At 61.5% G+C, this 57,024-nt stretch carries 49 protein-coding genes and 4 pseudogenes (1 of these 53 cut by a window edge); 25 read left to right on the top strand and 28 right to left on the bottom strand.

What is annotated here, in order from left to right; translation table 11 throughout:
• Positions 1-246: 246 nt before the first annotated feature.
• The 6 genes from NA637_RS01145 to arcD form a co-directional block, all read right to left on the bottom strand.
• The gene (locus tag NA637_RS01145; protein ID WP_256070565.1) at positions 247-705 is read right to left on the bottom strand and encodes an ATPase; all 459 of its coding nucleotides are present in this window, start codon (positions 703-705) and stop codon (positions 247-249) included.
• 2 nt (positions 706-707) lie between these two features.
• A complete protein-coding gene (locus tag NA637_RS01140) occupies positions 708-935 on the bottom strand; it encodes a hypothetical protein (RefSeq protein ID WP_256070563.1) in 228 nt (75 codons plus the stop codon).
• Between the two features lie 401 nt (positions 936-1,336).
• Complete coding sequence (arcC, locus tag NA637_RS01135; protein WP_256070562.1) at positions 1,337-2,266, bottom strand: carbamate kinase; 930 nt, start codon at positions 2,264-2,266, stop codon at positions 1,337-1,339.
• A 28-nt stretch (positions 2,267-2,294) separates the two neighbouring features.
• The gene (locus NA637_RS01130; protein ID WP_256070561.1) at positions 2,295-3,305 is read right to left on the bottom strand and encodes an ornithine carbamoyltransferase; all 1,011 of its coding nucleotides are present in this window, start codon (positions 3,303-3,305) and stop codon (positions 2,295-2,297) included.
• Positions 3,306-3,357: 52 nt separating this feature from the next.
• On the bottom strand, positions 3,358-4,614 hold the full coding sequence (arcA, locus tag NA637_RS01125) for an arginine deiminase (protein ID WP_256070559.1): 1,257 nt from the start codon (positions 4,612-4,614) through the stop codon (positions 3,358-3,360).
• A gap of 105 nt (positions 4,615-4,719) precedes the next feature.
• Positions 4,720-6,147, bottom strand: a complete 1,428-nt coding sequence (arcD, locus tag NA637_RS01120) for an arginine-ornithine antiporter (protein WP_256070558.1) — start codon at positions 6,145-6,147, stop codon at positions 4,720-4,722.
• Between the two features lie 187 nt (positions 6,148-6,334).
• Here arcD and NA637_RS01115 point away from each other — a divergent pair, with 187 nt between their 5' ends.
• Positions 6,335-6,697, top strand: coding sequence for a DUF5064 family protein (locus tag NA637_RS01115; protein ID WP_256070557.1), 363 nt, complete (start codon positions 6,335-6,337; stop codon positions 6,695-6,697).
• Between the two features lie 6 nt (positions 6,698-6,703).
• Here the strand turns inward: NA637_RS01115 and NA637_RS01110 are convergent, their stop codons facing one another.
• From NA637_RS01110 to NA637_RS01065, 10 genes and pseudogenes are all read right to left on the bottom strand, one after another.
• Positions 6,704-7,027 (bottom strand): DUF3392 domain-containing protein, encoded by a 324-nt coding sequence (locus NA637_RS01110; RefSeq protein ID WP_256070556.1) that lies wholly within the window; start codon positions 7,025-7,027, stop codon positions 6,704-6,706.
• Between the two features lie 11 nt (positions 7,028-7,038).
• On the bottom strand, positions 7,039-8,175 hold the full coding sequence (gene hemW / locus NA637_RS01105) for a radical SAM family heme chaperone HemW (RefSeq protein WP_256070580.1): 1,137 nt from the start codon (positions 8,173-8,175) through the stop codon (positions 7,039-7,041).
• Between the two features lie 89 nt (positions 8,176-8,264).
• Positions 8,265-8,861: an RdgB/HAM1 family non-canonical purine NTP pyrophosphatase gene (rdgB, locus tag NA637_RS01100; protein WP_256070555.1), complete on the bottom strand. Its 597-nt coding sequence runs from the start codon at positions 8,859-8,861 to the stop codon at positions 8,265-8,267.
• Complete coding sequence (locus tag NA637_RS01095) at positions 8,858-9,280, bottom strand: DUF4426 domain-containing protein (RefSeq protein WP_256070554.1); 423 nt, start codon at positions 9,278-9,280, stop codon at positions 8,858-8,860. Before NA637_RS01095 ends, rdgB begins: the two co-directional genes overlap by 4 nt.
• Complete coding sequence (gene metW / locus NA637_RS01090; protein ID WP_256070553.1) at positions 9,277-9,903, bottom strand: methionine biosynthesis protein MetW; 627 nt, start codon at positions 9,901-9,903, stop codon at positions 9,277-9,279. The genes NA637_RS01095 and metW overlap by 4 nt, the downstream gene beginning before the upstream one ends.
• A 9-nt stretch (positions 9,904-9,912) precedes the next feature.
• Positions 9,913-11,052 (bottom strand): homoserine O-succinyltransferase MetX, encoded by a 1,140-nt coding sequence (gene metX / locus NA637_RS01085; protein WP_256070551.1) that lies wholly within the window; start codon positions 11,050-11,052, stop codon positions 9,913-9,915.
• Positions 11,053-11,133: 81 nt separating this feature from the next.
• A pseudogene (locus NA637_RS01080) lies at positions 11,134-11,316 on the bottom strand (hypothetical protein); the annotation flags it as partial.
• Between the two features lie 275 nt (positions 11,317-11,591).
• Positions 11,592-12,182, bottom strand: a complete 591-nt coding sequence (locus NA637_RS01075; protein WP_256070550.1) for a YggT family protein — start codon at positions 12,180-12,182, stop codon at positions 11,592-11,594.
• Positions 12,183-12,458: 276 nt separating this feature from the next.
• Positions 12,459-13,286: a pyrroline-5-carboxylate reductase gene (proC, locus tag NA637_RS01070; protein ID WP_256070548.1), complete on the bottom strand. Its 828-nt coding sequence runs from the start codon at positions 13,284-13,286 to the stop codon at positions 12,459-12,461.
• A 13-nt stretch (positions 13,287-13,299) separates the two neighbouring features.
• On the bottom strand, positions 13,300-14,013 hold the full coding sequence (locus NA637_RS01065; RefSeq protein ID WP_256070547.1) for a YggS family pyridoxal phosphate-dependent enzyme: 714 nt from the start codon (positions 14,011-14,013) through the stop codon (positions 13,300-13,302).
• Positions 14,014-14,079: 66 nt separating this feature from the next.
• On the opposite strand from NA637_RS01065, the gene NA637_RS01060 reads away from it, so the two are divergent.
• The 3 genes from NA637_RS01060 to NA637_RS01050 all read left to right on the top strand — a co-directional run bounded on the left by NA637_RS01060 (position 14,080) and on the right by NA637_RS01050 (position 16,980).
• Positions 14,080-15,114: a type IV pilus twitching motility protein PilT gene (locus tag NA637_RS01060; protein WP_256070545.1), complete on the top strand. Its 1,035-nt coding sequence runs from the start codon at positions 14,080-14,082 to the stop codon at positions 15,112-15,114.
• A gap of 201 nt (positions 15,115-15,315) precedes the next feature.
• Positions 15,316-16,461 (top strand): PilT/PilU family type 4a pilus ATPase, encoded by a 1,146-nt coding sequence (locus tag NA637_RS01055; RefSeq protein WP_256070544.1) that lies wholly within the window; start codon positions 15,316-15,318, stop codon positions 16,459-16,461.
• Positions 16,462-16,581: 120 nt separating this feature from the next.
• Entirely contained in the window at positions 16,582-16,980 is a 399-nt protein-coding gene (locus NA637_RS01050; RefSeq protein WP_256070543.1) for an NINE protein, read from the top strand.
• A 76-nt stretch (positions 16,981-17,056) separates the two neighbouring features.
• On the opposite strand, the gene NA637_RS01045 is transcribed toward NA637_RS01050, so the two are convergent.
• The 7 genes from NA637_RS01045 to gshB all read right to left on the bottom strand — a co-directional run bounded on the left by NA637_RS01045 (position 17,057) and on the right by gshB (position 22,979).
• Positions 17,057-18,328: a dihydroorotase gene (locus NA637_RS01045; RefSeq protein WP_256070542.1), complete on the bottom strand. Its 1,272-nt coding sequence runs from the start codon at positions 18,326-18,328 to the stop codon at positions 17,057-17,059.
• Positions 18,328-19,344 carry an aspartate carbamoyltransferase catalytic subunit gene (locus tag NA637_RS01040; RefSeq protein ID WP_256070541.1) on the bottom strand — a complete coding sequence of 339 codons (1,017 nt, stop codon included), beginning with the start codon at positions 19,342-19,344 and terminating at the stop codon, positions 18,328-18,330. The genes NA637_RS01045 and NA637_RS01040 overlap by 1 nt, the downstream gene beginning before the upstream one ends.
• A 10-nt stretch (positions 19,345-19,354) precedes the next feature.
• Positions 19,355-19,867 carry a bifunctional pyr operon transcriptional regulator/uracil phosphoribosyltransferase PyrR gene (gene pyrR / locus NA637_RS01035; protein WP_256070540.1) on the bottom strand — a complete coding sequence of 171 codons (513 nt, stop codon included), beginning with the start codon at positions 19,865-19,867 and terminating at the stop codon, positions 19,355-19,357.
• Positions 19,868-19,886: 19 nt separating this feature from the next.
• The gene (gene ruvX, locus NA637_RS01030) at positions 19,887-20,315 is read right to left on the bottom strand and encodes a Holliday junction resolvase RuvX (protein ID WP_256070539.1); all 429 of its coding nucleotides are present in this window, start codon (positions 20,313-20,315) and stop codon (positions 19,887-19,889) included.
• Positions 20,312-20,881: a YqgE/AlgH family protein gene (locus NA637_RS01025; RefSeq protein ID WP_256070538.1), complete on the bottom strand. Its 570-nt coding sequence runs from the start codon at positions 20,879-20,881 to the stop codon at positions 20,312-20,314. The genes ruvX and NA637_RS01025 overlap by 4 nt, the downstream gene beginning before the upstream one ends.
• Before the next feature lie 82 nt (positions 20,882-20,963).
• Entirely contained in the window at positions 20,964-21,860 is an 897-nt protein-coding gene (locus NA637_RS01020; protein WP_256070537.1) for an energy transducer TonB, read from the bottom strand.
• Positions 21,861-22,022: 162 nt separating this feature from the next.
• Positions 22,023-22,979, bottom strand: coding sequence for a glutathione synthase (gene gshB, locus NA637_RS01015; protein WP_256070536.1), 957 nt, complete (start codon positions 22,977-22,979; stop codon positions 22,023-22,025).
• A gap of 235 nt (positions 22,980-23,214) precedes the next feature.
• Here gshB and pilG point away from each other — a divergent pair, with 235 nt between their 5' ends.
• The 8 genes and pseudogenes from pilG to NA637_RS00970 all read left to right on the top strand — a co-directional run bounded on the left by pilG (position 23,215) and on the right by NA637_RS00970 (position 35,473).
• Positions 23,215-23,622 carry a twitching motility response regulator PilG gene (gene pilG / locus NA637_RS01010; RefSeq protein WP_019339789.1) on the top strand — a complete coding sequence of 136 codons (408 nt, stop codon included), beginning with the start codon at positions 23,215-23,217 and terminating at the stop codon, positions 23,620-23,622.
• A gap of 44 nt (positions 23,623-23,666) precedes the next feature.
• Positions 23,667-24,032: a twitching motility response regulator PilH gene (pilH, locus tag NA637_RS01005; protein WP_256070535.1), complete on the top strand. Its 366-nt coding sequence runs from the start codon at positions 23,667-23,669 to the stop codon at positions 24,030-24,032.
• Positions 24,033-24,068: 36 nt separating this feature from the next.
• Positions 24,069-24,605 (top strand): chemotaxis protein CheW, encoded by a 537-nt coding sequence (locus NA637_RS01000; protein ID WP_256070534.1) that lies wholly within the window; start codon positions 24,069-24,071, stop codon positions 24,603-24,605.
• A gap of 86 nt (positions 24,606-24,691) precedes the next feature.
• Positions 24,692-26,740 carry a methyl-accepting chemotaxis protein gene (locus NA637_RS00995; RefSeq protein ID WP_256070533.1) on the top strand — a complete coding sequence of 683 codons (2,049 nt, stop codon included), beginning with the start codon at positions 24,692-24,694 and terminating at the stop codon, positions 26,738-26,740.
• Positions 26,722-27,216, top strand: a pseudogene (locus NA637_RS00990) (CheR family methyltransferase); the annotation flags it as partial. The gene NA637_RS00995 and the pseudogene NA637_RS00990, both read left to right, overlap by 19 nt.
• 11 nt (positions 27,217-27,227) lie before the next feature.
• A complete protein-coding gene (locus tag NA637_RS00985) occupies positions 27,228-34,421 on the top strand; it encodes an Hpt domain-containing protein (RefSeq protein WP_256070578.1) in 7,194 nt (2,397 codons plus the stop codon).
• Positions 34,414-35,006, top strand: a pseudogene (locus tag NA637_RS25390) (chemotaxis protein CheB). Before NA637_RS00985 ends, NA637_RS25390 begins: the two are co-directional and overlap by 8 nt.
• Positions 35,003-35,473 (top strand): chemotaxis protein CheW, encoded by a 471-nt coding sequence (locus tag NA637_RS00970; protein ID WP_256070531.1) that lies wholly within the window; start codon positions 35,003-35,005, stop codon positions 35,471-35,473. Before NA637_RS25390 ends, NA637_RS00970 begins: the two are co-directional and overlap by 4 nt.
• Positions 35,474-35,605: 132 nt before the next feature.
• Here NA637_RS00970 and NA637_RS00965 read toward each other — a convergent pair whose 3' ends face one another.
• Together NA637_RS00965 and NA637_RS00960 are read right to left on the bottom strand one after the other, a co-directional pair.
• On the bottom strand, positions 35,606-36,322 hold the full coding sequence (locus NA637_RS00965) for a 16S rRNA (uracil(1498)-N(3))-methyltransferase (protein WP_256070530.1): 717 nt from the start codon (positions 36,320-36,322) through the stop codon (positions 35,606-35,608).
• A gap of 88 nt (positions 36,323-36,410) precedes the next feature.
• Positions 36,411-37,817 (bottom strand): adenosylmethionine--8-amino-7-oxononanoate transaminase, encoded by a 1,407-nt coding sequence (locus tag NA637_RS00960; protein ID WP_256070529.1) that lies wholly within the window; start codon positions 37,815-37,817, stop codon positions 36,411-36,413.
• A gap of 167 nt (positions 37,818-37,984) precedes the next feature.
• Here NA637_RS00960 and NA637_RS00955 point away from each other — a divergent pair, with 167 nt between their 5' ends.
• The 5 genes and pseudogenes from NA637_RS00955 to adeC all read left to right on the top strand — a co-directional run bounded on the left by NA637_RS00955 (position 37,985) and on the right by adeC (position 45,107).
• On the top strand, positions 37,985-38,539 hold the full coding sequence (locus tag NA637_RS00955; RefSeq protein WP_256070576.1) for a cytochrome b: 555 nt from the start codon (positions 37,985-37,987) through the stop codon (positions 38,537-38,539).
• 24 nt (positions 38,540-38,563) lie between these two features.
• Positions 38,564-39,139, top strand: coding sequence for a YceI family protein (locus NA637_RS00950; protein ID WP_256070528.1), 576 nt, complete (start codon positions 38,564-38,566; stop codon positions 39,137-39,139).
• A gap of 251 nt (positions 39,140-39,390) precedes the next feature.
• A pseudogene (locus NA637_RS00945) lies at positions 39,391-40,512 on the top strand (efflux RND transporter periplasmic adaptor subunit).
• 24 nt (positions 40,513-40,536) lie between these two features.
• Positions 40,537-43,674 (top strand): efflux RND transporter permease subunit, encoded by a 3,138-nt coding sequence (locus NA637_RS00940; protein ID WP_256070527.1) that lies wholly within the window; start codon positions 40,537-40,539, stop codon positions 43,672-43,674.
• A complete protein-coding gene (adeC, locus tag NA637_RS00935; RefSeq protein WP_256070526.1) occupies positions 43,671-45,107 on the top strand; it encodes an AdeC/AdeK/OprM family multidrug efflux complex outer membrane factor in 1,437 nt (478 codons plus the stop codon). The genes NA637_RS00940 and adeC overlap by 4 nt, the downstream gene beginning before the upstream one ends.
• A gap of 222 nt (positions 45,108-45,329) precedes the next feature.
• On the opposite strand, the gene NA637_RS00930 is transcribed toward adeC, so the two are convergent.
• On the bottom strand, positions 45,330-47,138 hold the full coding sequence (locus NA637_RS00930; protein ID WP_256070525.1) for a DEAD/DEAH box helicase: 1,809 nt from the start codon (positions 47,136-47,138) through the stop codon (positions 45,330-45,332).
• A gap of 563 nt (positions 47,139-47,701) precedes the next feature.
• Between NA637_RS00930 and cdd the strand changes: the two genes are divergently transcribed.
• The 8 genes from cdd (at position 47,702) to NA637_RS00890 (ending at position 55,227) form a co-directional block, all read left to right on the top strand.
• The gene (gene cdd, locus NA637_RS00925) at positions 47,702-48,121 is read left to right on the top strand and encodes a cytidine deaminase (RefSeq protein WP_256070524.1); all 420 of its coding nucleotides are present in this window, start codon (positions 47,702-47,704) and stop codon (positions 48,119-48,121) included.
• Between the two features lie 74 nt (positions 48,122-48,195).
• Positions 48,196-49,440, top strand: coding sequence for a NupC/NupG family nucleoside CNT transporter (locus tag NA637_RS00920; protein WP_256070523.1), 1,245 nt, complete (start codon positions 48,196-48,198; stop codon positions 49,438-49,440).
• A 171-nt stretch (positions 49,441-49,611) separates the two neighbouring features.
• The gene (locus NA637_RS00915) at positions 49,612-50,385 is read left to right on the top strand and encodes an outer membrane protein OmpK (RefSeq protein ID WP_256070522.1); all 774 of its coding nucleotides are present in this window, start codon (positions 49,612-49,614) and stop codon (positions 50,383-50,385) included.
• A 68-nt stretch (positions 50,386-50,453) separates the two neighbouring features.
• Positions 50,454-51,230: a deoxyribose-phosphate aldolase gene (gene deoC, locus NA637_RS00910; RefSeq protein ID WP_256070521.1), complete on the top strand. Its 777-nt coding sequence runs from the start codon at positions 50,454-50,456 to the stop codon at positions 51,228-51,230.
• Position 51,231: 1 nt separating this feature from the next.
• Positions 51,232-52,551, top strand: a complete 1,320-nt coding sequence (gene deoA, locus NA637_RS00905) for a thymidine phosphorylase (RefSeq protein WP_256070520.1) — start codon at positions 51,232-51,234, stop codon at positions 52,549-52,551.
• Positions 52,548-53,792: a phosphopentomutase gene (locus NA637_RS00900; RefSeq protein ID WP_256070519.1), complete on the top strand. Its 1,245-nt coding sequence runs from the start codon at positions 52,548-52,550 to the stop codon at positions 53,790-53,792. Before deoA ends, NA637_RS00900 begins: the two co-directional genes overlap by 4 nt.
• Positions 53,793-53,794: 2 nt before the next feature.
• Complete coding sequence (deoD, locus tag NA637_RS00895) at positions 53,795-54,574, top strand: purine-nucleoside phosphorylase (protein ID WP_256070518.1); 780 nt, start codon at positions 53,795-53,797, stop codon at positions 54,572-54,574.
• A 32-nt stretch (positions 54,575-54,606) separates the two neighbouring features.
• Entirely contained in the window at positions 54,607-55,227 is a 621-nt protein-coding gene (locus tag NA637_RS00890) for a TetR/AcrR family transcriptional regulator (RefSeq protein WP_256070517.1), read from the top strand.
• 300 nt (positions 55,228-55,527) lie between these two features.
• Here the strand turns inward: NA637_RS00890 and metF are convergent, their stop codons facing one another.
• Both metF and ahcY read right to left on the bottom strand, forming a co-directional pair.
• A complete protein-coding gene (metF, locus tag NA637_RS00885; protein ID WP_256070516.1) occupies positions 55,528-56,382 on the bottom strand; it encodes a methylenetetrahydrofolate reductase [NAD(P)H] in 855 nt (284 codons plus the stop codon).
• Between the two features lie 138 nt (positions 56,383-56,520).
• Positions 56,521-57,024, bottom strand: the 3' portion of a protein-coding gene (ahcY, locus tag NA637_RS00880) for an adenosylhomocysteinase (RefSeq protein WP_256070515.1). It continues 906 nt past the right edge of the window; 504 of the gene's 1,410 nt are visible here — the last part of the coding sequence; its start codon lies off the right edge, out of view; it ends in the stop codon at positions 56,521-56,523.

The raw sequence follows: 57,024 nt of genomic DNA, 5'->3' as shown, positions 1-57,024 counted from the left end.
TGCCCGTCTGGCCGAGCGCTTCAGGCACTGTGCCACCCAGCATAAGTGGCTGCTGGAGTATCTCGCCGATCGCGAGGCGATCCTGGAAAGGCCGGCTCCAGATGTCGAGTGCCCAGGGAACGATGGAAAACCATCAAGCGCAACTGACCGATCATGCCATCGCCATCGAGAAGGTCAACGGGCCGCTGGCCTTCGACAATGTCATCTCGGAGACAAGCCCGGGACGTTGCCTCCGGACCCGCGCCGTTACATGTCCTGCATGCGTCCGACATCACGCGCCATGCGCATGGCCTCGTGTTCTTCCAGGCTGAGCAAATTTTCAAGCAGTTCTCGTGAAGAAGTCACTTCCGCGCGTGAGAGGAGGTAGCGATAAAGCCCCATGACCTTTTCATGAAAGGCCAGCACTTTGGCCATGACCAGGTCAGTGTCCATATCGCGAAAATCCTCATTGCACTGTTCGTGGGGTTCGATCGGGTATTTTTTGAAATACTCGTAGCACCAGGTATGCAGGGCGGAGGGGGACGCGTCCTGTTTACTCAGTGTCAGGGCGCGGCTGAGTTCCCGTTCATGCAGGGCGAGGTAATCGAGCAACATTCTGACCCTTTCCTGGCGGGAGGCCTGCGAGCAGTGAGCCAGGCAGTCGGCGATACTGGTATGGGCGGCCTTTGTCCAGTCGAGGACGTCACCCAGAGTTTCCACCTGCATTGTCAACTCCTTGCGATTGCAAAAAAAAACGGATAGGGCTGACCGGTCGTCAGCCCCGTTTTCCAGAGTGCGGCAATCTGGTGCCCTTGCTGTTCGCCCGGCTTGCCCTCCATGTTCTGATTTCCATGCTTACCCGTCATGCCATTACCCCCGTGCTGACTCTCCATCATCTGTTGCATCATTTCCATGTGCTTTTGCATTTTTTGCATGTGTTCCTGCATCTGATCCATGCGCTCTTCCTGACTGCCAGTATTTGACATCTGGTCCATATGTTGCTGGGGAAATGTAGCGCTTGTTGCTTTCGCGCCTGACAGTCGTTCAGATCCAGAAACTGCTTGGCCTCGCGAAACAGAAACTCAATCTGAAAACGCGCCTTGTCGTACATCACCAAGGTCATGGCCTCCAGCGACGTATCCGTCGAAAATAACAAGGCTGTTTTCGCTTTGCCGCCAACGCGCTTTACCAGATACACCACCCGTAAATCGCGTTTGAAATGCGCGCTGTTCACGGTAGCGGTATACACCTGTGTCGCCTCGTTAAGCGAGGTGGCGGATGCGTACGGGATACACGTTGCTTCCGAGCAAGGTTTGCAGCGCCCGGGCGAGGCGTGCGCAACTTGCCGAGTCGCCGCTCAGCGATATGCGATCTCCGCTGTCGACAGGCTGACGCGGCTTCCGGCGCGGCCCTGTACGATCGCTTCGATGTCGGCCAGTGAGCCGATCACCGCAGTTTGGCCGGTGTTGCGGGCAAACTCACACGCTGCCTGAACCTTCGGCCCCATCGAGCCTGCGGCAAAGCCCAACAGTTCCAGCTGGTCGGGATGGGCTTCGTTGATGCGGCGCTGCTGCGGCGTGCCCCAGTCCAGGTAGACCCCGTCGACATCCGTGGCGATCACCAGTAGGTCGGCTTCGAGCTGCTCGGCCAGTAGCGCCGAGCAGAGGTCCTTGTCGATCACTGCCTCGACGCCTTGCAGGTGCCCGTTCTGGTCGTACACCGTAGGAATGCCACCGCCGCCGGCGCAAATAACCACGCTGCCTTTTTCCAGCAGCCAGCGGATCGGCCTGATCTCGAAAATCCGCTTCGGTCGCGGGCTCGGAACAACCCGGCGGAAACGTTCGCCATCGGCAGCGATGTGCCAGCCTTTTTCACTTGCCAGTCGTTCGGCCTCTTTGCGGCTGTACACTGGGCCGATCGGCTTGCTCGGGTTGGTGAACGCCGGGTCGGCAGCATCCACCTCCACTTGCGTGAGCAGGGTGGCGAAGGGCACCTCGAAGGGCAGCAGATTGCCTAGCTCCTGCTCGATAATGTAGCCGATCATGCCTTCGGTTTCGGCACCGAGTACATCCAGCGGGTAAACGGGTACGTCCGTATAGGCAGCTCCCTGCAGGGCCAGCAGCCCAACCTGTGGGCCGTTGCCATGGGCGATCACCAGCTCATTGCCGGGCGAGATGCGGGCAATCTGGCTGCAAGCGGTTCTGACATTCTCTCGCTGGTTGTCGGCGCTCAGTGGTTCGCCTCTGCGAAGCAGGGCGTTGCCACCCAGTGCAATCACGATGCGCATGCGGTGCCCTCCTGGTACGTCGGGTGACTTAGACGTCGGCAAGCGTCGAGACGAGAATGGCCTTGATGGTATGCATGCGGTTCTCCGCTTGCTCGAAGGCGATGCAGGCTGGCGACTCAAACACCTCCTCGGTGACCTCGATGCCATTGGCAAGGTGGGGATATTTCGCGGCGATCTCCTTGCCGATCTTGGTCTCGCTGTTGTGGAAAGCCGGCAGGCAATGCATGAATTTGGCTCGCGGGTTGCCGGTGGCCTGCATGAGCGCCGTATTCACCTGGTAGGGGAGCAGCTGCTCGATACGTTCGGCCCAGGCCTCGACAGGCTCTCCCATCGACACCCACACATCGGTGTGGACGAAGTCGACATTTTGTACGGCTGCGGTAGGCTCCTCGGTGAGCATCAGCTGAGCGCCACTCTGTTCGGCAAATTCATGGCAGGCCTTGACGTGTGCTTCGCTAGGCCACAGCGATCTCGGCGCAGCGATGCGCACGTCCATGCCCAGCTTCGCACCGATCAGCAGCAGCGATTTGCCCATGTTGTTACGCGCATCGCCCAGATACGCATAGCTGATCTGGTGTAGCGGCTTGTCGCTGTGCTCACGCATGGTCAGCACGTCGGCGATCATCTGGGTCGGGTGGTATTCGTCGGTCAGCCCGTTGTAGACCGGCACCCCGGCGTAACGGGCCAGCTCTTCGACCACTTCCTGCTTGAAGCCGCGGTACTCGATGGCGTCATACATGCGTCCGAGCACGCGTGCGGTGTCCTTCATGCTCTCCTTGTGGCCGATTTGCGAAGAGTTCGGGTCGATGTAGGTGACATTGGCGCCCTGGTCGTAGGCGGCCACTTCGAAGGCGCAACGGGTGCGGGTGGAGGTCTTTTCGAAGATCAGGGCGATGTTCTTGCCCTTCAGGTGCTGGCGCTCGGTGCCGGTGTACTTGGCACGCTTGAGGTCACGGGACAGGTCGAGCAGGTAGCGCAGTTCGCGTTCGCTGTGATGCATCAGACTGAGCAGGCTGCGGTTGTGGATATTGAAGGCCATGGTGGAATTCCTCGTGTTGCGGGGCTTGCCGGGCCCAGGCCCGGCGCCGTGATCAATAGTCGATGGCGTCGCGAACGATCGGGCAGGTCATGCAGTGGCCACCGCCGCGGCCTCGGCCCAGCTCGCTGGCGCTGATGGTGATCACCTCGACACCGGCCTTGCGCAACAAGGTATTGGTGAAGGTGTTGCGGTCGTAGCCGATCACTACACCGGGTTCGAGGGCCACCACGTTGTTGCCATCGTCCCATTGCTCGCGTTCGACCTCGTAACTGTCACCGCCGGTCGCGACCACTCGAAGCGCCGGCAGGCCGAGGGCTTCGGCTACCACCTCGAGGAAACCGGCCGCTTCGCGGCGCAGGTCGATGCCGCCTGGTTTGCTCTCGTCTGGTCGCAGGCTGAACGCGACGATGCCCTGAACGACATCTGGATAGATCGTCACCAGGTCGCGATCGCAGAAGCTGAACACGGTATCCAGGTGCATCGCCGAGCGCGAACGCGGCAGGCCGGCGATGATCACGCGCTCGGCCGCACCCTGGCGGAACAGCGACTGGGCCAGCTGGCCGATGGCTTGTCGCGAGGAGCGCTCGCCCATTCCGATCAGCACCACGCCATTACCAATCGGCATCACGTCGCCACCTTCGAGTGTCGCCAGGCCGTGCTCGAGTTCGGGGTCGCCGTACCAGACCTTGAAGTCCTGCCCGGCGAACTGTGGGTGGAAGCGGTAGATTGCCGTGGTCAGCAGGGTTTCCTGGCGCCGTGCCGTCCAGTGCATCGGGTTGAGCGACACACCACCGTAGATCCAGCAACTCGTGTCTCGGGTAAAAATGGTATTGGGCAATGGAGGCAGGATGAAGCTGGAGTGGCCGAGGAAATCACGGAACAGGCTGACAATCTCGCCGCTGTGAGTGCCGGGCAGGTCACTGCCTGATACGCCGCCGATCAAGTACTCCGCGAGTTGCCGCGGCTGTTGTTCCTCGAGCCAGCTGCGCACTTCGTTCATTAGGCCGGTACCGACCTGATTGGCGGTGACTTTGCGGTCGAGGATCCACTTCAGCGCGGCCGGGTCACTCACCGTCTCGCTCAGCAGATTATGCATTTCGAGGACCTCGACGCCCCGCTCGCGCATCTTGGTGACGAAATCGAAATGGTCGCGCTTGGCCTGGCTGACCCATAGCACATCGTCGAACAGTAGCTCGTCGCAATTGGTCGGGGTCAGCCGCTGGTGGGCCAGGCCTGGAGAGCAGACCATCACCTTGCGCAGTTTTCCTGCCTCGGAATGGACGCCCAGTTTCGGTGGTTGCGCGATCATCGCAGTGCTCCTTGAAGTCTTCGCACCGGTGGGTGCTCAGTGACTCGTCATCGCTCGTGGCGTTCGACGAAGGACCGGGGCGCGGCAGGCGCCCCGCGTGGGGTATCAGAGAGAGAGGAAACCGTCGTACAGGCCGTACGCAGCGATCACCGCCCCAATCAGCACCAGCGCGAAGATCACCTTTTCCAGCGGCGTGAATACCGGCTGGCCGCGCTCGTGCTTGGCCTTGGCGAAGAACAGCACACCGGGCGCATAGAGCAGCGCCGACAGAAGGACGTATTGGACACCACCGGCATACACCAGCCACAGGGCGTAGAGCGTGGCGATCCCGGCTATCAGCAGGTCTTTGCGGCGTTCGCCTCGGGCATTCTCGTAGCCTTCGCCCCGCAGACCGAGCAGCAAAGCGTAGGCCGCCGACCAGAAATACGGAACCAGGATCATCGACGTGGCCAGATACAACAGGCTCAGGTAAGTCGAGGCGCTGAACAGCGTGATGATCAGAAACAGCTGGATCAGTCCATTGGACAGCCACAGCGCGTTGCTGGGAACGTGGTTAACGTTTTCCTTGCGCAGGAAGCTGGGCATGGTGTTGTCGCGCGCACCGGCGAAGAGGATCTCGGCGCACAGCAGGGTCCAGGAGAGCAATGCGCCGGCCAGCGAGACGACCAGGCCGACGCTGATCAGCATCGCTCCCCAGGGTCCAACCACCTGCTCCAGTACGCCGGCCATCGAGGGGTTCTTGAGGCCAGCCAGTTCGGCCTGGCTCATGATGCCCATTGACAGCACGTTTACCAGGACCAGCAGTGCGAGCACACCGAGGAAGCCGATCAGGGTCGCCTTGCCAACATCGCTGCGCCTAGCGGCGCGCGCCGAATAGACGCTGGCGCCCTCAATGCCGATGAACACCCACACGGTGACCAGCATCATGTTGCGCACCTGCTGCATCACGCTGCCGAGTTCCAGATTGCCCTGCCCCCAGAAGTCGCGGGTGAACACGTCCAGCCTGAAGGCGACGGCAGCGATGACGATGAACATCAGCAGCGGAACCACCTTCGCGACGGTCGTGATCAGGTTGATGAATGCCGCTTGCTGGATCCCCCGCAGCACCAGGAAATGGACGCCCCAAAGCACCACTGAGGCGCCGAGCACGGCCGGCAGCGTGTTGCCTTCGCCGAACAGCGGGAAGAAATAGCCGAGGGTGCTGAAAAGCAGAACGAAGTAGCTGACGTTGCCGATCCAGGCGCTGATCCAGTAGCCCCAGGCGGATGAGAAGCCCATGTAGTCGCCGAACCCGGCCTTGGCGTAAGCGTAGACGCCGGCGTCGAGTTCGGGCTTGCGGTTGGCCAGTGTCTGGAATACGAAGGCCAGGGTCAGCATCCCGACCGCGGTGATCGCCCAACCGATCAGGATCGCGCCGGCGCTGGCACTGGCTGCCATATTCTGCGGCAGCGAAAAAATACCGCCGCCGATCATCGAGCCCACCACCAGCGCTATCAGTGCACCGAGTTTCAATTGTTTCGGGGTCGTCGCCATGTTCCTGTTTCCTTTCGGGGTCAGCACTGGCGACATTGGGCGCCCAGGCGTGCGACAGGGTAATGACTGGCGTCAACAAAGGTCAGAACAAGAGTGTCAGCATGGCATCGAACTGTTAGCGTGCCGTGGCGGTCACGTCAGGTAGAGCGCCTGGCAGGCACTGCCAGATTCACTGAGGAGAAAGTCCATGTTCAGACCCGGTCATGCGGAAGTCAGCCGACCCGCTTCAAAAGGCTTTCCCGGCTACCATCTGGTTCTCGACTATCACGTCGAAGGGCCCGAACAGCAACCGGAATGGGCGTGCTTTCATTTGCATGGCGAAGTCGATCGGATGACGATCGACGATCAGTTCTCAATGCATCGCGACTTGGCGGTCAACTTCCTGCAGCGCATTAGACAATGCCTGCAAAAACACGGTGTGCTCTTGCACCATGATGTGCTGTTCGGTTTCCACGGCATCTACGACCCTCTGTTTGAGGACCTTCGCCGCCGACTGCACGGCATGCCTGGGGAGCCGGTGGATCTCGAGCGTTTTCTGCGCGACGCCTGAACGGGCCTAGCTGCGGTCGGCGACTACGCCGATGATGAACAGCACGAGCAGAAGGACCGGCGCCAGGGTGTAGTTGTTGAACTGCGCCAACCCCGTGGCCAGCCAGGGGCTGAGATAGATGATGCCAAGGCCGTAGACCAGTGCGCAGAAGACCACGAACGCCAGGGTGCGAAGGACGAAATTGAGCCCGCCGATGTTCTTCTGCACCCAGGCGTTCAATGCCGGGCCGAACAGGACAAACAGGGTCGCCATGATCGCCAGGGAAATATCGAACAGGTGGTGGCGGCTCCACCGGGACAGGGTGGCGATGAGGTCGAGTACGAGATCCATGCAGGGGGTCCTTAAGGCAGGAAGCGTTGCAGCAGGTCATTGAGAAAAAGCTGGCCTTTGGCGGTCGCAACCAGCCGCTGCGGGTCGGGTTCAAGCAAGCCGCGCGCCTCAGCGTCCCGTCGTCCGTCGGCCAGCAAGTCCAGCGAGAGCCCGGTGCGCTGAGTGAATAACGATGATGGGGCGCCGTCGGTGAGGCGCAGCACGTTCATCAGGAACTCGAAGGGCAATTCGTCCCGCGCGAGTCGCTTGTCGCCCGCGCGGAAGCGTTTCGCCGGGTCGAGATAGTCTTTCGGCAGGCGGGTCTTCCAGTGCCGGCGGATCTCGCCATTCGGTGCGGTCCACTTGCCATGGGCACCCGCGCCCAGCCCAAGGAAGTCGCCGAAGGTCCAGTAATTGAGGTTGTGCCGCGCCTGCCTGCCGGGTTGAGCATAAGCCGAGGTCTCGTACTGGCCATAGCCATGGGCGGCGAGTAGCGCCTGTCCGGCTTCCTGGATGTCCCACAGGGTCTCGTCTTCCGGCAGCCGGGGTGGTTTGCTCCAGAATTCGGTGTTCGGCTCGACCGTGAGCTGATACCACGACAGGTGCGTCGGTTGCTGGGCAATGGCGATGCGCAGATCACTCAGCGCGTCTTCCAGGCTCTGCCCAGGCAGACCATGCATCAGGTCGAGGTTGAAATTATCGAAGCCCGCCGCGCGCGCCATATCGGCGGCGCGGATCGCTTCGTCACCATTGTGGATGCGGCCAAGGGCCTTCAGCTTGGCGGACTGGAAGCTTTGCACGCCAATCGACAAGCGGTTGATGCCGAGGCGGCGGTAGTCGCGGAATTTCGCCTGTTCGAACGTGCCCGGGTTGGCTTCCAGGGTGATCTCGATGTCATCGGTAAAGCCGACCCGCTGCTCCAGCCCGTCGAGAACCCGGCCCAGTGCTTCGGCGGAAAACAGGCTCGGGGTACCGCCACCGAAGAAGATCGACGAGAGTCTGCGGCCCTGGACCTGTCCCAGGTCGCATTCGAGATCGGCCAACAACGCGCCAACATAGGCGTCTTCCGGCAGCTCCGGCCCGGCGGCGTGGGAATTGAAATCACAATAGGGACATTTGCGCACGCACCAGGGAATATGAATATATGCGGTCAGCGGCGGGAGTTCGATGCCTCGAACTCGTTCATCGCTGGAGGCTGGAGGCTGGACGAGGGTGCCGCTTGTTCGTCCAGCCTCCAGCCTTGGGCCTTCAGCAGCTTTCAACGGATCCCCAGCCGCGCTGTCAACAGCGCCATGGCGCGGGCGCGGTGGCTGAGCTGGTTCTTGTCCTCCGGTGCCAGCTCAGCGCTGGAGCAGTCACGTTCCGGCACCCAGAACAGAGGGTCGTAACCGAAGCCATGCTCCCCCCGAGCGCTGTGCAGAATGCGGCCCTGCCACAATCCTTCGCAGAGAATCGGCAGCGGATCGTCGGCATGCCGCAGCAATGCCAGCGCGCAGACGAACTGAGCGCCACGCTCGGCGTCCGGCACGTCCTTCAGGGCGTCGAGCAGTTTGGCATTGTTCGCCGTGTCGCCCTGGCCGCCTGCGTAGCGCGCCGAGTAGATGCCCGGCGCGCCACCCAGGTGATCAACCGCCAGCCCCGAGTCGTCGGCCAGCGCAGGCAAGCCGGATATGCGCGCTGCATTGCGTGCCTTGAGGATGGCGTTTTCGACAAAGGAAGGCCCGGTTTCTTCCGGTTCGATGTCGCTGAATTCGCCAATGGAACGTACGCGTACGGCGTCGCCCAGCATGGCCTGCAGTTCCTTCAGCTTGCCGGCGTTGTGGCTGGCCAGCACCAGTTCTTTGAAGAGCATCATTCGTCCGGGAAGAATTCTTGGCTGAAGTCGAAAACGATCGCCGGGGCGCCGGCAGGCTGCACATTCAGGTTGAAGCGCAGGGTTTCTCGCGAGCCGAAGGGGAACTGTGCCAGGTAGTAGATGGCCTGGTCGCCTTCTTTTAGTTGCTTGAAGGTCAACGGGTAATCCTGACCGAGCAGGTTCTTCACCGTTCCACTGACCTGGGCTGCAGTCGGTTTGCCGGACTTGAGCACCGATAGGTTGACCACGCCTTGAGTCTTGCTGCGCACGAGGCCGGCAGCGGCGGCGATATCCGGCTGCAGGAAGCCGGAATTGAAGGCGATGTAGTGCACGTCGTATTCGCCGACGCTGTGTTTGCGCTCAGCCACGGCGGGTAGCGCAAAGAGCAGGGCGAGCAGGCCTATCAAGCGAGATTTCATGGATTACCTCCAGCAATGAGCGATCGGCGGACGGCTCCGGTGACACGATAGATACCAATTTCACCAATCAGATTAGGCCACAAGCGGCTCGCCACACCGTGCTTGTGATGGCGGTCCACGGCTAGGCGCTCGAGCACCCGGGCGCCAAGTTGGTGGGACAACCGCTCGAAATCCTCGAACGTGCAGAAGTGAATGTTGGGCGTGTTGTACCAGGTGTAAGGCAAGAAATCCGACACCGGCATGCGGCCTTTGCTGGCCAGGTACCAACGGCAGCGCCAGTGACCGAAATTGGGAAAGGTGATGATGCACTCGCGTCCGACCCGCAGCATCTCCTCGAGCAGCTTGTCCGGGTAGTGGACCGCTTGCAGTGCCTGGGTCATGACCACCATGTCGAAACTGTCACTGGCGAAGTTGCCGAGGCCCTTGTCCAGATCCTGCTCGATGACATTGACACCTTGTTCGACGCAGGCGGCAATGTTGTCCGGATCGATTTCCAGACCATAGCCGCTGACCTGTTTGTTGTCCCGCAGCCAGGCCAGCAAGTCACCGTTACCGCAGCCCAGGTCTAGCACGCGGCTTCCCGCCGGTATCCAGTCTTGGATGATTTCCAGGTCGGCGCGCATAGAGGTTCCTTATACGGCGATGCGGTTCATGTAACCGCGAAAGGCCTGCAGATACCGAGGGATCGGAATCAGGAAGGCGTCGTGGCCTTGAGGGGCGTCGATTTCCAGATAACAGACGTTCTTGCGCGCCGCCATCAGCGCGTCGACGATTTCATGCGAGCGCTCCGGGGAGAAGCGCCAGTCGGTTGTGAACGATATTACGCAGAAGTCCGCTTTCGCCGGGGACAGGGCCTTGGCCAGATCATCGTCGTGCGTCGCCGCCGGGTCGAAATAATCCAGCGCCTTGGTCATCAGCAGGTAGGTATTGGCATCGAAGCGGCTGGAGAACTCTTCGCCCTGGTAGCGAAGATAGCTTTCGACCTGGAATTCGACGCTGTTGAAATCGTAATTCAGCTTTTCGCTCTTGAGCCCACGGCCGAACTTGGTACCCATGGCGTCGTTGGACAGGTAGGTGATGTGCCCGACCATCCGCGCCAGCATCAGGCCCCGCTTGGGGATTACACCCTTCTCTTGAAAATGCCCGCCGTGGAATTCCGGGTCCGACAAGATGGCCTGGCGCGCCACCTCGTTGAACGCAATGTTCTGGGCTGACAGCTTGGGTGCCGAGGCGATCGCCACGCAATGGCGGACGCGCTCCGGGTAGCTCATGGTCCATTGCATGGCCTGCATGCCACCGAGGCTGCCGCCCACCACTGCGGCCCACTGCTCGATGCCCAGCCTGTCGGCCAGGCGTGCCTGGCTGTTGACCCAGTCTTCCACGGTGACGACCGGGAAATCCGCGCCATAAGGCTTGCCCGTTGCCGGGTTGATGCTGCTGGGGCCGGTCGAGCCATTGCAGCCGCCGAGGTTGTTCAGGCTGACCACAAAGAAGCGGTTCGTATCGATGGCTTTGCCCGGACCGATGCAGCTATCCCACCAGCCGGGCTTGCGGTCTTCGGCGTCGTGGAAGCCGGCCGCATGATGATGGCCTGAAAGTGCGTGGCAGATGAGCACGGCATTGCTGCACGAGGCGTTCAGCTCGCCGTAGGTTTCGTAGATCAGTTGGTAATCGTTCAGCGTGCGGCCGCAGGCGAGTGCCAGCGGCTCGGCGAAATGCGCGACCTTCGGACTCACCAGACCAACGGAATCGGCTGGAATAGCTGTGGGCATCGACCCTGGCTCGTACTGGAAGAAGGCGGCAAAGTCTAAAGGTTAGCGCGCCGCAATTCATCCTCAATCGCAACGCCGGTGTCAGCCGAGGCTGGCGCTGGTGAGACTGACGACTTTGCCCTGGCGGCGGATCGGCGCGGGTTTTCGCAGCAGGCGCAGCATTTCGCCGGCCTGGGCCAGTTGTTGTTCCAGTTCGAGGCTGTAACGCGTCAGCAGGCGGCCGCGCTGGCTGCTTTGCTGACTGTCCTGCGCCAAGCGCTTGAGTGGAACTCACGGCCATGTTCTTCAGGGTGATCGCGGCGTTGAGGTCGCGGTTGTGGACGCTGGTCGCAGCCTGTGGAGAGGCGGGCTCTGGCTCCGCTCGCAAGACCGGAGTGAAACCGGCCTCGATGAAGCAGGAAGTCAGCTTTGAAGCTGTTTAGGCAGGTTTGAGTAGGTCTGACGGAACGGCGATTATCCCTGCCGCCGGGTGCGGGTCAATCGAGCCTTTTGTGAACCACCGCCCAAAAGGCTGCACGAGGCTATGGGCGGTTTCGGTCTTAGATGAGCGAACGCAGGATGTTGGGCATGTGCGTCATCATCGCCAGGTTGTTGATGACCAGCATGTCGATCAATTTGATTGCCAGAAACGCAAAAATCGGCGAGATATCCAGCCCCCCCAGGTTCGGCAGCAGGCGGCGGAACGGTGCCAGCGCCGGTTCGCAAATCTGGCTGATCAATTGGGCGCCGGGGTTGTGGCTGCCAGGTGCGACCCAGGACAGGATCACGCTGATGATCAGCGCATAGAAAAAGATGTTGATGAACAGCCCGGTCACGCCGATGACGGCCCAGACCAGAAGCTGCAGCGGATTGCCGATGGTGCCGAAGGCGATCACCAGGATAGCGGCCATTAACAGGACCTGGACGATGATCGCCAATACCAGCGAGGACAGGTCGAGTCCGCCGATGCTGGGGATTACGCGGCGCAATGGCTTGAGCAGCGGATGCGTGGCGCGGACGATGAACTGGCTGAGCGGGTTGTAGAAGTCTGCCCGGACCAGTTGCAGGATGAAGCGCAGCAAGACGATCAGCAGGTACAGGCTGCCGAGCGTTTGAACGATCAGGATCAGGGCTTGCGAGAGTTGCGACATGAAGGCTCCTTAGGGTCTGTTGATGTTTCGTCGCGAGCCGCGTTGCTGCGTCAAATGACGCCAGGCAAGGCGCGGGACGCAGGTAATGGTTGTTCCCTTGACAAGTCCCGCAACGCCGCCTGGCGTCATTTGCCGCGCAACCCGAAGGGCCGGGCCTGTTTTTGCGCGGTGCGGCGTTATTCGTCGTTCATTTGGAATGACCAAACTTCTCTCCTCATGCCTTGCTCCGCGCAAAAACAAGCTCCGGCGCGGCCGCGAACGAAACGTCAACAGACCCTAACTGCCCAATTGTTCAGCGAGTTCGGCCGAGCGTCGTGCGGCTGCAGCCATCGCTTGCTCGACCAGGCTTTCGAAACCGCCCGCCTGGAAGGCTTTGATCGCCGCTTCGGTGGTTCCGTTCGGCGAGGTGACGCGACGTCGCAGTTCAGCGGCGCCGACATCGCTTTCGCAGGCCATTCGCGCGGCGCCCAAGGCGGTGTGCATGGTCAGTTGTGCCGCGGTGTCACGTGGCAAGCCCATTCGCTCACCCGCGGCGGTCATGGCTTCGATCATCAGGAAGAAATACGCCGGGCCACTGCCCGACACAGCGGTCACCGCATCAATCAGCGATTCCGTGTCCAGCCAGAGCGCCAGCCCAACCGCTGAAAGCAGTTGTTCGGCCTGCTGTTTTTGCGGGTCGGTCACGTGGTCGTTGGCGAACAGCCCGCTCACACCCTGGCGCAGCAAGGACGGGGTATTAGGCATGCAGCGCACGATCGCGCGCGGGGTCTGTTCGCCTAACCACGCCTGCAGACTGGCGCAATCGATACCCGCTGCGATCGATACAACCAACTGATTCGCTTGCAGGCTGGCGGCCAGATCACGGCAGACTGCTTGCATCACCTGCGGCTTAACTGCCAGTACGACTACGTCTGCGCCCGCAATGGCCTGGGCGTTGTCGGCAAAAGCGTCGATGCCATGGGCTGCTTCGAGTTGGCTGCGTTTATCGGCGCCGGGATCACTGGCACAGATCGCGGAGGCGGCAATGCCCTGGGCGCGTAGACCGCCGATTAGGCTCGCGGCCATGTTGCCGCCGCCGATGAAGGCGATACGGGGAGTGCTCAAAGTACGGTTCCTTTTATTCATGCGGTGGGACGTCTGCAGCTGCTTTCGAAGGATAAGCACGGGCACCGAACAGGGCCGTGCCGATCCGGACCCAGGTTGCCCCTTCGGCGATGGCAGCTTCGAGGTCCTGGCTCATGCCCATGGAAAGAGTGTCCAGGTTCAACTGAAGTTCGGTTTGCAGCTGGCGCAGGCGGGCGAAGGCAGCGCGCTGCTTGGCTGGGTCATCGGTCGGTTCGGGGATCGCCATCAGGCCACGTAGCCGCAGACGGGGCAATGCGGAGATGGCGTGAGCCAGTTCGTGAACATCTTGCGGCTCGCAGCCGGACTTGCTGGCTTCACCGCTGACGTTGACCTGCAGGCAGAGGTTCAACGGCGCCAGGTGCCCGGGACGCTGGTCCGAAAGACGCTGGGCGATTTTCAGGCGGTCCAGCGAGTGCACCCAGTCGAAATGTTCGGCGATCAGCTTGGTCTTGTTCGACTGGATGGGGCCTATGAAATGCCAGACCAATGGCAGGTCGGCGAGTTCGGCCTGTTTCTCCAGCGCTTCCTGCAGGTAGTTTTCACCGAAATCGCGCAGGCCTGCTGCGCTGGCCGCACGGATGGCTTCGGCCGGCTGGGTCTTGCTCACCACAAGCAGGCGCACTCCGTCGGGATCACGCCCTGCAGCTTGCGCCGCCTCACGGATGCGCATTCCGACCTTTGCAATATTCGTCGCTATCGTGGACATTACCTGCGCCTGCCACCTTGGGGTCTGGGCGGCATTCTACCTGCTTGCTTGTAATTGGGGAGTCCCATGGATATCACAGAGCTGCTGGCCTTCAGTGCCAAGCAGGGTGCCTCGGATTTGCACCTGTCTTCCGGCTTGCCGCCGATGATCCGCGTTGATGGCGACGTGCGCCGGATCAACCTGCCGGCCATGGACCACAAGCAGGTACACGCGCTGATCTACGACATCATGAATGACAAGCAGCGCAAGGATTTCGAAGAGTTCCTCGAGACCGACTTCTCGTTCGAAGTACCGGGCGTGGCGCGCTTCCGGGTCAACGCCTTCAACCAGAATCGCGGTGCCGGCGCCGTATTCCGGACCATTCCGTCCAAGGTGCTGACCATGGAAGACCTCGGCATGGGCGAAGTCTTCCGCAAGATCACCGACGTACCGCGCGGGCTGGTGCTGGTCACCGGGCCGACCGGTTCGGGCAAGTCGACCACCCTGGCGGCGATGCTGGACTACCTGAACAGCACCAAGTACCACCACATCCTCACCATCGAGGACCCGATCGAATTCGTTCATGAATCGAAGAAGTGTCTGGTCAGCCAGCGTGAAGTGCATCGTGACACGCTCGGCTTCTCCGAAGCGCTGCGTTCGGCGCTGCGTGAAGACCCGGACATCATTCTGGTGGGCGAGATGCGCGACCTGGAGACCATCCGCCTGGCGCTGACCGCTGCGGAAACCGGCCACCTGGTGTTTGGCACCCTGCACACCACATCGGCGGCCAAGACCATCGACCGGGTCGTAGACGTGTTCCCGGCTGAAGAGAAGGCGATGGTCCGCTCGATGCTGTCCGAATCTCTGCAGGCGGTGATTTCCCAGACCCTGCTGAAAAAGGTCGGCGGTGGTCGGGTGGCGGCGCACGAGATCATGATCGGCACCCCGGCGATCCGCAACCTGATCCGCGAGGACAAGGTGGCGCAGATGTACTCGTCCATCCAGACGGGTGGCTCATTGGGTATGCAGACGCTGGACTCGTGCCTGAAAGGGTTGTTGGCCAAGGGGATCATCTCGCGTGACAGTGCCAAGGAAAAAGCCAAACAGCCGGAAAATTTCTGAGAACCTGCCCAAGGCCTGCTGCGCGTCGGTCCTGCTGCGTTAAAAACAGGCTCAGAATGAGGCTCAGAATGCTCATCTAGGCCACTAAACTGCGCTTCTTCGCCTGTTTTTTGCCTTGCATGCCTCTGGCTCGCGAGGCCTTGAACAGGCTCTAACACTGGGCGGCGCCTGAGACGGCTACGCCGGACTACGAGAACGACGATGGAATTCGAGAAACTGTTGCGCCTGATGGTGGAAAAAGGCGGTTCCGACCTGTTCATTACCGCTGGTGTGCCGCCGTCGATGAAGGTCAACGGCAAGATCCTGCCAGTCAACAAGACGCCGATGTCACCGGAAATGACCCGCGAAACGGTTCACGCGGTGATGAACGAGCAGCAGCGTCGCGAGTTCACCGAGAACCATGAATGCAACTTCGCCATCAGTGCGCGCGGCATTGGTCGTTTTCGGGTCAGCGCCTTCTATCAGCGCAACCTCGCGGGCATGGTCTTGCGCCGTATCGAGACCAACATACCGACGCTGGAAGACCTGAAACTGCCGGAAGTGCTGAAAAAGCTGGCAATGACCAAGCGCGGGCTGGTGCTGTTCGTCGGTGCGACCGGTACTGGTAAGTCCACATCCCTGGCCGCGATGATCGGTTACCGCAACAAGAACTCCAGCGGGCATATCATCTCGATCGAAGACCCGATCGAGTTCATTCACCAGCATCAGAGCTGCATCGTCACCCAGCGTGAAGTCGGGATCGATACGGACTCCTTCGATGTAGCGTTGAAAAACACCCTGCGCCAGGCGCCGGATGTGATCCTGATCGGTGAAGTGCGGACACGGGAAACCATGGATTACGCCGTCGCATTCGCCGAAACCGGCCACCTGTGTCTGGCGACCCTGCACGCCAACAACGCTAACCAGGCGCTGGACCGAATCATCAACTTCTTCCCGGCTGATCGGCAGCACCAGGTCTGGATGGATCTGTCGCTGAACCTCAAGGCCATCGTCGCTCAGCAGCTGATCCCGACGCCCGATGGCAAAGGCCGTCGCGCGGTGATCGAAGTGCTGATCAATACCCCCCTGGCAGCTGATCTGATCCGTAAAGGCGAGGTTCACGAGCTCAAGTCGCTGATGAAACGCTCCACCGACCTTGGCATGCAGACCTTCGACCAGGCGCTGTACAACCTCTACGTGCAAGGCGAAATCACTTACGAAGACGCCCTGGCGTATGCCGACTCGTCCAACGATCTGCGGCTGATGATCAAGCTGGGTTCGGAAACCGACGGCGAGCATTTGACCAGCGTGTCGCAGGGGCTGAGTCTGGAGATCAGCGAGGAAGACCCGGGCCTGCGCTTCCGTTAGAGACGTTCGATAAAAGCGCTGAAGGCTCGAGGCTGGACGATAGAGAGCCGAACCGACGCTTTTACGTCCAGCCTCCAGCGCTGTTTTCGGCTCTTCGAGCCTTCTATTGGGAGATCACCCATGCAACGACAGAACACCCATAGCAAGGTCATCGGCTATCTCCTGTGGATTTTCGGATTTCTAGGATCGCACCGCTTCTACTACGGCAAGCCGATCACCGGCACCATCTGGTTCTTCACCCTCGGGCTGTTTTTCGTCGGCTGGATCATCGACCTGTTTCTGATCCCGTCGATGGACCGTGAAGCGGACATGCGCTTCCAGCCGGGACCCATTGATTACACGGTCGGCTGGATATTGCTGACATTCCTGGGTGTATTCGGCGTGCACCGGATGTATCAGGGCAAGTGGATCACGGGGATCCTTTACCTGTTCACCGGCGGCTTGTTTTTCGTCGGTGTGCTTTACGACTTCTGGACGCTGAATTCGCAGATATCCGAGCGCAATCTGGCGCGGAGCTGAAGGAGTAGGGCAGGGAACGCTTTAAACACCCGGCAGGCATGGACGTATCGATGTCCAGCCTGCGCAGTCTTTCGTCTCAGCCTTCGAAGCTGACGTGGCCGTCGACGATGGTGTAGCGCACCGCCCCCGGCAGGCAATGTCCGATGAACGGGCAATTCCGGCCTTCCGAGTGCCAGCGCTCGCCGGCCAGGGTCGAGCTGCTCGGGTCGAAAAGGACCAAATCTGCGGCGCCGCCAATCGACAGCCGACCGGCTGGCAGCCGCAGCGCCGTGGCCGGGCCACTGGTCAGGCGCGCCAGCAGGGTCGGCAGGTCGAGCAAGCCGTCGGCCACCAATGTCAGCGCCAGTGGCAGCAGGATTTCGGCACTGCTGATACCCGGTTCGGTTTCGCCGAACGGGGCCAGCTTGGCGTCGGTTTCGTGTGGCTGGTGATGGCTGGAAATCGCCGAGATCACGCCGGCCTTGACCGCCTGGCGCAGGCCATCGCGATCCGCTGCGCTGCGCAGTGGCGGCTGTACGTGATACAGGCTGGAGAATCCATGCAGCGCTTCGTCGGTGAGGATCAGCTGATACATCGCCACATCAGCGCTGACGGGTAGGCCGCGAGCCTGCGCATCGGCAATCATCTGCGCGCCGCGGGCAGTGGTGAGTTGGCTGAAATGCGCGCGCACACCGGCTTGCTCCACCAGCAGCAGGTTACGCGCCAGGGCAATGGTTTCCGCTGTTTCGGGAATTCCGGCCAGGCCGAGAAAGGCCGCCGTCGGGCCCTCATGGGCCAGGCCACCCTCGGCCAGATCGCTGTCCTGTGAATGGATGACGACCGTGAGGTCAAATGTGGCTGCGTATTCCAGCGCCCGGCCCAGGCTGCGATTGCTGGTGAAGTTGGCCAGGCCGTTGCCGAAGGCGACGCAGCCCGCGTCGCGCAGCGCGACCAGTTCCGACAACTGCTCGCCGGCCAGGTTGCGCGTCAACGCGCCGACCGGAAAGACCTTGGCGTGACCGGATTCGCGGGCGCGATCGAGGATCAGTTCGGCTACTGCCGCAGTGTCCAGCACTGGCTTGGTCTGTGGCGGGCAGCACAGACTGGTGATGCCGCCAGCCGTCGCCGCGAGTGTTTCGCTGGCAATGCTGCCCTTGCGGCTGTAGCCAGGCTCGCGGAGTGCTACCGACAGGTCGACCAGGCCAGGCGCTGCGACCAGGCCTCGGGCATCAATGGTCTGGGCGGCGTTGAAGCCTGCTGGGGCCTGGCCGAGCGCAGCAATCTTGCCGTCCTGGCAGTAAATATCGGTGACTTCGTCGCGCCCGCTGGCCGGGTCGATCAGGCGAGCACCGAGGATGTGGGTAGGCATCAATTCTGCTCCTCGGCTGCGTATTCCTGTTCAAGTTGCCGTTGTGCCGTCTGTCCGCTCATCGCCATGGACAGCACCGCCATACGAATCGCGATGCCATAGGTGACCTGGTTGAGAATGACCGACTGGGCGCCATCGGCCACTGCAGACTCGATCTCGACGCCACGGTTGATCGGGCCGGGATGCATGACGATAGCGTCCGGCTTGGCCAGCCTCATACGCTGGGTCGTGAGCCCGTAGAGCCGATAGAACTCGCCTTCGCTGGGCAGCAGCCCGCCCTGCATGCGTTCGCGCTGCAGGCGCAACATGATCACCACGTCGACGTCGCGCAGGCCTTCGTTCATGTCGTGGTAGACGCTCACGCCATACTGCTCCAGGCCGACGGGTAGCAGCGTCTTCGGGCCTATGACACGAATGTCCGGGCAGCCCAGTGTTTTCAGCGCGAGCATATTGGAGCGGGCTACCCGCGAATGCAGGATGTCGCCGATGATGGCCACTGAGCGCTTTTCAACGTCGCCTTTATGCCGGCGAATGGTGAGCATGTCGAGCATGCCCTGGGTCGGGTGCGCATGGCGCCCATCGCCGCCGTTTATGACCGCTACGTCCGGGCAGACGTGTTCTGCGATGAAATGCGCAGCGCCGGAATTGGCGTGACGAACGACGAACATGTCGGCGGCCATCGCCTCGAGGTTGCGCAAGGTATCGGTAAGTGTTTCGCCCTTGCTGGTCGAGGAGGTCGAGACGTTCAGGGTGATCACGTCCGCCGACAGCCGCTTGGCCGCCAGCTCGAAGGTGGTGCGAGTGCGTGTGGAGTTTTCGAAGAATACGTTGCAAACGGTTTTGCCTCGCAACAGCGGGACTTTCTTCACCGCTCTGGCGCCGACCTCGAGGAACGAGTCGGCGGTGTCGAGGATTTCGGTAAGTAGCGCGCGGGGTAGCCCATCCAGTGAGAGGAAATGGCGCAACTGTCCATGGTCGTTCAGTTGGAGTGGGCGCTTGGCGTCGGTTGGCGTCATCGCGAGGGTCTCAATTGGCGGAGGCGAGGGTCTGGAGCTCAAGCGTTAGCGGGGTTGGGCCAAGTAATTTGACCCGTTGGTCAGGAGCCAGTGAGAGTGTCGCGCCAACTACGTCTGGCCGGATTGGCAGCTCGCGGGCGTTGAGGTCGAGCAGGCATACCAGGCTGACGCTGGCGGGTCGACCATAATCGAACAGCTCGTTGAGCGCGGCGCGAATGGTGCGACCGCTCATCAGTACATCATCGACCAGTACCAGGTGCTGCCCTTCGATTTCGAAAGGCAGCTCCGAGGGGCGGACCTGGGGATGCAGACCGTTCTGGGTGAAATCGTCGCGGTAGAAGGAGACATCCAGAATCCCCAGCGCTTCCTTCTTGTTCCGCCGTTCAAGCAGCGCCTGGGCGACCCAGACGCCGCCGGTGCGGATGCCGATGAAGCGAGGTTCGCTGACGGCGCGGCTGTCCAGATGTTCGGCCAGAGCGGCAGCCATTTCCGGGAGCAGCTGGTCGGGGTTGGGCAGGGTCATGATTTCTCCTGGGACCGCTTCAGGCGGTTTGCTGGGCACTCAGCCAGCCTTCGAGTAAAAGAGCGGCGGCCAGCGCATCGACCGGGCGTTCACGGTAACCGCCGCTCTGACCGCCACGCAGGCGCTCGCCTTTGGCTTCGTATGTCGTGAGGCGCTCGTCATGGGTATGCACTGGCAGGTTGAAGCGACCGTTGAGGCGGCGGGCAAACTTCTCAGCACGAGCGCTCATCTCACTGGCACTGCCGTCCATGTTTAAAGGCAGGCCGACCACCAGTGCATCCGGTTGCCACTCACGCAGCAGTGCCTGGATTTGTGACCAGTCGGGTACGCCATTTTGCGCCTTGAGCACGCAGAGCTCGCGTGCCTGACCGGTGACCGCCTGTCCGACGGCGACACCGATCTGCTTGGTGCCGTAGTCGAAGCCGAGCAGCAGACGCAGCGTGCTCATGCGTGGCCGACCTGGCTGCTGAGCAGCCCAAGGTCGACCCCTAGCGATGCGGCAGCGGCGGCCAGGCGTTGATCATGGGGCAGGTCGAAAAGAATCTCTGGCTGCGCCTGGCAGCTGAGCCAAGTGTTGCCGGCCAGCTCCGCTTCCAGTTGACCGGGTTCCCAGCCCGCGTAGCCGAAGGCAATCAGATGCTGCTTGGGGCCGCAGCCGTCGGCGATGGCGAAGAGTACGTCCTGGGACGTCGTCACTCCGAGCGGGCCCAGATCGAGCGTTGCCTGGAACTGGACGTCGGCCGGATGCAGCACGAAGCCTCGGTCGGTCTGGATCGGGCCGCCCGAAAAGATCGTCAGGCGCTGGCTGCGGGCATCGCCTGGCTGATCCGGGCGGAGTTGCGCAAGGATGTCCGCCAGGTTCAATCCGCTCGGGCGATTGACGATAAGCCCCATCGCGCCATCCCGGTTGTGCTCCACCAGATAGATCAAGGCCTGGGCGAAATGGGGGTCTGCCATATGTGGCATGGCGATCAGAAAGTGATGCTTGAGGTAGCTGGGCGAGGTCGCGTTCATGGGTGCTAGCTTAAGCGTTGCGGGCTGGGCCGTGAAGCAGCCGCGCTCGACAGCGTGCCCGATGCGGCGCGAGCGTCTCTGGTCAGCGGCTTGACAGACGGTCGCCGCGCTCGAACCGCCAGGTTCTGATGATCTCGACCTGATCGAAGTTCTGCGCCAGCTCACCGGAAAAAGGCGCAAACGGTGCGGCAAGCCTGACAATGCGCATGGCGGCCTGGTCGAGCATCGGCTGGCCTGAGGATTCGAGTACTCGAAGCTCCTGTACCGCGCCGTTTCGGTCAACGACCACCAGCATGCGCAGGCTGCCGTAGATCCGTCGACGGCGCGCCTCGTCGGGGTAGTTCAGATTGCCGATGCGTTCGACTTTCTTGCGCCATTCGTCCCGGTACCAGGCGCTGATGTCGCGCATGGTGGCTGCGCTGTTCTGACGACTGACGCGAGGCCGCTTGGCATATTGCTCGACCTGTTGGGCGAGTTCGGCTTCCAGGCTGGCGATTTCCGCGCTGAGCTGCGAACTGTCGTAGGCGGGAACCGGCTGCGCCTGCGGCTGCGGCTTGTCCTTTTGTGGTTTTGCCGGTGTCTTGTCCGGCTGCGGTGCGCGGGTCGCTACGGCTGTCTTTGGCGCCTCGCTAGGGCTGCTCGGCGGTGGCGACGAAGCGGGCGAGACCTTGCGCACCTGAGTGTCCTGAAACGGCGCTTGCTCGGTGGTTTTCGGCGAGGCCTTATGCTCCAGTGTGCCGCTGCCTTGCTGATTGTCCTGCGCGAGGAAATCTGCTTCCTTTGGCTTGTCGTCGCTTTTAAACCTGGACAAGGTGATTTCCAGCGATTTGCTGGTCTGCTTCGGTTCGGAGAGCGTGAAGCCGAGCCCTAGGATGAGGGCACCATGAAGCGCGGCCGCGAGAAATAGCGTAAAGCCGAGGCGGTCTGCCGGACGGACACCGGTAGGGACAAGAGAGGGGTGGCGTGTAGCGGCGTTCATCGCATTTCAGTCGGCTAGAGGTGCGCGCAGTCTGCCGACTTTGAGCTTGAAGCCGCAAGCTTCAAGTCCAAGGCTGTTAGGTCGGTCATAGAACAGCCGCTCGAAGCTTGAAGCTGTAAGCAAAGAGCTGAAAACTCCGGCGCTTCCAGCTTCCAGCTTTTTTTAGCTTTGAACGTTTAGCTTCCCGGCAATCGCATCCATCAGCCGCTCGCCGATGCGGGTATCGAACGCATTGTCGATCTCACGAATGCAGGTCGGGCTGGTGATGTTGATCTCGGTCAGGAAATCACCGATCACGTCCAGTCCGACGAACAGCAGGCCACGTTTGCGCAACTCCGGCCCGACAATCGCGGCGATCTCCTTGTCACGCTCGGAAAGTGGCTGAGCGACGCCGCGTCCGCCGGCAGCAAGATTGCCCCGTGTTTCGCCCGCTGCCGGAATGCGCGCCAGGCAATAGGGCACCGGCTCGCCGTCAATCATCAGGATGCGTTTGTCACCCTCATTGATGGCCGGTATGTATCGCTGCGCCATAATCTGGCGACTGCCATGCTCGGTCAGCACTTCGAGAATCACGGAAAGGTTCGGGTCGCCTTCGCGGTGGCGGAAAATCGATGCGCCACCCATTTCATCCAGCGGTTTGAGAATGATGTCACGCTGCTCGCGAGCAAACTCCCGCAGAATGTCGGACCGCCGACTGACAAGGGTCGGCGGGGTGCATTGCGGAAACTGGGTGGCAAAGAATTTCTCGTTGCAATCGCGCAGGCTCTGCGGACGATTCACCACCAGGGTGCCGGCCTGCTCGGCAAGCTCCAGCAGGTAGGTGGCATAGACATACTCGCTATTAAAGGGCGGGTCCTTGCGCATCAGGATGACCTCGAGATCGGCAAGAGCGCCGTCGATCTCTTGCCCTGTTTCGTACCAGCGCTGGGGGTCGTTGAAGACCTGGATCGGGCGCATGCGGGCCCGCGCCTCGCCGGCAAGCTGGTAAAGATCGCGCTGTTCCATGTAATAGATCGCCCAGCCGCGGTCCTGGGCTGCCAGCAGCATGGCCAGGGAGCTGTCTTTCTTGAATGCGATCTGCGCGATTGGGTCCATGATGATCCCGACGCGAACAGTCATGTGGTGGTCTCCAACGAGGGGCAGCAGGAGCTGCCAGAGGCTTGAAATACCGACGCAGATTGGCCGCGGTTGTGCGCTGGGTCAAGGAAAATTCCGCTGCTCCGGCGGCAGATAGCTTGCATCTGAGGAGTGTGCTAAAAAGGTCCGGCGATTGGCTGCGGCCCCTCGATGGCAGGGCCTGCGGCGCACTGACATAACGATAGACTACGATTCACCGAGGCAATGGCAGGGCGAAATGGAACAGCACTCCGAGGGCTTGAAGGTCATGGTGATCGACGATTCGAAAACGATTCGTCGCACCGCCGAAACGCTACTGAAGAAAGTAGGTTGTGATGTGATCACGGCGGTGGATGGCTTCGATGCGCTTGCCAAGATCGCAGATAGCCATCCGCGCATCATCTTCGTCGATATCATGATGCCCAGGCTGGACGGTTATCAGACCTGCGCGCTGATCAAGAACAACAGTTCGTTCAAGTCCACGCCGGTGATCATGCTGTCCTCGAAGGATGGTTTGTTCGACAAGGCCAAGGGGCGGATCGTGGGGTCGGACCAGTACCTCACCAAACCGTTCAGCAAAGAAGAGTTGCTCGGCGCGATCAAGGCCCATGTGCCGGATTTTGCACCGGTTGAGCAAGTATCCTGAAGCCCGGCCCTGTGTGCCGCTGAAGTCTTTCCCACGGAGAAACCATGGCTCGCGTTCTGATCGTTGATGATTCGCCGACCGAGATGTACAAGCTGACAGCCATGCTGGAAAAGCATGGGCACGTCGTGCTCAAGGCCGAAAACGGTGCCGATGGCGTAGCGCTTGCGCGCCAGGAGAAGCCGGACGTGGTTTTGATGGATATCGTAATGCCCGGCCTGAACGGTTTTCAGGCCACTCGCCAACTGACCAAAGATGCTGAAACCAGTCACATTCCGGTGATCATTGTGACCACCAAGGATCAGGAAACCGATAAGGTCTGGGGCAAGCGCCAGGGCGCCAAGGATTACCTGACCAAACCGGTGGACGAAGCGACCCTGCTGAAGACCCTGAGCGCCGTACTTGCCGGTTGATCGACGATTCCGATTCGGACAAAGGAAGTTGCCAGCATGTCGGATACGCCTTCGCCGTTTCAGCGACTCTTGGAGATCGACAACCGGTGCAGGGCATTGGCTGCCGGACTGCCGGCGCAGCAAGAAGCTGTCCAGACATGGGCCGGTATAGGTTTCCGGATGGGTGGCCGACTGTTCGTTGCGCCGTTGGGGGAGGTCGGCGAAATACTCCACGAGCCGCGCTATACCCTGCTGCCCGGCGTGAAAGCCTGGGTCAAAGGGGTTGCCAACGTCCGCGGTAGGCTGCTGCCGGTCATGGATCTGTGCGGTTATTTCGGGTTGCAGCTATCACCACTACGCAAGCAGCGGCGCGTGTTGGTGGTGGACCATCAGGAAGTGTTCGCTGGATTGACGGTCGATGAAGTGTTCGGCATGCAGCACTTTCCGGTGGATGCTTTTTCCGAACACTTGCCTCCTGTCGAGGCATCGATTCAACCATTCATTCACGGTGTTTTTCAGCGTGAGCAGCCCTGGCTGGTCTTCAGCCCGCACGCGCTTGCGGCGCACCAGACATTCCTCGACGTGGCGCATTGATCGCATTGATTTAGGTGGGGTCGGCTGATGCCGACCTTTTGGTTCTTGGAAGGAAACGTACGGGTGGTCCAGGCGGGGCCGGAAAAATGAAAAAAATGAACGCGAATGCATTGTTGGCAGGTGTACGTAGCAATACCTTGATCGCTGGGCTGTTTATCCTGCTGATCGTGTCGATGGTGCTGCTGTTCGTGAACTTTGCGTACATCAATACCCAGGCCGACCACGATAACGAATACATTGGGCACGCAGGTGAGCTGCGCGTTCTCTCCCAGCGCATTGCGAAGAACGCGGTTGAGGCGGCTGCCGGCACAGCGGAGGCGTTCGACTCGCTGAAAGACGCGCGAAACGACTTCAGCGAGCGTTGGCGCTATCTCTCCGAAGGAGATGAGCGCATCGGGCTGCCAGCGGTGCCGCAGTCGCTTCAGTCTGAGGTGGCGGCAGTGCAGCAGGACTGGGATACGCTGCGGCAGAACACGGACGCGATTCTGGCCAGCGAGCAAACCGTACTGTCCCTGCATCAGGTAGCTGTAACCCTCGCCGAAACCATTCCGCAGCTGCAGGTTGAATACGAAGAAGTGGTCGATATTCTGCTGGAAAGTGGCGCGCCGGCCGCTCAGGTGGCGGTGGCGCAGCGTCAGTCGTTGCTTGCCGAACGTATTCTGGGCTCTGTGAACAGGGTGCTTTCCGGTGATCAGAACTCGGTGCAGGCCGCCGACATGTTCGGCCGTGACGCCAGCCTGTTCGGTCGCGTCCTCAGCGCCATGCTCGAAGGCAACGAAGCCATGGGGATCACCCGGGTGAGCGACATCGAAGCATTGGATCGGCTGGCTGCAACCTCTGAGCTGTTCCAGTTCGTGTCCGGATCGGTGGATGAGATTCTGGAAACCTCGCCGGAACTGTTCCAGGTGCGCGAGTCTTCGAACAGTATTTTCGAGGTCTCGCAGACCCTGCTGGACAAGACGTCCGAACTGACCCAGGGGCTTCAAAGCCGTGCCGAAGGCCGTTACGTCAATACGCTGGCCGGCTATGCCCTCGGTGCATTGGCACTGGCTTCGGTTCTGTTGATCGGCCTGGTCATGGTCCAGGTTACCCGCCGTCGGTTGAGCGAAACCGCGGACAAGAACGAGCGTAACCAGGCCGCGATTTTGCGTCTGCTCGACGAAATCGGCGATCTGGCTGACGGTGACCTGACGGTCGCCGCCACAGTGACTGAAGACTTCACCGGCGCCATCGCCGACTCGATCAACTATTCCATCGACCAATTGCGTGACCTGGTTGAAACGATCAACCAGACCGCCGTACAGGTCTCTGGAGCGGCCCAGGAAACCCAGGCGACGGCAATGCATCTGGCCGAGGCCTCCGAGCATCAGGCTCAGGAAATCGCCGGTGCATCGGCGGCAATCAACGAAATGGCGGTGTCGATCGACCAGGTATCGGCCAACGCCGCCGAATCCTCGGCGGTAGCCGAGCGCTCGGTAGCGATTGCAAACAAGGGCAACGAGGTGGTGCATAACACCATCACCGGCATGGATAACATACGGGAGCAGATTCAGGACACCTCCAAGCGAATCAAGCGTCTCGGCGAGTCCTCGCAGGAGATCGGGGATATCGTTAGCTTGATCAACGATATTGCCGACCAGACCAACATCCTCGCGTTGAACGCTGCGATCCAGGCCTCCATGGCAGGTGACGCCGGTCGAGGCTTCGCGGTGGTTGCGGACGAAGTACAACGCCTTGCGGAGCGATCCTCTGCTGCGACCAAGCAGATCGAAGCCTTGGTGAAAACGATTCAGACCGACACCAACGAAGCGGTTATCTCGATGGAGCAGACGACTTCCGAAGTGGTTCGAGGGGCCCGTCTGGCCCAGGACGCCGGGGTTGCGCTGGAAGAAATCGAAAAGGTATCCAGGAGCCTCGCGGCGCTGATCCAGAACATTTCCAACGCGGCTCGCCAACAGGCGTCGTCGGCTGGTCATATTTCCAACACCATGAACGTCATTCAGGAAATCACCTCGCAAACCTCCTCGGGCACCACCGCTACTGCGAGGAGCATTGGTAACCTCGCCAAGATGGCCAATGAGATGCGCCATTCGGTGTCCGGCTTTACCCTGCCGGAAGCGCAGGATCAGGTCTGAACCCGTTGGCGATTTGCACCGCAGAGGCGCTTACCCGCAGCGGCGGCGAAACACAGTTTGGGGTGATAGGAACCGATATCAGTCTCGGCGCGTTGAGCCGTTCGCGCGCGGGGCTTCACGGCCTTCGTCGGCTCGCGCAGTTGGACCCCGACCTGCGCGAGCGGTATTCCCAACCACTGGCGGGTGAGCGTTTCCGAGTGGTGTCCAGCCTGGCGACCAGGGTGTGCTTTGCCCCACTTAACGTGCTGGAGCTGGCCGGTGCGCCAATCTCCGATGTGGATGTCATTTTTTGTCAGAACCTGTTGATTTACTTCCGCCGCTGGCGCCGCCGCGACATCCTCAATCGTCTTGTCGAGCGCCTGGCGTCGGGAGGATTGCTGGTCATCGGCGCGGGCAAGGTTGTCGGTTGGCAGCATCCGGAACTGGTTCCGGTCGTCGATAATCAGCTTCTGGCCTTTATCCGGAAATGTTTATGAGCGGAGTCGCTATGGGTGACCGGCACGATTATGTCGCCCTGGAGTGGGTGAAAGGCGAAATTGCCGAAACGCTGAAGCAGGCACGTCAGGCCTTGGAAGCGTTCGTCGAAAGCCCGCAAGACTCGACGCGGATGCGCTTCTGCTTGACCTATGTGCATCAGGTGCTCGGCACCTTGCAGATGGTCGAGTTCTACGGTGCGGCACTGCTGGCCGAAGAAATCGAGCAACTTGCCCGTGCGCTGCTGGATGAACGCGTCCCCAGCCAGAGCGAAGCGCTGGAAGTGCTCATGCAGGCGATTCTGCAGATGCCGGTTTACCTGGATCGTATCCAGAGTGCTCGGCGCGATCTGCCGATGGTCGTGCTACCGCTGCTCAACGATCTGCGGGCGGCGCGGGGCGAGCAGCTGTTATCGGAAACCCGCCTGTTTTCGCCAAACATGTCCGCCCGGGTGCCGGCCCTGTCGGGCGAGTTTTTGGCGCAGCGACAGACCGAGGAGCTGCCAGGTTTGCTTCGAAAGCTACGGCAGATGTGGCAGGTCGCGTTGGTGGGGGTCATTCGCAACCAGGATCTGCCTACCAACCTAAGCTATATGGCACGCGTCTTCGCGCGTCTGGAAATGCTCTGTAAGGATGCGCCGCTGGGCGCGCTGTGGCAGATCGCATCCGGCGTGGTTGAGGGGCTCGCCAGTGGCGCTGTCGCTAATGGCACCACGGTTCGGAACCTGTTACGTCAGGTAGACAAAGAGCTGAAGCGTCTGGTCGCGCAGGGCGCCGAGGGCATCAACCAGGCCGCTCCTGACGAGCTGACCAAGAATCTGCTGTTCTATGTCGCCAAGGCGCCGGCTCAGTCGCCCCGCATCCAGGCCTTGAAAGCTGAGTACAGTCTGGATGATGCGTTGCCCGACAGCACGCTAGTCGACGAAGAGCGGGCGCTGCTGGCCGGGCCGGACCGCGGCGCCATGCGCTCGGTCGTGGCCGCGTTGTGTGAGGAACTGGTTCGGGTCAAGGACAGCCTGGACCTCTTTGTCCGCAGCGACCGTTCGGGGCTGGCCGAGCTTGCGGCGCTGCAGCCGCCGCTCAAGCAGATTGCCGATACGCTCGCCGTGCTCGGTTTCGGTCAACCACGTCGGATCATTCTGGAGCAGATCAGCCTGGTCGAAGCCTTGGCCAATGGCCAGCAGCCTGACGACGCTGCCTTGATGGATGTCGCCGGCGCCCTGCTGTACGTCGAGGCGACGCTGGCTGGCATGGTTGGGGGCACCGCAGCCGAGCATCGAGGCGAGGAGAGTCATCTCCCTACCACCGACGTCGGTCAGATCCACCGCCTGGTTATTCGCGAGGCGCGTACGGGCCTGGAACAGGCAAAAGACGCGATTATCGAGTTCATCGCCTCGCAATGGAACCATCACCATCTGGCAGCTGTTCCGGAGTTGCTGAGCCAGTCCCGCGGCGGGCTGGCAATGGTTCCCCTTGCCCGCGCGGCGGCCTTGCTGGATGCCTGCAACCGCTACATCCAGGAACAATTGCTTGCGAAGCAGGCGATCCCGGATTGGCAAAGCCTGGATACGCTGGCTGATGCAATAACCAGCGTCGAGTATTACCTCGAGCGTCTCAGCGAAGACTGCGGCTCGCAGGGCGACCTGATCCTGAATGTCGCCGAGGAGAGCCTGCAGGCGTTGGGCTATCGGCTCAACGAGCAGCCTTATAGCGGGTTGGGAGAAACCAGCCCTGAGGCGAACGTCGAGTCGTCGGATCCGCTCGATGACATCGAAGTGCTGCCTTCCGAGCCGGCGCAGGCCCCGGAGCCTGCTGCCGAAATGCAGGACAAGGCCTCGATACGAGCAGATTTTCCGCCATCTGGGCAACACCGGAGTGCCGATACCGAGCCGGCCAACCCAGGCGCATCGGGTGTCGCCGGTGTGGCGCAAGCCGAGTCGTTCGATTGGTCAGGCGAAACTCTCGAACTGGCAAAATTGGAATCTTTGCAAGCAGATGCTGTCGCGGCGGACGATGCATCGCACACTGCCGAAGGACGGCCTGCCGATGATTCGCCGGACTACCTGCTGGAGTGGAGCGAAGCCGAGATGGCTGCGCTCGATATGCCTGAAGTCGTGCTGCCCGTCCCCATGGTCCGTGCGGCTTGCGACGAGCCGGCCATGACCCTGGAGGCGATCATGGCGACGCCTGTCGTCTCGGTCAATCCCCCGGCTCGGGATGTTCCGCCGAGCCTTCTGCCTCCGCCCGAGGGTGAGGAGGCAGTCGATGATGACTTGCTTGAAGTCTTCATCGAGGAAGCCGCCGAGGTGCTCGAAACCATCACCGAGCACCTGCCACGTTGGTCTGAAGATCCGTCTGACAAGGAGGCCCTCGGCGAGCTGCGGCGCGCCTTCCATACGCTCAAGGGCAGCGGGCGCATGGTCCGTGCGTTGGTCATCGGCGAACTCGCCTGGTCTGTCGAAAACCTGCTCAATCGGCTCCTTGATCGCAGCCTTGACGCAGGCGAGCCGGTCAAGCAACTGGTAGGTGACGTGGTGGCGCTGATGCCAACCCTGGTCGAAGAGTTTGCAGCCAAGGCACAACGCCAGCGCGATGATGTTGATCGGTTGGCGATCAACGCTCACGCCCTGGCCAAAGGGGAGCCGCCTGAACCTGACCCGCAGGGCGAAGTCGCGATCGACCAGCCGGCCCAGCCGGAGCTGCTTGACGAAGTGCTGGATCCGCAGTTGCTGGAGATATTCCGCAACGAGGCAGAAGCGCATCTTGCCGCGCTCGTCGACTTTCTCGCCGATTGCGCCCAACGCCTGCCGCGACCCGTTACCGACCCTTTGCAGCGTGCGCTACATACCCTCAAGGGGAGCGCGCACATGGCCGGGATACTGCCGATGGCGGAGATCGCCACGCCATTGGAAAGAATGGTCAAGGAATTCAAGGCCAACCTGATACAGATGGATCTGGCCGAGGCCGAACTGTTACATAGCGCAGAGCAACTGCTCAGGCGAGGGCTGGACAATCTTGAGCGTGAGCCGCTGGCAACGATCGAGGGTGCGGAAGATTTCATGGCCAGCGTGCATGCGCTGCATCAGGCACGGCTGGCGGATGCTGGCGCGCGTGGCGATACCGAACGGGGCGAGCCACGCGATCCAGGCATGATTGCGCAGTTTCTCTCCGAGGGCATGAACATCCTGCTCGACGCCGAATCGCTCTTGCAGAGCTGGCGCGAGCATCCTGCCGAGCGGCAGGAGCTGACGGCGCTGCTGGAAGAATTGACGACGCTGGGTCTCGGCGCTCAGATGGCCGAGCTGCCGCAAATCGACACGCTGTGTCGGGCGTTGCTCGACCTGTATGCGGTTGTGCAGGAAGGTCGTCTTGCGGTCAGCGCACGATTCTTCGATGACATCGAGCAGGCTCACGAGGCGCTGGTTGGCATGATGGATCAGGTGGCGGCCGGTCTGCAGGTGAGCGGACAGCCGGAGCTGGTGGCCCGGCTTGAACAGTTGCTGGCCGACGCGATTGATCCGCTCAGCTTTGAGCAACCGGGCGAAGAAAGCGGCATGACGCCCGCTGCTACGTTTGACTCGATCGACGCCACCAGCCAGCCTCGAGCCGAAGCCGAAGCCGAAGCCGAAGCCGAAGCCGAAGCCGAAGCCGAAGCCGAAGCTTGGCTCGCCGAGCCTTTGTTGGACCAGGACGAGCCAGACGAGGAAATGGTCGAGATCTTTCTTGACGAAGCGGTCGATCTATTGGAAAGCGCTGGCGATGCGCTGGAACGCTGGCTGGGAGACCCAGCCAATCAGTTGGCGTTATCGGCCTTGCTGCGTGACCTGCATACCCTCAAAGGCGGCGCGCGGATGGCTGAAATTCGGCCGATTGGCGATCTCGCGCATGAGCTCGAAACCCTCTATGAAGGGCTTTCAGACGGTCGCTACGTGCATACGGATGACCTTGCCACGCTGCTCCTGCGCAGCCACGATCAGTTGGCCATGCAACTTGAGCAGCTCCAGGCGCACAAGCCAATGGACCCCGCTGCGCGGCTGATCGAGCACATCCGCGCTTATCGGCATGGGGTCGCACCGGGCTTCGAGCCGGCTGTTTGGTCCGGCGACGAAACGCAAGTGGTCGACGAGGACCCGCAGAGGGCTGAGTCCGCTGCTGCTGACTCAGGGCGGCTGGAAGCTGCGGAGACGCCCGATGATGCCCGGCTCGGGCTCGATATGGACAGCGATGAACCTGAGGTCGGACCTGCATCGGCGCAAATCTTTCCGTTCCAAGCGTGGCTCCAGCCAGTGGCGCAGGGCCTCGTCGAACTGCCCGAAGCGCCGCAACCGGAGCCGGTCGAGTCGCCGCAACCGGCCTTGGCGACCGAGTCAGGCAAGGCACAGGCAGGTCGCTGGGAGAACCGCAATCCAGAGCGGATAGCGATCTTTCTAGAAGAAGGCTTTGACATCATCGGGCGCGCCGGAGCATCGCTTCAACGCTGGGTCGATGATGTTGACAACAGTCTTGAGATCGAAGCGTTGCAACGGGATCTGCACACCCTGAAAGGCGGTGCGTGGATGGCCGGCATAGGCGCGATCGGCGATCTGGCCCATGACCTGGAGTGCCTGTACGAGGGGCTGTGCGCCGGTCATTACCGCGCCAGCCCAGCCTTGTTCGCGCTCCTGCAAACCTGCCATGATCGGCTCGCGGCAATGCTCGATGCCGTGCGAGCTTTCCGTGAGGTGCCGGACGGGCAAGCGCTGATCGCAACCATTCAGCGTTTTCGGGCGAACCCTGAAGAGCAATTGAGCATGCCCAGCAGCGTTGCGTTGCAGGCAGCGCAGGATGCCGCCCAAGACGCTGCCGAAGCCGAGATTCTCGATATTTTCGTCGAAGAAGCGGACGAGCTGCTGGAGGAAATGGAGTCCGCTCTCGGGCGCTGGGAAGCCACAGGTGATAGCGTCGCGCCTCTGGCCGACATGATGCGGGTGCTCCATACCCTGAAAGGCGGTGCGCGGCTGGCGGCTCAAGTTCGGCTGGGCGACATGGCGCATGACCTGGAGCAACGTCTGAGCGAGGCGCAACTGCAAGGCGGTCCATGGACTGACAGCCTGTTTCTGGACGTGCAGGGCAGCTATGACGCATTGCTCAAAGAGGTCGAGTCGATGCGCTCGCGGCTGATAACTGAGCCCGATCTGGAGACAGACTCACAGCCGCAGGAAATTACGCAGGCGGAGCACACAAGCTCGTCCGTCATCGTGCTCGAAACGCCTATTGTGGCCGCCAGTGCTCAGGCTCCGACCGGCACTTCGCCGGCTAAGGTTCTGCCATTCATCCGCCGCGCCGAACAGGCTGCACTGGATGCTGCTTCACGCCGCGCACCGCAGGAACTGGTCAAGGTGCCTGCGGACCTTTTGGAGGGATTGGTCAACCTGGCGGGCGAAACATCAATTTTCCGCGGTCGGGTTGAGCAGCAGGTCAGCGACGTTGGCTTCACCTTGGGAGAGATGGAAGCCACTATCGAGCGGGTTCGCGACCAGTTGCGACGGTTGGACACCGAAACCCAGGCGCAGATTCTTAGCCGCTATCAGGCTGAAGCCGAGCGTGCAGGCTACGACGACTTCGATCCGCTGGAAATGGACCGGCATTCGCAGTTGCAGCAGCTGTCACGCGCACTGTTCGAGTCGGCATCGGACCTGCTGGATCTAAAGGAAACCCTGGCCGCGCGTAATCGCGACGCGGAAACCTTGCTGCTGCAGCAGGCGCGGGTCAACACGGAGCTGCAGGAAGGCCTCATGCGCACCCGCATGGTTCCCTTCGATCGGCTGGTGCCTCGTTTGCGCCGGATTGTTCGTCAGGTGGCTGGCGAGCTAGGCAAGCAGGTCGAGTTCCAGGTGGGCAATGCGACAGGTGAGATGGACCGCAGCGTACTCGAGCGCATCGTTGCGCCATTGGAGCATATGCTGCGCAACGCGGTTGACCACGGTATTGAGGTCGGCGCCAAGCGTGTCGCAGCAGGTAAGCCCGAGCAGGGCAACATTCGCCTGGACCTGAGCCGTGAAGGCGGGGATATCGTGCTGGCCTTGAGCGATGACGGTGCAGGCATCAACCTTGAAGCCGTTCGCCGCAAGGCGATCGAGCGCGGCTTGATGCAGCCCGGCATCGAGCTGTCGGACCATGACGTGCTGCAGTTCATTCTCGAGGCCGGTTTCTCGACCGCCGAGCAAGTGACGCAGATATCCGGGCGTGGTGTCGGCATGGATGTGGTGCATTCCGAGGTCAAGCAGCTCGGGGGCTCCATGAGCATCGAGTCTACGCTTGGCAAAGGGACACGCTTCCTGATCCGCCTGCCATTCACTGTGTCGGTCAATCGGGCTCTGATGGTGTATTCCGGCGAGGACCTTTATGCGATTCCGCTGAACACGATCGAAGGCATCGTGCGTGTGTCGCCTTACGAACTCGAAGCCTATTACCAGCCAGGTGCATCGCGCTTCGAGTATGCGGGACAGACCTATGAGTTGCGCTACTTAGGCGAGCTGCTGAACAACGGTCAGCGGCCAAAGCTGGTCGGGCAAAGCCTGCCGTTACCGGTGATCCTGGTGCGTTCGAATGACCACAGTGTGGCGGTACAGGTCGACAGCCTCGCTGGTTCCCGCGAAATTGTGGTGAAGGGCTTGGGGCGGCAATTTGTCACTGTGCCGGGCATTTCCGGGGCGACCATTCTCGGCGATGGCCGAGTGGTGGTGATCCTCGATCTGCTCGCGACCATCCGTGTCCTGCATGCCCATCTGCTTACCCAGCAGCAGCCACTGCGCCTGCTCGGCGAAGACGAGCCGGCCGATAGCGAAGTCGCTCGGCCAACGCTGGTGATGGTGATTGACGATTCGGTGACTGTGCGCAAGGTCACCAGTCGCCTCCTCGAGCGGAACGGAATGAACGTGCTGACGGCCAAGGATGGTGTCGACGCGATCGCGCAGTTGCACGAGCGCAAGCCCGACATCATCCTGCTGGATATCGAAATGCCGCGGATGGACGGCTTCGAAGTGGCCACGCTGGTGCGGCGCGATGAGCATCTGAAGGCTCTGCCCATCATCATGATCACCTCGCGAACCGGCGAAAAGCACAGGGATCGGGCCATGGCCATCGGCGTGAACGCGTACCTTGGAAAACCTTACCAGGAATCGCTGCTACTCGAGACAATCGAGCAACTGGTCAAGCGTCATGAGTGAGCTCGTTGCGGCACGCATCGGCATAATCGCCGACACCTCGCTGCAGCGCCACGTGTTGCAGCAGGCCTTGAGTGCCAATGGTTACAAGGTCGTGCTCAACTGCGACCCGGCGCGAATCGAGGAATCAGACCTGCTGGCAGCGCAAGCCGAGCTGTGGTTGGTCGATCTTGCGCAGACGGAAGCTTCTCCCCTGGTTAATGCCTTGCTCGAGCGGCACAGCTGTCCGGTCCTGTTTGGCGAGGGGCTCGCGCCGGAGCGCCACTCCGAACCGAGCCCTACAGTCCGTCCATCGATCAGCTGATGCTCAATCTGGCTCAGCAGTTCGGTGATCGTTGCGGTGTCATCGCGTTCAGCGGCATGCGCAGCGATGGCAATGCCGCGGCCGCCTATGTTTTGCGACAGGGCGGCAGGGTCTGGACCCAGCGAGCCGACTCCTGCGTTTGCTCGCGCATGCCCGACAGCCTGCGCGAGGGCGGCTATAGCTCGCTCAGCGGCGATCCGCGCGAGCTGGCGCAGGCCTTGGTCAATCATTTTGCGCAACAGGCCAGCCAGCCCGTTGCGGCATTGCAACCGGATAACCCATGAGTCAAGCCGCTATCGATCAGGATACCCCTGCCAGCCTAACCGCGCTTCTGGTCCCCTTGGCCGACCGAATGTTGCTGGTGCCAAACGTCGCGGTAGCCGAGCTTGTTCCTTATCGCGCTCCGCAGTCGGCGCAAGGCACCCCGCCCTGGTTTCTCGGGCAGATATCGTGGCGAGACCTGAGATTGCCGCTGCTGTCGTTCGAGGCGGCATCGGACGGTCAACCCGACACGGGGCCGGGTTCGCGCGTGGCCGTGCTAAACGCCCTGGGTGGGCGTGATCATGTGAAGTTCATCGCTTTGCTGGTTCAGGGCATCCCGCGCTCGATCAAGGTTGACCCGAACCTGGCGCGGTCGGACGTCCCGTTGGCCCCTCTGGAGCTGGACGCGGTCAACCTTGGCGATGTTCAGGCGCGCATACCGAACCTTATCGCGCTGGAGCAGAAACTGGCGGACGCCGGCCTGATCTGAGGCGGGTCGGATACAGCCGATAAAAAGCGCGGGAGGCTGGAAAGCTGGACGGGTGATGCTGAGAGCTTGTAGAGGAAGCGGGCCGTGCAGAAACGCTTGGCAGGTAAAGACCGGAGCAGAAAACCTTCCAGCTTAAAAGTCGCCCCAAAGCTGTTGAGCGACGCTCAAGGCCACCACGGGTGCGGTTTCGGTGCGCAGCACGCGCGGCCCAAGGCGGGCTGGCTGAAACCCGGCGCTGCGCGCCTGTTCGACTTCGGCATCGTTCAAGCCACCTTCCGGCCCGATCAGAAAGGCCAAGGTGACGGGCCGCTGATGCGCTGTCAGTGGTTCGGCCACCGGGTGTAGAACCAGCTTCAGCTCCGCTTCCAGCGTCAACCAATCCTGTAGCGGCATCGGCGGATGGATGGTCGGAACGACTGAACGTCCACACTGTTCGCAGGCGCTGATGGCGATCTGGCGCCAGTGCGCCAGGCGCTTATCGGCACGTTCGTCATTGAGCCGTACTTCACAGCGCTCGCTGATGATTGGCGTGATTTCCGCAGCGCCCAATTCGGTCGCTTTCTGAATCGCCCAATCCATACGCTCGCCGCGCGACAGCCCTTGGCCCAGGTGGATCTTCAGCTGTGCTTCGGGCAAGCCAGGGCGCTGCTCATGCAGTCGGACCTTCACCTGCTTCTTGCCCACCTCCAGCAGTTCGCCGCAGAACTCTCGGCCGCTGCCATCGAACAGCTGCACTCCAGCGCCGGCCGGCAGTCGCAGAACCCGGCTGAGGTAATGCGCTGAAGCGTCCGGTAGCGCGCAGGTGCCCAGTGAGAGAGGCGTGTCGATAAAAACTCGGGATATGCGCATAAGAGCAGCTGCAAGCGGCAAGTTGGAAACGGCAAGTCTAAAGCATCGGCTGCCCGGCTTGCAGTTCTTGTCTTGCTTGTCGCTTCCGTTAGCCTGGATCGCGAAATTCGCTGGGCGCCCCCAGCGGTACCGCGACGCTGACCGTCGCGCGCGTCGCGATATCAATGCCTTCGGTAGCCACGTCGGCGAGAAAGTCGATTTGTTCCTCGGTGATGGTATAGGGCGGCAGGAAATACACCACGCTGCCCAGCGGGCGCAACAAGGCGCCGCGATGCAGGGCGTGCTGGTAGACCTTCAGGCCGCGGCGTTCCTGCCAGGGATAGGGGGTTTTGCTGGCCTTGTGCTGCACCATCTCGATGGCAACCGCCATGCCGGTCTGGCGCACCTCGGCCACCTGTGGATGATCGCTGAGGTGGGCGGTGGCTTTCGTCATTCGTGCTGCCAGCGCCTTGTTGGCTTCGATGATGCCGTCCTGTTCGAAAATGTCGAGGCTTGCGAGCGCCGCGGCGCAGGCCAGCGGGTTGCCGGTGTAGGTGTGCGAGTGGAGGAAGGCGCGCAGCGTCGAATAGTCGTCATAGAACGCCCGGTACATTCGGTCGGTGGTGAGCACTGCGGCCATTGGCAGGTAGCCGCCAGTCAAGGCCTTGGACAGGCAGAGGAAGTCTGGCGTGATGCCAGCCTGCTCGCAGGCGAACATGCTGCCGGTGCGGCCGAAGCCGACCGCGATCTCGTCGTGAATGAGGTGGACTTCGTAGCGGTCGCAGGCCTCGCGCAGCAGCTTCAGATATACCGGGTGATACATGCGCATGCCGCCGGCGCCCTGGATCAGCGGTTCGACGATGACCGCGGCGATATCCTGGTGGTGCTCGGCCAGGGTCTGCTCCATGTGCGCGAACATCTGCCGCGAATGCGCTTCCCAGCTCACGCCTTCGGGTCGCAGGTAGCAGTCCGGGCTCGGCACCTTGAAGGTGTCCAGCAGCAGCGGCTTGTAGGTGTCGGTGAAGAGGGCGACGTCGCCCACCGACATGGCGGCAACGGTTTCCCCGTGATAGCTGTTGGTCAGGGTGACGAAGCGCTGCTTCCGGCCACGTCCGCTGTTGCGCCAGTAGTGGAAGCTCATCTTCAGCGCCACTTCGATCCCGGTGGAGCCGTTGTCGGTGTAGAAGACCCGGTCCAGTCCGGCCGGGGTCAGCGCAACCAGCCGTTCCGACAGCTCCACCACCGGCTGGTGACTGAAGCCGGCCAGCATCACGTGCTCGAGCTGGTCGAGCTGATCCTTGATGCGCTGGTTGATGCGCGGATTGGCATGGCCGAACACGTTGACCCACCAGGAGCTGACTGCATCCAGGTAGCGCTTGCCGTCGAAATCCTCCAGCCAGACGCCTTCGCCGCGGCGAATCGGAATCAGCGGCAGCTGCTCGTGATCTTTCATCTGGGTGCAGGGGTGCCAGAGCACGGCAAGGTCGCGTTGCATCCAGCTGTCGTTCAGGCTCATGGTCGCTCCTTTACGGGGTGAAATCGGCGCAGCCTAGCAGAACTCGTTGGCAGCACTTCACCGATAGCGGATTTATCGACTTGATCGATAGCTTGAAACGAAAAAATGCGATTCATTTCGATCTGTTAGTCGTTAGGCTTGTGGCTCCTCAATCCGGGACGTTTCCGATGCAATGGCAAAACTCATCCAGCAATTACGGCCTGATCAGCATCCTGATGCACTGGCTGGTGGCGATTGCGGTGATCGGGCTGTTTGCGCTGGGTTACTGGATGGTGGGGCTGACTTATTACAGCAGCTGGTATCGAACCGCTCCGGATATCCATAAAAGTATCGGCCTGCTTCTGTTCGCGTTGATGGTACTGCGGGTTATCTGGCGGTTCCTTAGTCACGGGCCAGCGCCACTGGCGAGCCATGGACGGTTGACACGCTTGGCAACCAAGGCGGGACACGGTGTGCTTTACCTCGGCCTGTTTGCCGTAATGATTTCCGGCTATCTCATTTCCACCGCCGATGGCCGCGCGATCAGCGTTTTTGGCTGGTTTGAAATGCCTGCCCTGATTACATCGATCCCGAACCAGGAAGACATTGCCGGCCTGGTTCACGAATACCTCGCCTGGGCCCTGGTGATCCTTTCCGGCCTGCACGCCTTGGCGGCACTGAAGCATCATTTCATCGATCACGATTCGACGCTCAAACGAATGCTTGGCCGTGCCGAGGCCTGATATCAATCACTCAAGGAGAACACTATGTTGAAGAAAACCGTTGCTGCACTGGCCTTGGGCTCGTCGATTTTCGCGGGCCAGGTATTCGCTGCCGACTACGCCATCGACAAGCAGGGCCAGCACGCCTTCGTCAATTTCAAGATCAGCCACCTCGGCTACAGCTGGCTGTGGGGCACCTTCAAGGATTTCGATGGCAGCTTCAGCTTCGACGCGGACAAGCCGGAGGCGAGCAAGGTCAAGGTCACGCTGAAGACCGCCAGCGTCGACACCAACCACGCCGAGCGCGACAAGCACCTGCGCAGCGACGACTTCCTCAACGTCGACCAGCACCCGACAGCGACCTTCGAGTCGACTTCGGTGAAGTCCACCGGCGACGGCACCGCCGACATCACCGGCGACCTGACGCTCAACGGCGTGACCAGGCCGGTGGTGGTCGCCGCCCAGTTCATCGGCGAGGGCGATGATCCCTGGGGTGGCTATCGTGCCGGTTTCGAAGGCAGCACCACGCTGACGCTCAAGGACTTCGACATCAAGATGGATCTCGGCCCGGCCTCGCAAACGGTCGATCTGATCATCTCGGTCGAAGGTGTGCGTCAGTAAAACGCTCCCAGTGGAGCCCGAGCGCCGGCATCTTGCCGGCGTTTTGAGTTGAGGCGCTGCGAATTCGCGGCAGGTATTTCGGTCGAATGGTTCGTTGCCGATATTTCGAAACATTTATTACTGATGCGATCAGTTCGGGTCGGTTTACAAACAGCTGTGGATGTAAGTATATTCCGGTCCACTCTGCGTCTGCGTCTCGTCTGCGTTGTTGTGCCCACTCCCGCCTGCCAGGTTTTCAAGAGGTCTTAACCATGTCAATCAAGTCAGCCCACGCTGCCCTGATGTCCATTCTCGCCATGGCTGTTTTACTGGCCGGCTGCCAGGAAGAAAGTGCTCCTCCGCCCCAGCAGAAGCCCAAGGTGGGTATTGTGATCCTGCAGGCGGAGCCGTTCGCCCTGGCCACGGAGCTCCCTGGCCGGGCACGTGCGCATCGTGTCGCCGAGGTGCGTCCGCAGGTCAACGGCATCATCCAGAAGCGTCTGTTCACCGAAGGCGGCGAAGTCAAGGCCGGGCAACAGCTCTATCAGATTGATGCGTCGGTGTACGAGGCCACGCTGAAGAACGCCCAGGCCAGCCTGGCTTCGGCCAAGTCCCTGGCTGATCGCTATGCCCTGCTGGTCGAGGAGCAGGCCGTAAGCCGGCAAGCCTATGACGAGGCCCGCGCGGCGAGCCTGCAGGCCGAAGCGAACCTGGAACAGGCGCGTATCAACCTGCGCTACACCAAGGTGCTGGCGCCGATCTCGGGGCGCATCGGGCGCTCGGCCGTGACCGAAGGCGCACTGGTCAGCAACGGCCAGGCGTAGGAGCTGGCGACCATCCAGCAGCTCGATCCGATCTACATCGACGTCACCCAGCCGGTGCGCGACCTGCTCAGTCTGCGCCGCGACCTCGCCGAGGGCCGCCTGCAGAAGGCCGGCGACGACGCGGCCAAGGTGACGCTGACCCTGGAGGACGGCAGCCAGTACTCCCAGGAGGGCAAGCTGGAGTTCTCCGAGGTGTCGGTTGATTCCGGCACCGGCTCGGTAACGCTGCGGGCGGTATTTCCCAACCCTGACCGTATGTTGCTGCCGGGCATGTTCGTGCATGCTCAGCTGGTCGCCGGGGTGAAGAGCGAAGCGATCCTGGCACCGCAGCAAGGTATTACACGCAACCCCAAGGGTGACGCCACTGCCATGGTTCTCGATGCCGAGGACAAGGTTGAAGTGCGCCAGGTCAAGACCGCCCGCGCCGTGGGCAATCGCTGGCTGATCGCCGAGGGCCTACAGGCGGGCGATCGACTTATTACCGAAGGCCTGCAGTTCATCCGGCCTGGTGTACAGGTGGACGCCAGTCCTGCCAGCAACGTCATGACTGCCCAGCCACAAGCCAACTGAGGCTGCGCCCGAGGAAAATCCGCGATGTCCAACTTTTTCATTGATCGCCCGATCTTCGCCTGGGTGGTCGCGATGGTGATCATGCTTGCCGGTGGGCTGTCCATCCTCGGCCTGCCGGTCAACCAGTACCCCAGCATTGCCCCTCCGGCGGTCGGCATTTCAGTAACCTATCCGGGTGCGTCGGCAAAGACGGTGCAGGACACCGTGGTGCAGGTCATCGAACAGCAGCTCAATGGTATCGACGGGTTGCGCTATATCAGCTCGGCGAGCAACTCCGACGGCAGCATGGAGATCACGGTCACCTTCAACCAGGGTACGGATCCGGATATTGCCCAGGTGCAAGTGCAGAACAAGCTGCAGCTGGCCACTCCGCTGCTGCCGCAGGAAGTTCAGCAGCAGGGCATTCGCGTGACCAAGGCGGTACGCAACTTCCTGATGGTGGTTGGCGTCGTCTCGTCGGACGGCAGTATGATCCAGACCGACCTGGCCGACTACATTGTTTCCAATATTCAGGACCCGATTTCCCGTACGTCGGGGGTCGGTGACTTCCAGGTGTTCGGCTCCCAGTACGCCATGCGCATCTGGCTGGACCCGGCCAAGCTGAATAATTTTGCGCTGACCCCGGTGGACGTGGGCGATGCCATTCGTGCGCAGAACGTGCAGGTTTCGGCCGGTCAGTTCGGCGGCCTCCCGGCCGTTCCCGGCCAGCAGCTGAGCGCCACTATCATCGGCAAAACGCGGCTGGAGACACCCGAGCAGTTCCGCGAGATTCTCCTCAAGGTCAACAGCGACGGCTCCCAGGTTCGCCTGAAGGACGTCGCCCGAGTCGAGCTGGGCGCCGAGCGAGCCGCGATCACTGCGCAATACAACGGCAGCCCTGCGGCCGGCATTGGCATCAAGCTGGCGACTGGCGCCAATGCGTTGGATACCGCCCAGGCCGTGCGTCAGACCATCAGCGAACTGCAGCCGTTCTTTCCGCGCGGGATGGAAATCGTTTATCCGTACGACACCTCGCCGGTGGTCTCGGCGTCGATCACGAACGTGGTGCACACCCTGTTCGAGGCGATCGTACTGGTGTTCCTGGTGATGTATCTGTTCCTGCAGAATTTCCGCGCCACGCTGATCCCCACGCTCGCCGTGCCAGTGGTGTTGCTCGGGACCTTCGGTCTGCTCGCGGCGTTCGGCTTCAGCATCAACACCCTCACCATGTTCGCCATGGTGCTGGCGATCGGCCTGCTGGTCGACGACGCCATCGTCGTGGTGGAAAACGTCGAGCGGGTGATGGCCGAGGAAGGGCTGTCGCCGGTGGAGGCGACGCGCAAGTCGATGGGCCAGATTCAGGGCGCACTGGTGGGTATCGGCCTGGTGCTCTCGGCAGTGTTCCTGCCGATGGCGTTCTTCGGCGGTTCCACCGGCGTCATTTATCGGCAATTCTCGATAACCATTGCCTCGGCCATGACGCTCTCGGTGCTGGTGGCGCTGATCTTCACGCCGGCGCTGTGCGCAACCCTGCTCAAGCCCGTCGAGAAGGGCCATCAGCATGAGAAGCGCGGCTTCTTCGGCTGGTTCAACCGGACCTTCGATCGCGGAGTGCGGCGTTACGAGAAAGGGGTGGTCGCGGTTCTGCGGCGCAAGCTGCCGTTCCTTATCCTGTATGTTGCCATCGTCGCTGCGCTGGCTCTGCTGTTCGCCCGGCTGCCCAGTGCCTTCCTGCCCGATGAAGACCAGGGCGTGCTCTTCGCTCAGGTGCAGACGCCGGCGGGCTCGACGGCCGAACGTACCCAGCAAACTGTAGACGCGATGCGAGAGTACCTGCTGACGGAAGAGTCGGACGTGGTCAACTCGGTGTTCACCGTTACCGGCTTCAACTTCGCCGGCCGTGGTCAGAACTCGGCGCTGGCGTTCATCGGGCTCAAGCCGTGGGAAGAGCGTCCGGACGCTGAGGACAGCGTTTTCGCCCTGGCCAAGCGCGCGCAGCAGCACTTCAGCTCGTTCCGGGATGCCATGGTGTTCGCCTTTGCGCCGCCTGCGGTCATGGAGCTCGGCAACGCGACTGGCTTCAATTTTTACCTCCAGGACCGTGCCGGTCTTGGCCATGATGCGTTGATGGCTGCACGTAACCAGTTTCTCGGGCTGGCTGCGCAGAGCTCTATGCTGCAGGCGGTACGCCCAAACGGCCTGAACGACGAGCCGCAGTACCAGTTGCTGATCGATGACGAGAAGGCCAGGGCGTTGGGCGTTGCCCTGAGCGAGATCAACGACGCGCTGTCGATCAGCTGGGGTTCGAGCTACGTCAACGATTTCATCGATCGCGGCCGGGTGAAGAAGGTCTATGTGCAGGGTATCGCGCCATCGCGCATGGGGCCGGAGGACCTCGACAAGTGGTTCGTGCGCAACGATCAGGGCGAAATGGTGCCGTTCAGTGCGTTCGGCAGTGGCAAGTGGATCTACGGCTCGCCCAAGCTGTCGCGCTACAACGGTGTGTCGGCGATGGAGATCCTCGGCGAGCCGGGCCCGGGCTACAGCACCGGCGATGCTATGGCTGAGGTCGAGCGTCTGGCCGAACAGCTGCCGGAGGGTGTCGGCGTCTCGTGGACCGGCCTGTCGTTCGAGGAGCGGCTCTCCGGCGGTCAGGCTCCGGCGCTCTACGCACTCTCGCTGTTGGTCGTGTTCCTCTGCCTGGCGGCGCTCTACGAGAGCTGGTCGATTCCGTTCGCGGTCATGCTGGCGGTGCCGCTCGGGGTGATCGGGGCGCTGTTGGCGACCATGGGGCGCGGGCTGAGCAACGACGTGTTCTTCCAGGTCGGCCTGCTGACTACCATCGGCCTCACCGCGAAGAACGCAATCCTGATCGTCGAATTCGCCAAGGATCTGCATGCCGAAGGCAAGAGCCTGTTCGAGGCGGCGGTACAAGCTTGTCGCATGCGCTTGCGTCCGATCATCATGACCTCGCTGGCCTTCACGCTCGGCGTGGTTCCGCTGGCGCTGGCCAGCGGCGCGGGGGCGGGTAGCTCGCATGCGATCGGCACGGGGGTGATTGGCGGCATGGTCACCGCCACCGTGCTGGTGATCTTCTGGGTGCCTTTGTTCTATGTCGTGGTGTCTTCGCTGGGTAAGCGCAAAAAGGCTGGCGGCGACGAGCAAAACGGAGAGGCGCAATGAACAAGTCAGTACTGAGCCTGGCGCTGATGGCAGCGCTGAGCGGTTGCTCGTTAATGCCTGATTACCAGCGCCCCGACGCGCCAACGCCCGAGGCCTGGCCCGAGGGTGAGGCTTACACCGGCTCTGCCAGTGCGGTGAACGAGCGACCGATGGAGATGGAATGGCAGGCCTTTTTCAGGGATCCCGCGCTGCGTGAGCTGATACAAGTGGCCCTGGAGAACAACCGCGACCTTCGAGCCGCGGCGCTGAATGTCGATGCGTATCGCGCGCTCTACCGTATTCAGCGGGCCGATCTGCTGCCGCTGGTAAGTGGCGACGCGGCTGGCAGTCGTACGCGAACTCCTGGAGATCTGAACCAGACCGGCGAGAGTGACATCAACAGCCAGTACAGCGCGACGTTCGGTGTCTCCTGGGAGCTGGACCTGTTTGGTCGTCTCGACAGTTTGCGTGAGCAGGCGCTGCAGGAATATTTCGCCACCGAGGCAGCACAGCGGAGCACCCGGATCAGTCTGATCGCGAGCGTCGCCAACGCCTGGCTGACCTTGCAGACCGATCAGGCTCTGTTGCAGGTGAGTCGTGACACGCTGAAGACCTATGAGGAAAGCTTCTCACTTACTCAGAGCAGCTTCGAAGTCGGCGTAGCCTCGGCGCTCGATCTGAGCCAGGCGCGCAGCGCAGTGGATACCGCGCGAGTGGGGATCGAGCGTTATAGCCGCCAGGTTGCCCAGGACCGCAACGCCCTCGCGCTGCTGCTTGGCCGAGACATTCCGTTGGACTTGCCGGCCGATGGTCGACTGGAGCGCGACCTGCTGGCCACTGTTCCGGTGGGGTTGCCGTCGGACTTGCTCTATAAGCGTCCGGACATCATTCAAGCCGAATATCAGCTACGCGCTGCCAACGCCAACATCGGGGCGGCGAGGGCAGCGTTCTTTCCGCGTATCAGCCTCACTGGCGCGGTAGGTACCGCGAGCAGCGAGCTGTCCGGGCTGTTCGATGGTGGCTCCAGCTACTGGAATTTTTCTCCGAGCATCAGTGTGCCGATCTTCAATGCCGGGCAACTGCGTGCCAACCTCGACTACGTCGAGATCAGCCGCAACATCCAGGTGGCGCAGTATGAACAGGCAATCCAGACGGCGTTCCGTGAGGTGGCGGACGGGCTGGCCGCCCAGGCGACCTACGTTCGCCAGTTGCAGGCTCAGGGTGACTTGTTGGAGGCCAGCGAAGACTACTATCGTCTCGCCGAGAGGCGTTACCGGACGGGCGTAGACAGCTACCTGACCTTGCTCGATGCACAGCGTCAGCTGTTTGAAGTGCAGCAGCAGTACATCAGTGACCGTCTGGCGCAGATGATCAGTGAAGTCGAGTTGTTCAAGGCGTTGGGTGGCGGTTGGGATGCTAACGCCGAGGCTGAGGTTGTGCCGGGGCCGGGTTGAGGCTGGCGCGCGGCGCTTGGCGTCGGTCGGTGGTGTTATGACCGGGCTTGCGAGGCCTCGACTTTAGCGGACCTTGGAGCCGAACAGCACGACATGTGGAGGTTTAGCGCCACGCCAGCCCCGGTTTGTTGTGGTTGGACCGGTTGGATGGATCCCCGGACCGAGCTGACGCTGAAACAAGAACGCCGCCTCTGAGGGCGGCGTTTTTGTCCGTGCTGCGTTTCAGCGATTGCGGGTCAGCAATGCCGGCTTCTCACCGCGAGGCTTGGTCGGCAGCTGTTCCAACTGCTCAATGCTGGGAAGTCGGTCGAGCTTCGACTCCTTGTGGATGATCACCGGCTGCTTTTCCTTCGGCTTCTCCGCAACGTCCCGGCGGACACCATCGCTGTCACCGTCGATCCGGCGCCCTTCGTTCTTGCGGCGTGGCTGCCCGCCACGGGCCGGCTGCCCTTGACGCTTGGCTTTACCTTGAGCGCCGGCACTGGCAGCGCCGCTGCGTGGGCCTGCCGCGGCACGTGGCTGGCTAGCCGGTTGAGTCGGCGCGCCGGGACGCCGGCCACGTCCCTGCTTGTTCTGGTAGGGGCTGACATAGTCGACGCTGTTGCCGAAGTTATCGACTTCATCATCGAGAAATACGTCCGGAGCGCGATCATTCGGTAGCCGAGGTGGCCGGCTCACCGGAGCTGCAGCTGTCTGCTCTGCCGAGCCCTGCGCTGGACGCGCAGTGCGCGGCTTGTTGCGTTCGCGACGGTTGCGCTCACCCGCTTTCGGCTCGCCGGCTGCAGCTTCGGTGGTTTTGCCGGCGCGCTCGCTCCGAGGTGTGCGTTCACTGTTGCGGGCAGGACGCGGCGCACGGACTTCCGGCTTCTCCGCCTCGATGCTGCTGGCGTCGAAGCCCAGCAAATCGCCGTCCGCAATTTTCTGCTTGGTCATCCGCTCGATGCCTTTGAGCAGCTTTTCCTCGTCGGGTGCAACCAGCGAAATCGCTTCACCGCTGCGGCCAGCCCGACCGGTACGCCCGATCCGGTGAACGTAGTCTTCCTCGACGTTCGGCAGCTCGAAATTGACCACGTGAGGCAGCTGGTCGATGTCCAGCCCGCGCGCGGCGATATCGGTGGCGACCAGGATACGCACCTGGTTGGCCTTGAAATCTGCCAGCGCCTTGGTCCGCGCGTTCTGGCTCTTGTTGCCGTGAATCGCGACGGCCGGCAAACCGTGCTTGTCGAGATACTCGGCAAGGCGGTTGGCGCCATGCTTGGTGCGGGTGAACACCAGCACCTGTTCCCAGGCGCCTTTGGTGATCAGATGGGCCAGCAGGGCACGTTTGTGCGTGGATGGCAGGCGAAAAACGCGCTGCTCGATACGCTCGACAGTCGTGTTCGGTGGCGTGACCTGGATTTTCTCCGGCTCGTGCAGCAACTTGCTGGCGAGGTCGGTGATGTCTTTGGAAAAGGTCGCCGAGAACAGCAGGTTCTGGCGCTTGGTCGGCAGCTTGGCGAGGACCTTCTTGACGTCATGGATAAAGCCCATGTCGAGCATGCGGTCGGCTTCGTCGAGGACCAGAATCTCCACGTGGGAAAGGTCGACGGCTTTCTGGTTAGCCAAGTCGAGCAAGCGGCCCGGGCAGGCGACAAGCACGTCGAGGCCCTTTGCAATGGCTTGAACCTGCGGGTTCATGCCGACGCCGCCAAAGATCACCGCGCTTTTGAGCGGCAGATCGCGGGCATAGACCTTGAAGCTGTCATGCACCTGGGCAGCCAGCTCGCGGGTTGGTGTCAGCACCAGCACGCGCGGTTGGCGCGGGCCATGGCGGTGTTCGCGATCGGGATGGCCGCCCGGGAATAGAATTTCCAGTACGGGGAGGGCAAAGCCACCGGTCTTGCCGGTTCCTGTCTGTGCCGCGACCATCAGGTCGCGTCCTTGCAACACGGCGGGAATGGCCCGCTGTTGCACGGGTGTAGGCTGGGTGTAGCCGGCAGCCTCGACGGCACCGGCCAAAGCCTCGGAGAGACCGAGGGAAGCAAAGGACATGAGTAATCCTGTCTTGTGTAGGGCGATGCCCTGGGATGGTCATGCCTGGCTCGAATCGCGACTGGCGTGCGATCCCGTCCGGTCCTGCCGCATCTCTACGATAACGACATCCGGGCGTAAGCCTGGCGGAAGCGCGGAGTATAACAGAGCCTGTTAACGCCGCATTGCTGAGACAGTGTGGCACTTCCTTCGTTCAGGCGCCAGCACCTATTGCAAGGCAGCTGCGGCGATTTGCCCTGCCCGGCGTGAGCCTTCACTTGCGAAGCGGCCTCGCGAGGCCGAGCGTTTCGAACCGGGCCCGCAGCATAAAAGCCCTGACGAAGCTGGTCGCTCCTTAGGGCTCTTTTCGTTGCACCAATAAAGCTGTCGCAAGTGACAGCTTGCTCGTTAGTTTGGTGCGATTACGCTTTTATTGATGCTCTTCAGGCTGGCTTTATTTTTTCAGGATAAATACAAGCTACTGATAATTAACTAAAAATATTGCTATTTCTCGATGTGGCCTTGGATTTGCATATTACCTGTCTGTAGTGGCGAGTTCATTGTCAAATGATGCTGGAGTAAAGATGAGCAGTAAAAAAGAGACGACTGATGCGGACATCCTGCCGCTGTTGGACGCGGCAAAACAGGCCGCGGAAAACGCTTACTGCGTTTACTCGCAATTCCCGGTAGGGGCTGCGCTGTTGACTGCCGACGGCACGACCATTGTTGGCTGCAATGTGGAGAACGCGTCCTTCGGACTCACTAACTGCGCCGAACGCGCTGCGCTCTGCGCAGCGATCAGTCAGGGATACGCGCCGAGAAGCTTCAAGGCGCTGGTTGTATATGCGCCGAAAATGGAGCGTATCAGCCCCTGCGGGGCGTGCCGTCAGGTCATTAGCGAATTGCTAGCGCCTGACTGCCCCGTCTATTGCTGCGGCAGCGATGCCGAACACTATCGAGTCTGGAGCAGCGAAGAGCTACTGCCGGGCGCCTTTTCCTTTTGATGTGACAGGATCGAGATGGCGACCCTGTCGGGCGCGTCACTGGCTTGTTCTTCTTTCCTATATCGGAACTCCGCATGAGCCTCATAGGTATCTTCGTGCTGTTGTTGATTGCGATCGCGTTCTCCAGCAATCGCAAGGCTATTCGCCTGCGCACTGTGCTTGGGGCTTTTCTACTTCAGGCGGGGATTGGTGCCTTTGTGCTCTATGTCCCTTGGGGCAAAGATATGCTGGCCGGTGTTTCAGGCTCAGTGGTCTCGCTGCAGGGTTACGCGAACGAGGGCATCTCCTTCCTGTTCGGCGGCCTGAGCAGCGACAAAATGTTTGAACTGTTCGGCAATCAGGGGTTCGTGTTTGCCATTCGTGTGTTGCCGCTGATTGTGTTCTTTAGCGCCTTTATTGCAGTGCTTTATCACCTGGGGGTGATGACGCTGGTGATTCGCGTCATAGGGGGTGCATTGCACTGGGTTCTGGGCACCAGCCGTACTGAATCGATGTCTGCCACCGCCAACATTTTTGTCGGCCAGACCGAGGCGCCACTGGTCGTGCGTCCCTTTATTCCGCGCATGACTCGCTCCGAGTTGTTCGCGGTGATGGTGGGAGGCCTTGCTTCAGTGGCAGGGGCAGTACTGATCGGTTATGCCAGCCTGGGTGTCGAGCTTAAATATCTGATTGCAGCGAGCTTCATGGCCGCGCCTGGCGGCTTGCTGATGGCGAAATTGATGGAGCCGGAAACGGCAAAGCCGCAAGACGACCCTGACGACATTGATTCGCTGGTGAGTGACAAGCCCATCAACGTGCTCGATGCCGCTGCCAGCGGCGCGACCAGCGGGTTGCAGCTCGCGCTTAACGTCGGCGCCATGCTACTGGTTTTCATTGCGCTGATCGCAGTGCTCAACGGATTGCTGGGCTGGTTCGGCGGCTGGTTCGGTTACGGCGATATCAGCTTGCAGCTGATCCTTGGTTACCTGTTTGCGCCCCTTGCGTTCGTCATCGGAGTGCCCTGGAGCGAGGCGGTGCAGGCAGGAAGCTTCATCGGTCAGAAACTGGTGCTCAACGAATTCGTCGCCTATATCGATTTCGTCCGGTATCTGGACCCTGCGAATGGCATCCCCCTGTCAGCACAGACGCAGGTGATCGTGACCTTCGCCCTCTGCGGCTTCGCCAACCTGTCGTCGATTGGCATCTTGCTTGGCGGTCTGGGTGTGATGGCGCCGAATCGACGCCATGAGCTGGCGCAACTCGGCCTCAAGGCGGTGCTTGCGGGCAGCCTCAGCAATTTGATGAGCGCAGCGTTGGCAGGCCTGTTCTTTTCCTTCTGACCTGGACACCGAGACTGCCCGCAACGGGCTGGCCGGTATCTCTCTTAAAGCCTAGACACGCGATGGCGGTTCGAGCTTCGGACGCCGCGCAACCGTGATAAAAGACAGGGAGCTCGAATGATTAACGATGTTAGCCAGAAGAAAGCGGGTGTTATCCATGCTGGGTGGGCTTTGCTGGCAACCGGTGCGCTGGTGATTGCCGCGCCCGACGCAGGGGCCGATGCCTTTACCCCGCAGTGGTCGTTTTCCAACGTCTCGCTCAACTATCTGGATTGGTCTCGCGGGACAGAAAAGCGGACTGCCAGCAATGCTGGCAAGGGTGATTTCTTTTTCCTGGAGCTTGAAGGCGGCGCCGGCTTCGAATGGGGCGAATTCTACGGTTTTGCCGACCTTGAGAATCCCGGCAACGATAGGCGCGAAGACGATGGACGCGACAACCGTCGCAGCGCTGCCAAGATCACCTCGCACTTGTATTTGGGCAAGTCGCCGTTCTCCGTCTATTTGCATGTCTATGATTTTCGCGACTACGGTTTCGATGGCCGCGAGCAGGACCAGATCGTCGGCCTCGGCTACCGGCATACCTTTGAAAACGGCCTGTGGCTCAAGCCCTTCGTCGGTGCGGCACACGTTAATAGCGCCAGTTACAGTGGAATGAACGGATACATGCTCGGCTGGGTATGGGGTTACGATTTCAAGGCATTCGAACAGGATTTCAGCCTGACCAACTGGCATGAGTTGACATTCAAGCGCGACGAAGACTATCTGAGCGAGAATTACGTGGCCGGCAGCGCGGGGGCGATGGGCAATAACGGCGCATTGTCACTGTGGTGGCGACCCATCGAACAGATCACCGCCGGCGTCCAATACCGCTATTCGATGAACAAATTGGGAACGCCCGACGATTACCAGAACGCGACCATTTATACCCTGAAATATAACTTCTGATGATCGCTTCACCGGTGGCGGACATACAAAGCTCGCCAGCGTTTTTTAAGCTGCCAGAGACGCTATTTATGACTGATTCGGACCGTCAATTGGCGCGGCAGGCTATCGGCCTGCTGGACCTGACTTCCCTTAACGAGAGCGATACTGACCCGCTGATCCGTGCGCTCTGCCAGCGTGCGCTGACACCAGCCGGTCACGTCGCCGCGGTGTGCGTTTATCCGCGTTTCGTGACGTTGGCGCGACGGACGCTCGATGAGCTGGGCGGGACCGGGGTAAGGGTGGCAACGGTCACCAACTTCCCTGCGGGAGCCGACGACATCACGGCAGCGGCCTCCGAGAGCCGCGATGCTGTGGATGCCGGCGCCGATGAGGTCGATGTGGTGTATCCCTACCGCGCGTTACTCGCTGGCGATGACACGGCGGGACGGGAATTGGTTCGCGCCTGCAAAGAGGCTTGCGGTAACCAGGTGCGGCTCAAGGTGATTCTTGAGACAGGAGAGCTGGCGGACCCGGCCATCATCGCCAAGGCCAGTCGGGACGCCATCGCAGCCGGCGCGGATTTCATCAAGACCAGTACCGGAAAGGTGGCTGTCAATGCGACGCCCGAAGCGGCGAACGTCATGTTGGCGGAGATTGCGGCTAACGGGGGGCGGGTCGGCTTCAAGCCCGCAGGCGGCATTCGCACCCTCGCCGATGCGCGCGTGTACATCGAATTGGCTGGAGCGCATCTGGGCGCTGACTGGGTTACGCCACAGCATCTGCGGCTCGGCGCATCCAGCCTGCTGGACGAGCTGTTGCGGCAGTTGGCGTTGAGCGACGCCGCTTCCGGCCAGGGGGGCTACTGATATGTGGCTTGCGCAAGAAGTAATCCGCCGTAAACGCGACGGCACGGTCCTGAGCGACGACGACATCGCTCGGTTCGTTGCCGGCATCGCCGATTCCAGCATCAGTGAGGGGCAGGTGGCGGCGTTTGCCATGGCGGTCTTTCTCAAGGGTATGACAGTGCCGGAGCGGGTAGCGCTGGCCATGGCCATGCGTGACTCGGGAGATGTGCTTCGCTGGGATCTCCCCGGTCCGGTGGTGGATAAACACTCCACCGGCGGGGTCGGTGACCTGGTCAGCTTGGTACTGGCACCGCTGCTTGCCGCCTGTGGTTGCTTCGTGCCGATGATCTCCGGGCGTGGGCTGGGCCATACGGGTGGGACGCTGGACAAGCTTGACAGCATTCCCGGCTATGACAGCCAGCCTGATATCAAGCGCCTGCGCGAAGTTGTCGCCGACGTGGGATGCGCCATCATCGGCCAGACGGGCGTGCTCGCCCCGGCGGACAAACGCCTGTATTCCATTCGTGATGTCACCGGCACTGTCGAGTCGATTGATCTGATCGTTGCATCGATTCTCAGCAAGAAACTCGCGGCGGGTCTCGATGCGCTGGTCATCGATGTGAAGGTCGGCAATGGTGCCTTCATGGCGCTGCCAGAGGTGGCCCGTGAGCTGGCCAACAGCATCGTCGCCGTGGCTGATGGCGGGGGTGTGAAAACCCGAGCGCTGATCAGCGACATGAACCAGCCTCTGGCGCGCAGCGCCGGCAATGCGCTGGAGGTCGAGGAAGCGATCGCGCTATTGCGGGGCGAGGTCCGCAGCATGCGGCTTTGGGAGGTTAGCTTGGCGCTTGCTGAGGAACTGTTGTTGCTGGCGAACCTGGCCAAGGATCGCCCGCAGGCTCGCCAACTTCTGCTGTCTGCCTGGCATAGCGGCGAGGCACTACAGCGCTTCGCGCGCATGGTCACGGCCTTGGGCGGGCCGGCAGATCTGCTGGAGCAGCCCGGCAACTACCTGGCAAAAGCGCCCGTCGTGGTGCCGGTCTTCGCGCCGGGCGAGGGTTTCGTGCAGGCCGTAGATACCCGGGCCATCGGCATCGCTGTGGTCGCGCTTGGTGGTGGCAGGCGCCGGGCTCAGGACGGCATCGATCCAGCGGTGGGCCTCAGTGATCTCGCTTTTCCGGGAGAGTGGGTCGACAGCAGTCGGCCCCTGGCTCGGATCCATGCGCGTGACCAGGCGAGTGCCGAGGAGGCCATGGCGGCGGTCCTCAGCGCCTTCCAAACGGGAAGCCGGGGCTGCCCGCCAGAGCGCGTCATTGTTGAGATATGCCAGGAGCAGTCATGAAAAGACGCGCACTACTGCTGGTGCTGGATTCCTTTGGGATCGGTGCGAGTGCCGATGCGGATCGTTTCGGCGACGTGGGCGCCAATACGCTGCTGCACATCGCCCAGGCTTGCGCGCGCGGAGATGCCGACAGCAGCCTGCGAAGCGGCGAACTGCAGCTGCCGAATCTGGCACGTCTGGGGCTGGGGCATGCGGCAGCGGCCAGTGGCGGTGTTTTCCCCCCGGGTTTCGCGGAAGATGTGCCGGTGCAAGGCGCCTACGGTTACGCCCGCGAACTCTCGACAGGCAAGGACACACCGTCCGGCCACTGGGAAATGGCTGGCGTGCCGGTACTGTTTGATTGGGGCTATTTCGCCGAGTCCCGGAACAGCTTCCCCCAGTCGCTCCTGGACGAGTTGATCCGCTTGGGAGACCTGCCGGGGATTCTCGGCAACTGCCACGCCTCGGGAACCACCATCATCGAGCAGTTGGGGGAAGAGCACATTCGCAGCGGCAAACCGATCTGCTACACCTCTGCCGACAGCGTGCTGCAAATCGCCGCCCATGAACAACACTTCGGCTTGGAGCGCCTGCTGGCGCTATGCGAAATCGCCCGTGGGTTGTGCGACCCCTACAACATCGGGCGCGTCATCGCGCGGCCGTTCGATGGCGACAAGGCGGCCAACTTTGCCCGTACCGCGAACCGGCGCGACTATGCGGTGCCGCCACCGGCGCCTACCGTTCTCGACAGCCTATGCGAGAGCGGCGGCCAGGTCCTCGCTGTAGGCAAGATCGGCGACATCTTTGCCCATCGCGGCATTTCGCGGCTGTACAAGGGCGATGGCAATCAGGCGCTGTTCGAGGCCACCCAACGGGCACTGCGCGAGGCGCCGGACAGGACCCTGATTTTCAGCAATTTCGTCGACTTCGACATGCTTTATGGTCACCGGCGCGACATCGCCGGTTACGCCGCGGCGTTGGAACACTTCGATTTGCGCCTTCCGCAACTGCTGGCGCAGATGGGTCCCGAGGATTTGCTGATCATCGCCGCCGACCACGGTTGCGATCCCAGCTGGCCCGGCAGCGAGCACACCCGTGAACATATCCCGGTGCTGGCGTGGGGGCATGGCATCGACCCCGGCAGCCTGGGTGAACGCGAAACCTTTGCCGACATCGCACAGACGTTGGCCGATTATTTCGGACTGCCGCCGTGCGCCTTCGGCCAATCCTTTCTCCACCCTGAGTCAACCGGAACTGTCTGACCATGCCGACCCCGCATATACAAGCCCAGCCGGGCGATTTTGCCGAAACCGTGCTGATGCCCGGCGACCCGTTGCGCGCCAAGATGCTGGCCGAGAACTACCTGAGCGAGGTCGTGCAGGTGAACAGCGTGCGCAACATGCTGGGCTTCACCGGCACCTATCAAGGCCAGCGCATATCGGTGATGGGATCCGGCATGGGCATTCCCTCGCTGTCTATCTACGCCCATGAGCTGTTCAGCCAGTTCGGTGTCGAGCGCATCGTGCGTGTCGGCAGTTGCGGGGCCGTACAGCCCCACGTCAAGGTGCGCGACCTCGTTCTCGGGATGGGTGCGAGCACCGACTCGGTAGTCAACCGCAAGCGCCTCGGTGGCTGCGATTTCGCCGCTATCGCCGATTACCGGTTGCTCGAGCGCGTGAAACGCCATGCCGATACCGTTGCGCAGCAGGTGCATGTCGGCAACATTTTTTCTGCCGACCTCTTCTATGAGCCGGATCCCGAGATGTTCCAGCGCATGCGGAAGATGGGAATCCTGGCGGTGGAGATGGAAGCGGCGGGTCTGTACGGTGTCGCTGCCGAGCTGGGCAAGCAGGCGCTGACCGTGTTGACCGTCAGCGACCATGTCCTCACCGGAGAGAAGCTCACTGCCCATGAGCGCCAGGAAGGCTTTCACGACATGTTGCGCCTGACGCTTGATGCCCTCTGCGACAGCGCAGGGTCCCAGCCGAATGGCTCGGGCGCTGGGTACGGGCCAGGTCGTACGGAAAAATGCCCTTTCGAGTAGTCTTGTTTCTCCGAACGAACGCCAGGCATGGAATGACGAACCAAAAGATCGAGACTCGCCGCAAGAACGTGGAAAAGATTCTTCTCGCGGCTGAAGTGGTGTTTGCCGAGAAGGGCTATGCGGGCACTTCGATGGCCGATATCGCAAGGCATGCCGGGCTGCCACGCTCCAATGTGCACTACTACTTCAGCACCAAGGAAGAACTGTACCGTGAGGCGCTGGTGAACCTGCTGGGGCTGTGGGAAAAAGAGGGCGCCTGCTTTCACTATTTCGACGATCCCAGAGTGGTTCTGACCAGCTACATCCGCGAGAAAATGACCCACTCGCGCAACAGGCCGCACGGTTCCAGACTCTGGGCCAACGAGATCATGCACGGTGCACCGCTGTTCAGGGACATGCTCGATGAAAACCTCGCCGCCGGTGCCAAGACCAAGGAAGCGAAGATTCGGCAATGGGTGGAGGAAAAGCGGATTCTGCCGCTTGAGCCGTCCGCCTTGCTCTACATGATCTGGGCGTCGACGCAGCATTACGCCGATTTCGAGCCCCAGGTCACCGCGCTCAACGACAATCAGCCGCTCTCGGACGAACAGTTCGAGCAGGCAGTGCAGACGATCACGGCGGTGCTGTTGCGTGGGATCGGGTTGCCGCCCTGAGTTCAGTCAGGGCCGTCCGCCCTTCGACGCGACTGTTCCCGGTTGCCGGCAAAAGGGATCAGTAGCTGCAGCCTGCACGGTTCAGGCGCAATACCCCTGCCTGGTTCCTCGTGGAGCGTTGCCCCTGATGCTTGGACTCCGGTTTGTGCGGTAACAGGCCGGCGCAAGCCGGGCAGCCGGCAGCGCCCGCCCCGACAACAACCGATTCGATCGACCCCTGTTGCGCGCCAGTGACGCGGGGCAAGTTCCGGCGCGGCAGAGCAGCCCGGCCGCGTTGCGCTGCCGGGCTGCACGATGCCATCAGGCGGTCAGCCCGAGGTTGTTGTAGATAACCAGGCTGGGCTCGGCCTGATTGAGCGTGTAGAAATGCAAGCCGGGGGCGCCACCGGCGAGCAGTTCCTCACACAACTCGGTGATCACTTGCGTACCGAAAGCCTGGATGCTCTCGATGTCGTCGCCGTAGGCTTCCAGCTGCTTGCGCACCCAGCGCGGGATCTCGGCACCGCAAGCGTCTGAGAAGCGGGCCAGCTTGCTGTAGTTGGTGATCGGCATGATGCCCGGGACGATCGGCGTATCCACGCCCAGCTTGCGCACGCGCTCGACGAAGTAGAAGTAGCAGTCGGCGTTGAAGAAATACTGGGTGATGGCACTGTCCGCGCCGGTCTTGGCCTTACGCACGAAGTTGGCCAGGTCCGCCTCGAAGTTGCGTGCCTGCGGATGCATCTCCGGATAAGCCGCAATTTCGATATGGAAATGATCGCCCGTTTCGACGCGAATGAACTCGACCAATTCGTTGGCGTAGCGCAGCTCGCCGCTGGCCATGCCCATGCCGGAGGGTAAATCGCCGCGCAGCGCAACGATGCGTTTGATACCGGCGTTCCTGTACAGGTTCAGCAGTTCGCGCAGCTCCTGCTTGCTGTCGCCGACACAGGAGAGGTGCGGTGCGGTGGATACCTTCACCTCGCCGTCGAGCTGCAGCACGGTGCTCAGGGTGCGGTCACGCGTCGAACCGCCGGCACCGTAGGTGCAAGAGAAGAAGTCCGGCTGGTATTCGGCCAGTTGGCGCGCCGTGGCCAGCAGTTTTTCGTGCCCGGCATCGGTCTTGGTGGGAAAGAACTCGAAGCTGATGGAGGGGCGGGATTGGGGTGTGCTCATGACGAATCCAGGGTTGCCGGGCAGGTGCTGCCCGCGACGTCCTTTTATCGATGAAGGCTAGAGGCTGGAGGCTGGACGAGAGAGCAGCACGGTGCGGCCATTTCGTCCGGCTTTCCAGCCTTCAGCCTTCAGCGGCTCTTAGTACCGATAGCTGTCCGGCTTGAACGGACCGTCGACTTCCACACCGATGTACTCGGCCTGGGTCGGGGTCAGGCGGGTGATGACCCCACCGAAGCCCTTGACCATTTCAGCGGCGACTTCCTCGTCGAGCTTCTTCGGCAGCACCATCACGGTGACGTTCCGGGTCTTTTCGATAACCGGCAGATCGGCGAACTTCTCGTTGAACAAGTGGATCTGCGCCAGCACCTGGTTGGCGAACGAGCCGTCCATGATCCGGCTCGGGTGACCGGTGGCGTTGCCCAGGTTCACCAGACGGCCTTCGGCCAGCAGGATCAGATAGTCATCGTTCTGCGCATCGAAGCTGCCGGCGCCGCTGCGGTGAATCTTGTGCACCTGCGGCTTGACCTCTTCCCACGCCCAGTGCTTGCGCATGAAGGCGGTGTCGATTTCGTTGTCGAAGTGGCCGATGTTGCAGACCAGTGCGCGCTTTTTCAGCGCCTTGAGCATGCCGGCGTCACAGAC

It is taken from the genome of Stutzerimonas stutzeri, assembly GCF_024448935.1.
GTDB classification, from domain to species: domain Bacteria; phylum Pseudomonadota; class Gammaproteobacteria; order Pseudomonadales; family Pseudomonadaceae; genus Stutzerimonas; species Stutzerimonas stutzeri_AO.
The sequence above is the reverse complement of the archived record's forward strand: the minus strand, read 5'-3'. Positions and strand labels throughout refer to the sequence as shown.

Excerpts from the sequence above, each read along its gene's own strand:
- NA637_RS01145 (WP_256070565.1), bottom strand. The coding sequence starts at position 705 with ATGCAGGTGGAAACTCTGGGTGACGTCCTCGACTGGACAAAGGCCGCC.
- NA637_RS01140 (WP_256070563.1), bottom strand. The coding sequence starts at position 935 with ATGGATCAGATGCAGGAACACATGCAAAAAATGCAAAAGCACATGGAA.
- arcC (WP_256070562.1), bottom strand. The coding sequence starts at position 2,266 with ATGCGCATCGTGATTGCACTGGGTGGCAACGCCCTGCTTCGCAGAGGC.
- NA637_RS01130 (WP_256070561.1), bottom strand. The coding sequence starts at position 3,305 with ATGGCCTTCAATATCCACAACCGCAGCCTGCTCAGTCTGATGCATCAC.
- arcA (WP_256070559.1), bottom strand. The coding sequence starts at position 4,614 with ATGATCGCGCAACCACCGAAACTGGGCGTCCATTCCGAGGCAGGAAAA.
- arcD (WP_256070558.1), bottom strand. The coding sequence starts at position 6,147 with ATGGCGACGACCCCGAAACAATTGAAACTCGGTGCACTGATAGCGCTG.
- NA637_RS01115 (WP_256070557.1), top strand. The coding sequence starts at position 6,335 with ATGTTCAGACCCGGTCATGCGGAAGTCAGCCGACCCGCTTCAAAAGGC.
- NA637_RS01110 (WP_256070556.1), bottom strand. The coding sequence starts at position 7,027 with ATGGATCTCGTACTCGACCTCATCGCCACCCTGTCCCGGTGGAGCCGC.
- rdgB (WP_256070555.1), bottom strand. The coding sequence starts at position 8,861 with ATGATGCTCTTCAAAGAACTGGTGCTGGCCAGCCACAACGCCGGCAAG.
- NA637_RS01095 (WP_256070554.1), bottom strand. The coding sequence starts at position 9,280 with ATGAAATCTCGCTTGATAGGCCTGCTCGCCCTGCTCTTTGCGCTACCC.
- metW (WP_256070553.1), bottom strand. The coding sequence starts at position 9,903 with ATGCGCGCCGACCTGGAAATCATCCAAGACTGGATACCGGCGGGAAGC.
- metX (WP_256070551.1), bottom strand. The coding sequence starts at position 11,052 with ATGCCCACAGCTATTCCAGCCGATTCCGTTGGTCTGGTGAGTCCGAAG.
- NA637_RS01075 (WP_256070550.1), bottom strand. The coding sequence starts at position 12,182 with ATGTCGCAACTCTCGCAAGCCCTGATCCTGATCGTTCAAACGCTCGGC.
- NA637_RS01065 (WP_256070547.1), bottom strand. The coding sequence starts at position 14,013 with ATGTCCACGATAGCGACGAATATTGCAAAGGTCGGAATGCGCATCCGT.
- NA637_RS01060 (WP_256070545.1), top strand. The coding sequence starts at position 14,080 with ATGGATATCACAGAGCTGCTGGCCTTCAGTGCCAAGCAGGGTGCCTCG.
- NA637_RS01055 (WP_256070544.1), top strand. The coding sequence starts at position 15,316 with ATGGAATTCGAGAAACTGTTGCGCCTGATGGTGGAAAAAGGCGGTTCC.
- NA637_RS01050 (WP_256070543.1), top strand. The coding sequence starts at position 16,582 with ATGCAACGACAGAACACCCATAGCAAGGTCATCGGCTATCTCCTGTGG.
- NA637_RS01045 (WP_256070542.1), bottom strand. The coding sequence starts at position 18,328 with ATGCCTACCCACATCCTCGGTGCTCGCCTGATCGACCCGGCCAGCGGG.
- NA637_RS01040 (WP_256070541.1), bottom strand. The coding sequence starts at position 19,344 with ATGACGCCAACCGACGCCAAGCGCCCACTCCAACTGAACGACCATGGA.
- pyrR (WP_256070540.1), bottom strand. The coding sequence starts at position 19,867 with ATGACCCTGCCCAACCCCGACCAGCTGCTCCCGGAAATGGCTGCCGCT.
- ruvX (WP_256070539.1), bottom strand. The coding sequence starts at position 20,315 with ATGAGCACGCTGCGTCTGCTGCTCGGCTTCGACTACGGCACCAAGCAG.
- NA637_RS01025 (WP_256070538.1), bottom strand. The coding sequence starts at position 20,881 with ATGAACGCGACCTCGCCCAGCTACCTCAAGCATCACTTTCTGATCGCC.
- NA637_RS01020 (WP_256070537.1), bottom strand. The coding sequence starts at position 21,860 with ATGAACGCCGCTACACGCCACCCCTCTCTTGTCCCTACCGGTGTCCGT.
- gshB (WP_256070536.1), bottom strand. The coding sequence starts at position 22,979 with ATGACTGTTCGCGTCGGGATCATCATGGACCCAATCGCGCAGATCGCA.
- pilG (WP_019339789.1), top strand. The coding sequence starts at position 23,215 with ATGGAACAGCACTCCGAGGGCTTGAAGGTCATGGTGATCGACGATTCG.
- pilH (WP_256070535.1), top strand. The coding sequence starts at position 23,667 with ATGGCTCGCGTTCTGATCGTTGATGATTCGCCGACCGAGATGTACAAG.
- NA637_RS01000 (WP_256070534.1), top strand. The coding sequence starts at position 24,069 with ATGTCGGATACGCCTTCGCCGTTTCAGCGACTCTTGGAGATCGACAAC.
- NA637_RS00995 (WP_256070533.1), top strand. The coding sequence starts at position 24,692 with ATGAAAAAAATGAACGCGAATGCATTGTTGGCAGGTGTACGTAGCAAT.
- NA637_RS00985 (WP_256070578.1), top strand. The coding sequence starts at position 27,228 with ATGGGTGACCGGCACGATTATGTCGCCCTGGAGTGGGTGAAAGGCGAA.
- NA637_RS00970 (WP_256070531.1), top strand. The coding sequence starts at position 35,003 with ATGAGTCAAGCCGCTATCGATCAGGATACCCCTGCCAGCCTAACCGCG.
- NA637_RS00965 (WP_256070530.1), bottom strand. The coding sequence starts at position 36,322 with ATGCGCATATCCCGAGTTTTTATCGACACGCCTCTCTCACTGGGCACC.
- NA637_RS00960 (WP_256070529.1), bottom strand. The coding sequence starts at position 37,817 with ATGAGCCTGAACGACAGCTGGATGCAACGCGACCTTGCCGTGCTCTGG.
- NA637_RS00955 (WP_256070576.1), top strand. The coding sequence starts at position 37,985 with ATGCAATGGCAAAACTCATCCAGCAATTACGGCCTGATCAGCATCCTG.
- NA637_RS00950 (WP_256070528.1), top strand. The coding sequence starts at position 38,564 with ATGTTGAAGAAAACCGTTGCTGCACTGGCCTTGGGCTCGTCGATTTTC.
- NA637_RS00940 (WP_256070527.1), top strand. The coding sequence starts at position 40,537 with ATGTCCAACTTTTTCATTGATCGCCCGATCTTCGCCTGGGTGGTCGCG.
- adeC (WP_256070526.1), top strand. The coding sequence starts at position 43,671 with ATGAACAAGTCAGTACTGAGCCTGGCGCTGATGGCAGCGCTGAGCGGT.
- NA637_RS00930 (WP_256070525.1), bottom strand. The coding sequence starts at position 47,138 with ATGTCCTTTGCTTCCCTCGGTCTCTCCGAGGCTTTGGCCGGTGCCGTC.
- cdd (WP_256070524.1), top strand. The coding sequence starts at position 47,702 with ATGAGCAGTAAAAAAGAGACGACTGATGCGGACATCCTGCCGCTGTTG.
- NA637_RS00920 (WP_256070523.1), top strand. The coding sequence starts at position 48,196 with ATGAGCCTCATAGGTATCTTCGTGCTGTTGTTGATTGCGATCGCGTTC.
- deoC (WP_256070521.1), top strand. The coding sequence starts at position 50,454 with ATGACTGATTCGGACCGTCAATTGGCGCGGCAGGCTATCGGCCTGCTG.
- deoA (WP_256070520.1), top strand. The coding sequence starts at position 51,232 with ATGTGGCTTGCGCAAGAAGTAATCCGCCGTAAACGCGACGGCACGGTC.
- NA637_RS00900 (WP_256070519.1), top strand. The coding sequence starts at position 52,548 with ATGAAAAGACGCGCACTACTGCTGGTGCTGGATTCCTTTGGGATCGGT.
- deoD (WP_256070518.1), top strand. The coding sequence starts at position 53,795 with ATGCCGACCCCGCATATACAAGCCCAGCCGGGCGATTTTGCCGAAACC.
- NA637_RS00890 (WP_256070517.1), top strand. The coding sequence starts at position 54,607 with ATGACGAACCAAAAGATCGAGACTCGCCGCAAGAACGTGGAAAAGATT.
- metF (WP_256070516.1), bottom strand. The coding sequence starts at position 56,382 with ATGAGCACACCCCAATCCCGCCCCTCCATCAGCTTCGAGTTCTTTCCC.